A 56,638-nucleotide genomic window follows, 5' to 3' on the forward strand; every position below is an offset into this window, starting at 1 on the left:
GGCGGAACTCCTCGGCGAGTGCGTCCCGGCGGGCGGCGTCGAGTTGCGGCATGGCGAAACCGTAGTGGGCGTGGGTGGGCGTAGCGAAGGGCCCCGCGGGACGGAGCCGCGGGGCCCTTCGCTGCCGGCACCGACGTCAGGGCGGCGTCGGCGCCTCGGGAACGGCGGCGCCGGGGGGTTGCGCCGCCGATGAGGTCATGGAGTTGTACTGCGGGGTCGCGGAGCGGGACTTGGGCTTGTCCTCCGCCTGACAGGGCCGGATACGGTCGGCCCCGGGCGTCCCCGGAGCCGACCGTTCACTTGGGTGACCGGGCTGCTGTCCCCTGCCGTCCGGTCACAGATACTGGAGCGAGGTCCCACGACACACGGCACGATCCGTACGTCTCATCGCTCCAGCGAAGCCACGCGTGGTTGTTTCGGCCCGCCCCTGGCTGGCACGGACACCGGGACCAACGAAGCCCGCGGTGCCCCGGTCACGCGCCGTACGGGTGAGAGCGGCCCCGAACTCAGATGCGACCCGCAGCCGCGACCTTCGGATACGGCCCTCGGATACGCCCTCGGACACGGCCCTCAGATACGGCCCCTGCACAGTTCGAGCAGCGTCATCGCGAGCGTCGTGCCCGGCTTGCCGAGCGCGTCCCGGTAGTGGCCGAGCACCTCCATCTCGCGGGAGAGGTTCACGCGGCGCCCGCCGGAGGAGATCCGGGCGTCCTGGATCACCGCGGACACCGCCATCCGCTCCTGGACGAGACCGATGATCCGGTCGTCCAGGGCGTCGATACGGTCCCGGGCACCGGTGATCACCCCGGCCGCCTCCTCGGTACGGGCGCCGGTCTTCTCGGTGCTGGTGGTGGTCATCGCGGGGCTCCTCTGCTCGGTCGGTGCCCCGGAGCGGCAAGGCCCGGAATGCCAGAGCGCCCCGGGCCTTGTCGGCCCGGGGCGCCTGGGAAGTCGCTTGTCAGGTGATCAAGCAGCACGACCATGGCAGCCGGCGGGCCGGGTGCCATAGGTAAAGACGGAGGTCATGTGCTGAGTCACGGGCCCAGTATGGCCACAGGCGCGGTCCCGGGGTCAATCCGGGGGAGCGGGGGGTTCGGATGCTGAGACGGGTGGCGGGTGGCGGGTGGCGGGAGACGGGAAGGTCGTCGGCGGGGGCCCCGTTAGAATCGAGGCACAGCCCCCCTGCGCCTCGCAGACCCCCGTTCCATGCCGGAAGGCCGCCGCCGTGCCCTCAGCGTCCCCCGCCACCACCCCCGACACCGTCCTGGTCGTCGACTTCGGTGCGCAGTACGCCCAGCTCATCGCCCGTCGCGTCCGTGAGGCCCGGGTCTACAGCGAGATCGTCCCCGGCACCATGCCGGCCGCGGAGATCCTCGCCAAGAACCCGGCGGCGATCATCCTGTCCGGCGGCCCCTCGTCGGTGTACGCGGAGGGCGCACCGAGCGTCGACCGTGCTCTGTTCGAGGCGGGCGTCCCGGTGTTCGGGATGTGCTACGGCTTCCAGTTGATGGCGACCACGCTCGGCGGCACCGTCGACAACACCGGCGCCCGTGAGTACGGCCGTACCGCGCTGCACGTCAGCAAGTCCGCGTCGACCCTCTTCGAGGGCACCCCCGCCGAGCAGCCCGTCTGGATGTCGCACGGCGACGCCTGCTCCGCGGCGCCCGAGGGCTTCACCGTGACCGCGTCCACGGACGTCGTCCCGGTCGCCGCCTTCGAGAACGACGAGAAGAAGCTGTACGGCGTCCAGTACCACCCGGAGGTCATGCACTCCACGCACGGCCAGCAGGTCCTGGAGCACTTTCTCTACCGGGGCGCGGGGCTGACGCCGTCCTGGACGACCGGCAATGTCATCGACGAGCAGGTCACCGCGATCCGTGAGCGGGTCGGCACCCGGCGGGCCATCTGCGGACTCTCCGGAGGCGTGGACTCCGCCGTCGCCGCCGCCCTCGTACAGAAGGCCATCGGCTCCCAGCTGACCTGCGTGTACGTCGATCACGGGCTGATGCGCAAGGGCGAGACCGAGCAGGTCGAGAAGGACTTCGTCGCCGCGACGGGCGTGCAGCTCAAGGTGGTCGACGCGCAGGAGCGGTTCCTGACCGCGCTCCAGGGTGTGTCGGACCCCGAGGAGAAGCGGAAGATCATCGGCCGGGAGTTCATCCGGGTCTTCGAGCAGGCGCAGGCCGAGATCGTCGCCGAGGCGCCGGGCGACCAGCCCGTCGAGTTCCTGGTGCAGGGCACCCTCTACCCGGACGTCGTGGAGTCCGGCGGCGGCACCGGCACCGCCAACATCAAGTCCCACCACAATGTCGGCGGCCTCCCCGACGACCTCGAATTCCAGCTCATCGAGCCGCTGCGCAAGCTGTTCAAGGACGAGGTCCGGATGGTCGGCGCCGAGCTGGGGCTGCCCGACGAGATCGTCCAGCGGCAGCCGTTCCCGGGCCCCGGGCTCGGTATCCGCATCGTCGGCGAGGTCACCCGTGACCGGCTCGACCTGCTGCGCGAGGCCGACGCCATCGCCCGCGAGGAGCTGACCGCCGCCGGGCTCGACCGGGACATCTGGCAGTGCCCGGTGGTGCTGCTCGCCGATGTCCGCAGCGTCGGCGTCCAGGGCGACGGCCGCACCTACGGCCACCCGATCGTGCTGCGCCCGGTCTCGTCCGAGGACGCGATGACGGCGGACTGGACGCGGATGCCGTACGACGTGCTCGCGAAGATCTCCACCCGCATCACCAACGAGGTCGCGGACGTCAACCGCGTCGTGCTCGATGTGACGAGCAAGCCGCCGGGCACCATCGAGTGGGAGTAGGCACCTGAGGCCGGCGCGCGGTCATGTCCGTTTGACCGTGCGCAGTTCGCGGCCCGGCTGCCAGCTCTCGACCACGAGATAGCGGTCGTCCTCGTTGGAGATGCGGACGACCTCCGTCAGTTCGGTGCGGAAGAGGTGGAACGGCTCCGGCGGTTTCACCTCGCCCACATACCGGGCGACCGTCGCCGGGTCCGTCACCTCGACCGCGCGGCCCGCGATCCGTACGTCCCCGCCCGCCATCTCCGTACCGGCGCCGGGGTTCGCCTGGAGCGCGAAGCGCGGATCGCGGCGCAGATCGAGCGCCTTGACCGAGTCCGGCATCATGCCGAGCCACAACTCGCCGTCGAGAAAGCGCACTTCGAGCCCGGACGTGCGCGGCGACCCGTCCTTGCGGAGCGTCGCGAGAGTGTGGTGCGTGAAGGCGGCGAACCGCTCCTCGACGGTCGTGGCGAGGGCCGGCTGCGCGGCGGCGAAGGCCGACCAGTTCGAGGCCGTGGAATCGTTCGATGTCATACGGGGAGTCTGCCGGGGATACCCGTCATCTTCTGTCGGGTATCCCCGGCATGGCCGATCCCGTGGGTTCAGCGGGCGAACGACTCGCCCAGGCGGGCGCCCTTCGCCGGGGCGCCCAGGTCGCCGGGGTTGAAGGCGAAGCCGCCGGTCGCCGTGAGGCCGGCCTTCGCGCCCCGCAGGACCCAGACGGCGCCCGAATCCACGGCGGCCGAGCCGTTCGCCGTGGTGTCCTCGCCGGGCGCGCCGACCGCCGCGTCCGCACGGCCGTCGCGGTTCGTGTCGGCCAGGGAAACGGCCGAGCCGAACGCGTCGCCCGCCTCGGCGACACCGGGAACGCCCGCCGTGTTCTGGTGGAACGCCTGCGCCCCGGTGCCGGACAGCCCGCCCGCGCCGCCCTTCAGCAGCACCACCGCGCCCGCGTCCTTGACGTTCCTGCCGCCGACCGTGAGGTCCTCGCCGGGCACTCCGGCGAGGATGTCCGCGTACCCGTCGCCGTTGACGTCGCCCGCCGCCAGCCGGTAGCCGAACTGGTCGCCCTTCTCGCTGACGCCGGGCACCCCGGCCGAGTTCTGCGTGAGCGTCTTCGTGCGGGTGGTCGACGGGCCCGACGCGGTGCCGTAGAGGACCTGGATGGTGCCCGGGTCGTACGGCAGCTCCTCCGCGATACCGCCCGGCACGGTGCGGATGACGAGGTCCGCGTGGCCGTCCTTGTCGACGTCGCCGATCGCGGCGGACGCGGCGGCCGGGAGCCGGGTCGACGTCGTGGAGAGCCCGTTCGCGCCGCCCTTCCACAGTTGTGAGGTCTCGGACATCTCCTCGAAGGCGTGCAGCGTGACCAGGTCGTCCTTGCCGTCCCCTGTGAGGTCGCCGACGACCGTGTCGACCGGGTCGAAGGTGCGGCCCGTCGACATCGTGGACGTGGAGGCAGGGGTGCCGGAGCGGTCGAACGGCCCGTACAGGAGGGTCAGTTCGTCCCACTCGCCGTTCGTCCGGCCGCCGATCAGGTCCGGGTGTCCGTCGCCGTTGAAGTCCCCGGCGGTGAGGTCGAGGCCGTTGAACTCCAGGGAGGCGGGGATGGCGGTGGGCGTGGCGCTCAGACCCGACGCGGAGCCCCAGCGGATCGACGCCCCGGCCACCAGATCGGTGTGGCCGTCGCCGTCCAGGTCGCGCGCGACCATACGGCCCGGATCGGCGGCCGGCGTCTGCTGACGCGCCCCGGGGCCACCGTAGCGGACGGCCGCGTAGCCCTTGCCGGGGGCCGCGGCGGTGATGTCCGCGTACCCGTCGCCGTCGAAGTCGGCCACGGGCGCGCCGGCCGCCGCGCGCGGTGCGGCCGGGGCGGCGGCGGACGCGGGAGCGGCGAGCGCCACGACGGGTGCGGTCAGGAGTGCGGCGAGCGCGGCGCAGCGCGCCGCGAGCGTGAGGGGAAGATGACGCACAGGGACTCCTGTTGGTGAACGGAAGGCGAACCAGAAGGTGAACCACCCATCCAGACACCCGGCCCGGCACCACGGTTGCGTTCCCCGGGGCTTTCTCTGGTGGCCTGCGCCCGGCGGAGGTACCTTCCGGTCCGACACCAGGGATCTCCCGGGGGTCTCCCAGGGACGTCAGGGATGGAGACGCGTATGCAAGGGCCCGCGCCGGTACCGACCGATCAGCTCCAGTTCGCCTACCCGCCCACGCACACCACCGTCGAGGACGAGCGCCGCCACCGGCAGGAACGCCTCGCGGGCGCGCTGCGGATCTTCGGGCGGCTCGGCTTCGAGGACGGCGTGTCGGGCCATGTCACCGCGCGGGACCCGGAGTTCACGGACTGCGCCTGGGTCAACCCGTTCGGCATGCCCTTCGCGCATGTCACCGTCGGCGACCTCGTCCTCGTCAACGGCGAGGGTCAGGTCGTTCAAGGCCGCCATCACGTCAACCAGGCCGCGTTCACCGTGCACGCCGAGGTGCACCGGGCCCGGCCCGATGTCGTCGCGGTCGCCCACTGCCACACCCCGTACGGCCGCGCCCTGTCCGCACTCGGGGAACTCCTCGAACCCCTCACCCAGGAGGCGTGTGCCTTCTACGAGGACCACGCCCTCTACGACACGTACACCGGAGTCTCCGTGGACGCCGACGAGGGCCGCCGGATCGCGGACGCGCTCGGCGGGCAGAAAGCGGTGATCCTGCGCAACCACGGGCTGTTGACCGTCGGGGCTTCGGTCGACGCGGCGGCCTGGTGGTTCCTGTCGATGGAGCGGTGCGCCCAGGTGCAGCTCGCCGCGCGGGCCGCGGGACGCCCGGTGCTCATCGACCGGCGGCAGGCCGCGTCGACCCGGGAGCAGCTCGGCAGCGATCTGGTGGCGTGGATCAACTATCAGGCGCAGTGGCAGATGATCAGCCGCGCCGAACCCGACCTGCTCACCTGAACCAGCCCCACCCATGGATCAGAACCCCCGCATCAGAACCCCCGCAGCACCGCCCGCTTCGTCTCCGCGAACTCCTCGTCAGTGAGGACCCCTTCGCGGTGCAGTGCGCCCAACTCGCGCAGCCGGCGCAGCAGGACGTCGTGGTTCTCGGGCGTCTGTTCCGGTACCGGAACGCGGTCGGCCGGTTCGGGCCCGATGCGCTTCCCGTTCGCCGCCGACTCGGCCGCCCGTGTGGAGGGATGCGGCAGCCGGGCCGTGACGGCGGTCGCGACCAGCGCCGTCAGCAGATCGCGGCGCGCGCTGCCCCACAGATCCAGGGTGTACGGGTCCTTCTCGGGCGGCAGCTTCGACAGCGCGGTCTCCCGGGTGAGGAACCGCAGGAAACCGTTCTCGTAACCGGAGTTGGGCAGCCACTCGACACCGACCAGGTCGGCCAGTTCGATGATCCGGGGCCCGGTCGCCCGTTTGACCCGGTCCGACGTCTCGCTCCAGTCGATGCGGGCGCGGGTCCCGTCGAAGGAGACCGTGCCGTCGCTGGAGCGCACCGACACCGGCACCTGCGGTCCCGTGAGGAGATAGCCCGTGGTCGGATCGGGCGGGATCTCCTCCAGGAGCAGCGCCTGCCGTATCTCGTCGGCGAGGTATTCGGCGACGCCCGCGCGGTCCCCTTCGACCAGCAGCCGGTACGGGTCGGCGGTGTCCGGCAGCCGCCCGCCGGTCGCGTACAGCAGCGGATCGGCCCCCTCGCGCAGCCGCAACCGGAGCCGCCCGCGCTTGCGTTCGGGCTCCAGGGCGACACCCGCGACCGCCCGCAGCGGCACGGCCACCTCGCCGTACGTCTGCCGGAACAGCGGCACGGAGCGGTGCAGCCCCGGCGTGATCCGGACCGTGGCGCCGTCGAAGGCCCAGGTCCCGTCGCGCTGGATGATCTCGGCCATAAGGGAATTCTCGCAGCCCGGTCAACACGGGGTCGGCGGCTTCACGACTACCGAACAGAGCCGTCCGGTCGGTATTTGTCAGGAGACCATGTCCGTACGGCACAATGCGCTCTCACGGCGGGGAGTTGGCACCGGCGGCGGGGTACGGCGGGACCTATCGGGAGTGGGCGCGGTGGCGGTGCAGGTGGAGGGGCGGGACACGCACGAGAGCGGGTGCACGTGCGGGGACTGTCCGTACGGGGCGCGCGAGGGGCACCGGCGCGCGGTCGCCGCGTTCGTCGCCCGGCGTGACGAACTGGCCGCGGGCGAGGGGCTGCCCGCCGCCGTCGCGCACTCGGCGGGCGCGACCCGGCAGTGGGTGTCCGACGAACTCACCCAGTCCGCGGGCCTGGTCGCCGCGCGCGGCCGGGCCGAGGGCCAGGCGTGGCGGACCGCGTTGTGGCCGCGCACGAGGTACGCGGTGTGGGCCGCCGCCGGGTTGCTGCTCGTCGTGCAGGCGCTCACCGCGATCGGCGCGGGCTGGACGACCGCCCGTACCGCCGGACTTGTCGCCGCGGTCGTCTCCGCCGGGCTGCTGACGGCCGCCGCGTGGCTGCACCGCGCCCGGGGCGGGGTCCTGGCGCCGCTGATCGGCGAGGACAACCGCTTGTCGACCTCGCGCGCCGTCGCCCTCACCTTCGTCCTGTTCACCGTCTTCGCCGTCCTCGTCCTCGCGGGCGAACTCGCTGGTGCCTCCGGGCACGGCGACCGGGACGCGCTGATCGACGGGCTCGGCCTCGCGCGCGGCGCGGGCGCCGTGACCGTCCTCGCGGTGGTGTGCGCGGTCGCCGTCCTGGTCCGCCGGGTCGTCGCCGTACGGGTACTCGGGCAGCGGCTCCAGAAGGTCCCCGCGGACCGGCCGCGCGCCGCCGACCTGCTCACCGACGACGCGGGGCGCGCCACCTTCACGGATGTGCAGTACGTCGTCGTCTGCGCGGTCGCCCTCGTCTTCGCGGCGGTACGGCTGGCGCGGCGGCCCGAGCAGGTGCCCGATCTGCCGTGGACGCTGGCGCTGCTCGTCGTCGTGTCGGCGCTCACCTATCTCGCGGGCAAGTACGCGGAGGGCGGCCGTCCGGTGATCCTCTCCGTCGTCCGGGCGCGCGAGGCGGGGGACCTGGACGCGCCGATCCGCACCGGAGACGACATCGAGATCCGCGGCGCCGGTTTCGTCCCGCCGGGCGCGGGCGGCGCGGACCTGCTGGCGCGGCTCGTCGTACGGATCGGCCCGGTCCACGTCCATGTGCCGCTGGTACCGGTGCCGGGCGGCTTCACCAACCCGTCCGACACGGTGCTGACGGTGCCGGTACCGGTGGACGTCGAGCCGGGCCGGGTCGAGGTGCAGGTGGTGACGGCGGCGGGCCTGGAGACGAACAGCCGGGCGATCGACGTGGTCACCGATTGAGGACGCCCGCCCTTACGCGTATTGGTCGCGGTTCCGGCGGCGGCGCCCTTTGAGCTGGGCGTCGACCGACAGGACCGACGCGCCCGCGAGGACCAGCGGGGTCCACGCCACCAGGTACGCGAGGTCGTTGCCGTAGTAGTACGGCGACGCCGTCCAGCTCACCGTCAGCCACAGACTCAGCGAGATCAGGGCCCCGCCGAACGCGGCGAGCCGGGTCAGCAGCCCCAGCAACGTGCCGATACCGACGGCGAGTTCACCGAACGCGATGGCGTACGCGAAGCCGACCGGGCTCTTCTCGGCGAGGTCGACCATGGCGGGTATCGCCGCGCTGTCGTGCACCGCCCGCAGCAGATCACCGATGGAACCGGCGCCGGACGCGGAGAGGAAGGCGCTGTCGGTGAGTTTGTCGATGCCCGCGTAGATGAAGGTCACGCCGAGGAACAGCCTCAGCGGCACCAGCGCGTACCGGGTGGCGGTGTCCCGCCAGTCGCCTCCGCGCCCCTCGTCGACATAGCCGGTGTGCAGGTCCGTTCGCATGCCGTGAGCCATCGCTCCGCCGCCTCTCGCGCGCCTGGTCGGGGGACCCTTCACGAGACCATACGTACGCGAAGCTGCCCCGGCTCACCAGGGCCTGTCGTCAATTTCCCGTCTGCCGTGCGACGCCTGGCACGCACTCCCCCAAGTTCTCGGCTGCGCTCGAACAGGGGGGACCCCCATGCGGCGTTGCCGAAAGGCCCACGTAGCGCCTCCCCCAAGGTCTTGAGGACCAGGGGGGACCCCCATCGAGGACCTTCCGGCGCCTTGCGATCGCACGCACCAGACGCCGCACGGCCCGCCCTACCGGGCGAACGACGGGAAATTGACGACAGGCCCTGCCGCGACGGATTCCGTGGCCGAGACCCGTACGGTCCCGCGTATCGGCTCAGGTGTCCTTCCCCGTCGTTCCCGGCACCGCGGCCCGTTTCGCGCGGGCGTGGCGGACCGCGGCGACCGCGCCCGAGGCGACCGCGGCCAGGCACAGGCCGCCGACGACCACCGGCCCGACCACGAACCACGGGACGCTCCAGCCGAGCGGCCCGTCCAGCGCGTACAGCACTCCGGCGCCGAGCAGGGCGACGCCCGCGATCAGCCGTCCCGGCTGGAACTCATGGCGCAACACGGGTCACCACCGCCTGTCCGAGACCGACGTCGAGCCGGAGATCGAGGGTGCCCGGGTTCTTCGAGCCGTCCGTCGGGGGCAGGGTCACCGTCTTCTCCTTGCCGGGTGCGATGTCGACATCGCCGTTCCGGTCGCCGGGCAACTGGATGTCGCCGATGCCGACGTGGATACGCAGCTTCACCGTGGTGTTGTCCGGTACGACCACCTTGAGCTGCCCCGCGCCGACCGCGACGTGGCTGGTGACCGTGGTGTCCTTCGCGGGTTTGACCTTGCTCAGGTCGAGGGTGCCGATGCCGGAGCCCAGGTCGTAACGGTCGCGGACGTCCGTCGCCGTCGCCGGGGTCCAGCCGGTGCGCATCCAGTGGGTGCTGATGTTCTCGGGCAGCGCGGTCGCGCCCGCGAGGAGGGCCGCCGTGATCACCGCGAGGATGATCGAGCCCGCGCCGGTTCGCCCGAGGAACGCGCTGACCGCGATGCCCAGGCCCAGCACGCCGAGCGCGCACGCCAGGCCCGTCTGGAGGCTCTGGCCGAGCGCCAGGTGCTCCCAGGTGAGACAGGTGCCGAGGCCGCCCGCCACCAGCGCGAGCAGGAACACCCAGCCGCCGATCCAGCGCGGGCCGCGCGGCCGGGGCTCCGGGGTCCACGGCACCCGGGCCTGCTGCCATGCCGTCCGGTGCGGCACCCGGGCCGCGCTCGTACCGCTCATGCCCTCGGGCCCCCAGAGATAGCCGGTGTCGCCGTCGTGTGTGCCGTCCTTGACGATGGGCTCCCGCCACCAGGAGGGGTGCGCGTGCGGCGCGGGCGGCGCCTTGGCCTCCGGCGGCGCGTCGGCCGACGCCTGCGCGGCCAGGGGGTCCGGGTCGGCGGTGTCGCGCTGCCGTGACCAGTAGCCCGCGCCCGCCAGGAGCAGGGCGACGACCCAGCCGAAGGTGAGGACGCCGCCGTTGCCGAGCATCGACAGGAACAGTCCGCAGCCGACCAGGGCGAACAGGACCGCCGTCAGCGCGGGGCCCTCCACCCGGCCCGACAGCGCCCTGCGCGCCTCGTTCTCGTCCTCGCCGTCCAGCGGGACGAACAGCCAGACGAAGCCGTAGAAGAGCAGACCGATACCGCCCGTGGCGGAGAGCACCACGAGCACGATCCGGAAGATCACCGGGTCCATGTCGCAGGCGCGGCCGAGTCCGGAGCACACCCCGCCGAAGACCTTGTGCTGCCGGTCGCGCCGGAACTTCTCCGGTGCGGGAGGGGGTGGCGGAGGGGGGCCGCCTTCGCTGCGCTCGGCGGCCGGGTGCTGAGCTGCTGTCATGGGTCCATGGTGACGGGGGGCGGGGGGCGGTGGGACCGGGGGTGACCCTGGGGTGTCCCTGATTTCGGGGTGGTGGGGCCCTTGGGGGGTGGTGCGGATGGTCTCGATTCCGCCGGGCACTCGCCGTGGGGGTGGAGCGCCGTTGCGGCGGGATTTGGGTTGTGCGGGAGGTGTGAGTGGGCCAGTGCGCCGGGTACGTCGGGGGTAGTTCCGGGTCCGACCCTGATGTGGGGGCCGGGGGTGGCGTGTGAGGATCGGGGGCATGCCGGACGTTCTCGCCGCACCCGTTGATCCGACCTGGACCCCGCGCAAGCTCTACCGCAGCAGCGACGGTCGCTGGCTCGGCGGAGTGGCGCGGGGGCTCGCCGGGCATCTCGGGCTGCCGGTGGTCTGGGTGCGGCTGGTGTTCGTCGGGCTGTTCATGGCCGACGGACTCGGCGCCCTCCTCTACGCCGCGTTCTGGTTCTTCGTACCCCTCGGCATCGGCGGTGTCGGCGGGGAGCGGCACTCCGTGCTCACCAGTGAGACCGCGCCCGACGGGCGGCGGCGCCTGGTGGCCCGTAAACCGGACAAGGGGCAGCTCGTCGCGCTGCTCGCCATGGTCGTCGTCGCCATGATCTTCGTCGGCAATGTGAACCTGGGCGCGGGCGCCAAGGGCTACATCTGGCCGACGCTGCTGGTCGCCGCCGGTGTCGCCCTGGTGTGGCGGCAGGCGGACAACGCGCGCCGGGCCCGCTGGATGGAGGTCGGCCGGCGGCGCCGGACCCTGACGCTGCTGCGGTCGGCGGCCGGTGTCGTGCTGGTCGGCGCGGGCGTCACCGGCATTTTCGTACTCCAGGGCTCGGCCGCCCACCTCGGCTCGATCCTCCAGGCCGCGCTCGCCGTCCTCGTCGGGATCGCGCTGCTCGCCGGGCCCTATCTCGTCCGCATGACGCAGGACCTGTCCGAGGAGCGCCTGATGCGCATCCGCGCCCAGGAGCGGGCCGAGGTCGCCGCGCACGTCCACGACTCCGTCCTGCACACCCTCACCCTGATCCAGCGCAACGCGGAGAACGCCGGCGAGGTCCGCCGGCTCGCCCGCGCCCAGGAACGCGATCTGCGGGCCTGGCTGTACAAGCCGGACGGCACCGGCAAGTCCACCGAGGACGGCGACGAGGGCCCCGGCACGGTCGCCGAGGCGGTACGGCTGCACGCGGCCGAGGTCGAGGACAAGCACGGCGTCCCGATCGAGGTCGTCGTCGTCGGCGACTGCCCGCTGGACGACCGCCTCGGCGCACAGATGCAGGCCGCGAGGGAAGCGATGGTGAACGCGGCCAAGTACGGTGGCGAGGGCGGCGCCGTACAGGTCTACGCCGAGGTCGAGTCGGACACCGTCTTCGTGTCGGTACGCGACCGGGGCCCCGGTTTCGATCTGGACGCGGTACCCGCCGACCGCATGGGCGTACGAGAATCGATCATCGGCCGTATGCAGCGCAACGGCGGCACGGCCCGGCTGCGCGCGGTGCCCGACGGCGGTACGGAGGTCGAGCTGACCATGGAGAGGGCGGAGACAACGTCATGAGCGACGCGACCGGCGCGACCGACGCGACAGGGGCGAGCGAGCCGGCCGGGCGGCGGGCGCGGGTCGTCCTGGTGGACGACCACCGCATGTTCCGTACCGGCGTCCAGGCCGAGATCGGGGAGACCGACCGTACCGGCGTGGAGGTCGTCGGCGAGGCCGCCGACGTCGACCAGGCCGTCACGGTCATCACGGCGACCCGGCCCGAGGTCGTCCTCCTCGACGTGCACCTGCCCGGCGGCGGCGGCGTCGAGGTGCTGCGCCGCTGCGCACCGCTCATGGCGGACCCCGAGCAGCCCGTACGGTTCCTCGCGCTGTCCGTGTCGGACGCCGCCGAGGACGTCATCGGGGTGATCCGGGGCGGCGCCCGGGGCTATGTCACCAAGACGATCACCGGTACCGATCTGGTCGACTCGATCTTCCGGGTGCAGGACGGGGACGCCGTGTTCTCGCCCCGCCTCGCCGGGTTCGTCCTCGACGCGTTCGCCTCGACGGACGCGCCGCCCGTGGACGAGGACCTGGACCGGCTCACGCAGCGGGAGCGCGAGGTCCTGCGGCTGATCGCCCGGGGCTACGCGTACAAGGAGATCGCCAAGCAGCTCTTCATCTCCGTCAAGACGGTCGAGTCCCACGTCTCGGCGGTCCTGCGCAAACTCCAACTGTCGAACCGGCATGAACTGACCCGGTGGGCGACGGCTCGGCGGCTGGTCTGACGGCACGGCCTCAGGCGACCCGGGTCGCTCCGGCGAACGGCATCTGGTCGACGGGGGCCAGGCGGACCGGGGCGCTGGGGTTGGGGGCGTGGATCATCTGGCCGTTGCCGACGTAGAGGCCGACGTGGCTGATGCCGGAGTAGAAGAACACCAGGTCGCCCGGCTGGAGTTGGGAACGTGAGACCCGCTGTCCGGCGTTGATCTGGGCGTACGTGGTGCGCGGCAGCGCGACTCCGGCGGCGCGGTAGGCGGCCTGGGTGAGGCCGGAGCAGTCGAAGGCGTGGGGTCCGGACGCGCCCCAGACGTAGGGGCTGCCGAGGGCGCCGTACGCGAAGGAGACGGCTGCGGCGGCGCGGGAGTTCGGGCTGGTGGCGGCGAGGGAGGGGGCGGGGGCGGGGGCGCTGCGGCTGTCGGCCCGGGAGGCGTGGGGTGCTGCGGTCACCTCGGTGCGCTGGGGGGCGGTGAGCTGGTCGAGGAGTCGCTCGGCCTGGTCCAGCTTGTCGGTGACGGCCCGTTTGTGTGCCCGGAGCTGGGCCTGGCGTGCGGCGAGACGGGTGCGTTCGCCTGCGGCCTCGGCGCGCAGCCGCCCGATCTCGGCGAGGTCCCGGCCGACGCCGGTGACGGCGTGCGCCTGACGGTCCCCGATCCGCTCGGCGAGGGCCGCGCCCTCCAGATACTCGTCGGGGTCGGCGGAGAGCGCGAGCTGTACGGAGGGGTCGAGGGCGCCCGTGCGGTACTGGGCCGTGGCGACCGAACTCAGCGCGTCCCGTGCCGTGTTGAGCTTCTCCGTCTTCCGGGCGGCCTCGTCCTGGAGGTCGGCGTACGCCTTCCTCGCCGCGTCCGCCTGTTCCTTCGCGCCGTTGTACTTCTCGGTGGCGATCTCGGCCTCGTGGTACAGCTTGTCGACCTTGGCCTTCACCTGGGCCGGGGTGAGCCGGGGTTCGGCGTGGCCCGTGCCGTCGAAGGCGGTCGCCGTGGCGGCGCCCGCGAGGGCGAGGGTGGCGGCGCCACGGGCGGTGCGCCCCCCGAGGGAACGCTGCCGGGCTCTCCGATGGGCGGCCACGGGGGTCACGTCCTTTCGTCGTCGGGTACGGGTACCGGCGGCGGGTCGCCGGTCACCTGACGCAGGACGCTATGCGGGTACGTGACCCTCCCGTGACCCCATGCGAGGAACTGACCATCTGTGCCCCCACCCCGACCACATCGGACACCCCCCACCCACCCGCCCCTCCACAATCCCCGTTGACTCCGATTGACTCCGACCGAACCTCACGTTCCCGATCCACCCGGTGGGTCCCTCTGATAGGGCGACAGCTAGGGTCCGGGGTATGGATCTGCTTATCCATCTTTTCGTCGGGCTTCACATCGTCGGCATAGCCTCCCTTCTGGGTGGGTTTCTCACCCAGATGAAGGCCATGAGCGCCGGCACCGCCCGCTTCAGCCCCGCGATGCTGCACGGCGCCCTGACGATGCTGGTCACCGGTGTCGCCCTGGTCGGTCTCAACCAGGCCGACGACAACACCGTCAACAACATCAAGATCGGCGTGAAGCTCGCCCTGCTGATCGTGATCCTCGGCCTCGTGTACGTGAAGCGCGACGAGGAGGCGGTCGACAAGGGGTTGTTCGCCACCGTCGGGGGTCTCACGACGGCGAACATCTTCATCGCCGTCCTCTGGACCTGAGTTCCTGCGCCGTCAGCCGAACCAGACCACCAGGCGCACCCGCTCGTCCCCGCACCCGTCGGCGTGCTCCCGCATCGCCGTCCACACCGGCGCCCAGCGCTCCCCGTCCGGCGGCGCCGGCATCCGCGCCGTGAGGACCACCGGCCGGTACACCGCACCGTCCCGCCGCACTTCGCCTCCGGGCGGCCACTCCGGCGGCGCGAGGAGCGTCCGCGCGCCGAAGACGTCGGCCGCCGCGTCGCACAGGTCGGGCGTCGCCTCCACGACCTCGCCCAGGACCGGCGCCCCGTCGCGTCCGGGCCGCCACACCGCCACCCACGACCAGGCGGGCGCGTCGGCGAGCGGGGCGTCCCAGTCGACGGCGGCGACCTCGGCCCAGGTGGCGTAGGTGTGGCCGTGCGTGTAGTCGACGGCGCCGGCTTCCCGTACCGGGTCCGACGCGTCGTCGGGCAGACCCCGGTACGGGAAGAGGGGCCGCTCCATGCCCGATGCCCGGCCGACGCCGAACAGACAGTCCCACGCGTCGTGGTCCCGTCCGAGGGCGAAGGCGGTCAGATCGCGCGCGACCTGCCAGCGCCCGTCCGTCGTACGGGTCTCGATCGCGCCGTCGATGTCGGTCCCCACGTGCCGTGACTCCCGGTGCTGTGACTTTCCGTGCCGGGTCGGTCGTTACGCCGGGCGCACCACGCTGTGGATCGGCATGTAGTAGATCGACTCGACGCGGACGTTCGCGCCCGGCTTCGGCGCGTGGATCATCTTGCCGTCGCCCGTGTAGATACCGACGTGGCTGATGTCGTCGTAGAAGAAGACCAGGTCACCGGGGCGGGCGTCGGCCGTCGACACCGTCGTGCCCACCTTCACCTGGTCCCAGGTGGTGCGCGGCAGCGTCACACCGGCGGCCTTCCACGCGGCCTGCGTGAGCCCCGAGCAGTCGTACGAGCCGGGGCCCGTGGCCCCCCACACATACGGCTTGCCCAACTGCGCCTCGGCGAAGGCGATCACCTTGGCGGTCTGCGTGGACGCACCCGCCGACGTACCGGAGCCGGTGCCGGAGCCTGTGCCGGAATCCGAACCCGTACCGGAACCCGTACCCGATGAGGGGTTCTCCGCCGTGGCCTCCTGCCGCTTCTTCTCCTCCGCCGCCTGCTTCCGCGCCAGCTCCTCCGCCTTGCGGCGCGCCTCCTCCTGCTTCTTCTTCTCGATCGCCGCCAGCCGCTTCTTCTCCTCGGCGGTCAGCTTCGACAGCAGGTCGCGGGCCTCGCCCAGCTTCGTCTGCACATCCTGCTTGCTGGTGCGCAGCGCCGACTGCGAGGCCGTCAGCTTCGTCAGGCTCTTCGCCGCCTGTTCCCGCTTCTTGGCCGTCGCGAGCGCTTGCGTCTGGTAGTCGTCGACGACCTCCTTCTGCCGCTCGGTGAGCCGGGACGACAACTGGCGCTGGTCGAAGTAGTCCTGCGGATTGTCCGCGAGCAGCAGGGTCGCCGTGTCCGAGACCGCGCCCGTGCGGTACTGCGCGGCGGCGAACGAGCCCATGGCCCGCCGCGCCTCGTTCAGTTTCTCGGTGCCGCGCGCCACCTGGTCGAGCAGCCCGTCGACCTTCTTCTTCTGCTGGGCGCTGCGCTCCTTGGCGCCGTTGTACTTCTCGGTGGCCACGCCGGCCTCGTGGTAGAGGTCGTCGACCTTGCGCTGCACCTCTTCGATGCTCGGCTTGTCGTCGGCGGGCGCGGCCTGCGCGCTCTGCGACAGGAGGGCGACGGAGGTCAGGGCCGCCGTCGTGATCCCGAGGGCGGGGGATGTACGGAGCCCGGCGACACGTGTGCCCGGCTGCCGTTCTCTGCGGTGCGACGCCAACGGAGGCGCTCCTTCCGTGGACCGCCTACCGGGTTAGCTGTCGGGTTCGGGCGGGTGGTTCGGAAGGCTGCCCTACGGTTCCGTACGCCTGTCACGGCGACGGCACCGATTCACCCCAGGAACTGAGTGGGTCCCCGGCTCCGGCTGCCTCGCGGCGCACCGGACTCAGCGGAGGCCACCCGTCCCGGCGTCGTTCGCCGGCGGGGGTCGGGAGGCCTGCCGCGCACGCTAGCCAACTCCTGTGAAGCCTGTGAAGGTTGATGTGCGATATGCCCGATACATTTTCGTGACTTTCTCGCCGAGTGAGCGCTGAGTGAGCACTGAGTGAGCGGACCGATTCGCTCCGTTTATGGAATGGGGTACGGGGACCCTGAACCCGGGGCCGGTTGTCGGTGGGGCGGCCTAGACTCGGGAGGCGATGAGCAGCCTCTTTGACGACAGTTTCCTGGCGAACCTCAAGGCGCCCCACGCCGCCCACGAGGAGCACCCGCCCCACCCCGAGGACCCCCAGGATTCCCAGGACCCGGGGGCCCATGAGGACCCCGAGCACCTGGCCCCGGAGGAGATCCCGGACGACCTGTTCGGCGGGAAGTTCGACGCGCCCCCGCCCCGGGACGCGTACTACCGGGACGGCGCCCCCCGTCCCGTACTGGACCCGGCGGCGCTGCTCGACGGGCTGAACGATCACCAGCAGGCCGCCGTCACGCACGCGGGCTCGCCGCTGCTCATCGTGGCCGGCGCCGGCTCCGGCAAGACCCGGGTGCTCACCCACCGCATCGCGTATCTGCTCGCCGCGCGCGGTGTCCACCCGGGCCAGATCCTCGCGATCACCTTCACGAACAAGGCCGCGGGCGAGATGAAGGAGCGCGTCGAGCACCTGGTGGGTCCGCGCGCCCACGCGATGTGGGTGATGACCTTCCACAGCGCGTGCGTGCGGATACTGCGCCGCGAGTCGAAGAAGCTCGGTTTCACGTCGTCGTTCTCGATCTACGACGCGGCGGACTCCAAGCGCCTGATGGCCCTGGTCTGCCGCGATCTCGACCTGGACCCCAAGCGCTATCCGCCCAAGTCGTTCAGCGCCAAGGTCTCCAACCTGAAGAACGAGCTGATCGACGAGGAGGACTTCGCCGCGCAGGCGAGCGACGGTTTCGAGAAGACCCTCGCGCAGGCGTACGCGATGTACCAGTCCCGTCTCCGCGAGGCCAACGCCCTCGACTTCGACGACCTGATCATGACGACGGTCAATCTGCTCCGCGCCTTCCCGGACGTCGCCGAGCACTACCGCCGCCGCTTCCGGCACGTCCTGGTCGACGAGTACCAGGACACGAACCACGCGCAGTACGCACTCGTCCGCGAACTGGTCGGCACCTCCGAGCACCCGGCGGACGTACCGCCGGGCCCCGACGACCTGCCGCCCGCCGAACTGTGCGTCGTCGGTGACGCGGACCAGTCCATCTACGCCTTCCGGGGCGCCACCATCCGCAACATCCTCCAGTTCGAGGAGGACTACCCGGACGCGACCACGATCCTCCTGGAGCAGAACTACCGCTCCACGCAGACGATCCTCAGCGCGGCCAACGCCGTCATCGAGCGCAATGAGAGCCGCCGCCCCAAGAACCTGTGGACCAACGCGGGCGCGGGCGCCCAGATCACCGGCTTCGTCGCCGACACCGAGCACGACGAGGCGCAGTTCGTCGCCGACGAGATCGACCGGCTCACGGACGCGGGCGAGGCGAAGGCGGGCGACGTCGCCGTCTTCTACCGCACCAACGCCCAGTCCCGTGTCTTCGAGGAGATCTTCATCCGCGTCGGCCTCCCGTACAAGGTGGTCGGCGGCGTCCGGTTCTACGAGCGCAAGGAGGTCCGGGACGTCCTCGCGTATCTGCGCGTCCTGGCCAACCCGGAGGACTCCGTACCGCTGCGCCGTATCCTCAACGTCCCCAAGCGCGGCATCGGCGACCGCGCCGAGGCGATGATCGACGCGCTCGCGCAGCGCGAGAAGATCAGCTTCCCGCAGGCGCTGCGCCGCGTGGACGAGGCGTACGGCATGGCGGCCCGCTCCACCAACGCCGTGCAGCGGTTCAACACGCTCATGGAGGACCTGCGCACCATCGTCGAATCGGGCGCCGGGCCGGCGACGGTCCTGGAGGCCGTGCTCGAACGGACCGGGTATCTGGCCGAATTGCAGTCCTCGACCGACCCGCAGGACGAGACCCGCATCGAGAACCTTCAGGAGCTTGCCTCCGTGGCTCTGGAGTTCGAGCAGGAGCGCGGCGGGGGAGCGGGCGGCGCCGAATCTGTGGCGGACGGGGCGGATTCCGTGGCGGATGGGGCCGTGGCGGATGGGGCTGCGGCGGACGCGGCGGATGCGGACGCGGCGGTGGGGGTGGACGCGGCGGCCGGTGCGGCGGCGCCGGGCACGCTCTCCGACTTCCTCGAAAAGGTTGCGCTCGTCGCCGACTCGGACCAGATCCCCGACGAGGAGGACGGCTCCGGCGTCATCACCCTGATGACGCTGCACACCGCCAAGGGCCTCGAATTCCCGGTGGTCTTCCTCACCGGCATGGAGGACGGCGTCTTCCCGCACATGCGCGCCCTCGGCCAGACCAAGGAGCTGGAGGAGGAGCGCCGCCTCGCCTATGTCGGGATCACCCGCGCCCGCGAGCGGCTCTACCTCACCCGTTCCACGCTGCGCAGCGCCTGGGGTCAGCCCTCGTACAACCCGCCGTCCCGGTTCCTCGAAGAGATCCCGGACACCCATCTGCGGTGGAAGCGGAAGGGAGGCTCGGCCGCCCCGATGGCCGCGGCTGCGTCGGGCCCGGCCGCCGGTATCGCGGGCTCGCTCTCCTCGACCCGGTCGCGTACGGCCGCTTCGGGAGCCTCGGGCTTCGCGACGCGCCGCGCGACCGAGAAGCCGGTCGTCGCCCTCGCGGTGGGCGACCGCGTCACGCACGACCAGTTCGGCCTGGGCACGGTGGTCGGCACCAAGGGCACGGGGGCGAACGCCGAGGCGACGATCGACTTCGGGGACACGAAGCCGAAGCGGCTGCTGCTGAGGTACGCACCGGTGGAGAAGCTGTAGACGGACAAGTGGGCGCTTGCCCACTCTCAGCCCGGCCGGCGTTTGAGGCCACGATAAGGCGCGGCCGGGCAGACCTTGAGTCTTAAGTCGGGTCGACCCCGTGGCTGCGCAACCAAGCAAGAGGATCAATCGCGGCGCCGCCGCCGGGCCGGACCTCGAAGTGCAGGTGCGGCCCGGTGGAGTTGCCGGAGTCCCCGGAGTAGGCGATGACATCGCCCGCCTTCACGGTGCCGCTCATGATCTTGTAGCTGGAGAGGTGGCAGTACCACGTCTCGGTGCCGTCGGCGGCGGTCACGATCACCATGTTGCCGTAGGCGCTGTTCAACTGGGTGCGTACGGTGCCGTCGGTCGCCGCCATCACGGGGGTGCCGTAGGAGACGGGGAAGTCGATACCGGTGTGCACGGACATCCAGTTGACGCCCGCCTGCCCGAAGTAGGCGCTCAGTCCGTGCTGTTTGACCGGCAGCATGAACTTGGGCCGCAGCCGCTCCTTGCGCTCGGCCTCCTCCGCCGCCTTCTTGCGGTCGGCCTCCTGCTTGGCCTTGAGGTCGATGCGCTCCTGCGTACGGCTGGCGCGGTCCGCGAAGTCACCGGCGTCCGCCGACAGGTTGGCGAGTTGGGTGTCCAGCTTGTTGTTCGCGACGGACGGCTTCACGGCGGTCGGATCGGGCGCCGCCGTCGTCGTGTCCTTGTCCGCGTCGGGTGACATCCCCACGGACGCGGCGGCGATCCCCGCGACCCCCATCACACACGCGGACGGCACCGCGACGGTGAGCAGCGCGGAGCGCTTGGCGGGGGAGCGGCGGCGGGCGCGGGAGCGGGGGGCGGGGGCGGAGCGGCGCGGTGTGACGACGGGGTCTGCGAGGTCGGCGAGGTCGGTGGAGTCGCCGGCGTCGGTGAGGTCGGCGGGGTCGGCCGAGTAGGCGTGCTCGGCGTCCGGTTCGTCGCCGGGTTCCTCGGCGTAGGGGGCGTGTTCCTCGTACTCGTCGTACGGGGCCGGGGCTTCGTAGGACGCGGGTTCCTCGTAGGGCGCGGGGGTCTCGTACGACGGTGAACTGCCGTCGGAGTTCCACGCGGTGGCGTCATAGGCGCCGGTGTCGAAACTCTGCGTCTCGAAGGTCTGCGTCTCGAAACTCTGCGCTTCGAAGGTCTGCGCCTCGAAGGTCGTGGTCTCGAAGGTCTGGCCCTGGAATGTCTGCGTCTGGAAGGACTGCGTGTCGAAGGCGGGCGCCGCCGTGAACTGCTGCGCGTCCCACTGCCCGGAGACGTCCGACGGCTGACCCTGCGCCGGGATGCCGCCGAGGTGGTGATACCCGGCCGAATCCCAGACGCCGGTGGTGTCATAGACCCCGGTGTCGTACGCGGCGTGGTGCTGGGCGGCGTACGCGTCGTAGTTCAGGGTCTGATGCGTACCGGTGTGCAGGGTCTGGTGCGTACCCGTGCTCATGGTCTGGTGCGTGCCGGTCGCGTACTGAGCCTCCGCGACGGGCCACTGTCCGCTGTCGTACGCCGTGTTCGGCGCCGTACCGCCGCCGGGCAGGTCCCCGAAGAGGGGGTCCGACTCGAAGGTGCCGGGCGCCGTCGCGGTGGCTGTCGCGGCCGTCGTCGTGGTGAACGAGCCGGTGCCGTAGGCGTCATAGCCCTCGTACCCCGTGTAACCGCCGTGCTGCGTGCTGTGGTCGTACTGCGCGTAAGGCGCGGAGGCGGTGTCCGGAGAGGGTGCCGGGGGAGTCGCGATCCCCGACGGGTGAGGGTCGTTCACCAACTTCTCTTTCGCCTCGACAGCAGGAGCTGGGTCTGGGTCCTGACGGCGGCTGCCGCTGAGGTTGCGGTCCCAGGGGGGGGCGGAGCAGTGCGGCGACTGTACCCGGCGGTATGAGGGCGCGACAATCTTCCGCAGGTTTCGTGCTCTCGTGAAACGGGCATTCGGCCGCCTTTCGGCGGACTGTGGGCAGAGCTTTGGCCGTGTGTTCGAGACCCGTTCGAGAGATGTTGGGCGCCGGAGGTTTGTGTTCCGGACCTGTTGGCGGGGTCGGGCGGCGCCGGGCGGTGCCGGGGGGCTCCGGTGGGTGGCTCCGGTGGGTGAGGTCAGGCGACGGTCAGATGGCTCGAACTCTTTACCGGCCCCCGCTTCGTGCGTCCCGCGCGTGTCCCGGCGGCTTCGGACGCCGCTGCGGGGTCGTCCAGCGCCTGGCGGATCGCGGCGGCGACCGCGGGGTGTACCGGGAGGGCGAGATGGCCGATTCCGCTCACCCGGACGTTCTCCGCGATCAGGTCCGGGTGCTCCACGGACGCCGTCTCCAGCGGTTCCATCCAATGGTCGAGGTCGCTCCAGAAGCTGACGAACCTGGTCCGGCAGTCCGGCGCGGGCTCCGCCAGCTCCTTCATCACGTCCGAACCGGGGCGCATCTGCCGCACGATCGGGTGGGCGTTCATCAAGGGGGCGACGCGGGTGCCCGAGTGCGGCGTACCGAGCGTGACCAGTGTCCGCACCCGCAGGTCACCACCGAGCCGCTGCACGTAGTACCGCGCGATCAGCCCGCCGAGGCTGTGCCCCACGATGTCCACCTCGCCGCGGTCCGTCCGCTCGCACAGCTCCTCGATGTGCCGTCCCAGCAACTCGGCGGCGGCGCGGATGTCGCCGGTCAGCGGGGAGTAGTTCAACGACTCGATGTGCTCCCGCCCGCCCTGCGCCAGCGCGCGCCGCAGCAGCACGAACACGGAACGGTTGTCGATGAAGCCGTGCAGCAGCATCACGGGGGGTGGTGGCGGGGTCGCGGTCGGTAGTCGTACGGCGTCCGGTGCGGAGGTGGGGTCGGCGTCGGACGCGGGTGCGGTGTCGTCGTCGGGGGTGCGGGGGCGGGGCGTGGGGTGCCGCTCCTGGGTGATCCCGGTGGGGTAGAGGACGACATGTCCGGCGAGGATCGCGCACTCCAGGACCGTCGCCTTGAACAGCGCGGCGGAGAGTCCGGCGGCCCGTCCGGCGGCCAGCGCCGGCAGGTCGGACAGCGGGGTCGGGAGCAGGCGCTCCCACAGCTGTAGAAGGGGCAGGACGGGCAGGACCCTCAGGACCTTCATGCGGCCGACCTCCTCGTCGGCACACCGGAGGACGTCTCTGTCCCCCGCGTGCCCTCATGGAAGTCGTGCTGGGGTCGGTCCGGGGGCGGGGTCCGGTCGGCACCCGGGTCGGTGCGGCCGGAACCGTCACCGGCCGCCACCGCCCCACCCTGCCGCTCGCCCGGCGGCCCGGTGGTGCGGCGACCTCGTCGCGGCTCCCTTGCGCTATGGGTGGTTTTCCCCGCTGGGCGGCGGTGCGAAACTGCCTGGTTGGGGGATGTCGGCGATAACGTTCGTTCACTTGCTGGCGCCCTCTGAGGGGCGCGGGCGGGCGGACAGTGGCATCGTCACGGTGAGCGGTGGCGCGGAAGCTGTCGGTGGTCTTTGGCCGAGGGTCGGTGGAGGCCGGTAGCGGCCGGTACAGGGAGGCAGTGATGGGTGTGTCAGCCGGGCCGATCCGTGTGGTGGTCGCCAAGCCGGGGCTCGACGGGCACGACCGCGGGGCCAAGGTGATCGCACGGGCGCTGCGGGACGCCGGTATGGAGGTCATCTACACCGGGCTGCACCAGACGCCCGAGCAGATCGTGGACACGGCGATCCAGGAGGACGCGGACGCGATCGGCATGTCGATCCTGTCGGGCGCCCACAACACCCTGTTCGCCCGCGTCCTGGAGCTGCTCAAGGAACGCGACGCCGAGGACATCAAGGTCTTCGGCGGCGGCATCATCCCCGAGGCCGACATCGCTCCCCTCAAGGACCAGGGCGTAGCGGAAATCTTCACCCCCGGAGCCACAACGGCATCGATCGTGACGTGGGTCGAGTCGAACGTCCGGCATTGACGACGGCACAGAAGGACGGGAAGAAATCGCCCCTGACCGGCCTGTCCGGCGGTGCCCAATTCGGGTCGGGCCAGCCCCAGGAGCCCACTGGGCCCACCCTCTTTCCCGCCGCAGCGACGTTCGGCCCCCGGCGGGCGACCGGCGGTGCCGGTCCTGCCGAGGGAGGCTCACGGGCCCACAGGGCCTACCTTCCTTCCCGCCGCGGCGGTGCTCGGCCCCGGCCGGGGTGTCCGGCGGTGTCCATCGGGGCAGGGCCGGTGCAAGGACCCGCAGGCCTCATCATCTTCTTTCCCGCCGCAGCGCGCCGCTCGGCCCCCGCCGGGCTGTCCGGAGGTGCCGATCCTGGCGAGGGAGCTCACGGGCCCGCAGGGCCCACCCTCTTTCTCGCCCCCCTACGGGGCGGTCAGTTCACGGGTCATCGTGGCTCGTAGCCTCAGCGTGGTGAGGAGGCGCTGGAACGCCTCCGCCCAGTACCCCCCGGCACCCGGCGCCGCATCCTCCGGCTCCTCGGGCGTCCCGGTCAGCGACTCCAACCGGTCGGCTTCCGCAGGATCAAGGCAGCGCTCCGCCAGGCCCATCACCCCGCTGAAGCTCCAGGGGTAACTGCCCGCGTCCCGCGCGATGTTCAGCGCGTCTACCACCGCACCGCCGAGTGTCCCCGTCCAGGGCACCGCACAGCCGCCGAGCAACTGGAACGCCTCCGACAGGCCGTGCGCCGCTATGAACCCCGCGACCCACGCCGCCCGTTCGTCCCCGGGCAGCGCCGCGAGCAGCTTCGCCCGCTCCGCCAGCGACACCGCGCCCGGCCCCCCGGCCCCGGGCGCGGCGGGCGCCCCGAGCAGCGCCCGCGACCACGCCACGTCCCGCTGCCGGACCGCCGCCCGGCACCACGCCGCGTGCACCTCGCCCTGCCAGCCGTCCGTGACGGGCAGCGCGATCATCTCCTCCGGTGTCCGCCCCCCGAACCGCTCCGACCACCGCCCAAGTGGCGCCGCCTCCACCAACTGTCCCAACCACCACGACCGTTCACCCCGCCCCGCCGGCGGCTTCGGCACCACCCCGTCCCGCTCCATCGCCGCATCGCACTCGTGCGGCGCCTCCACCACGATCGTCGGCACCCCCCGCGTACGGTCCGGCGCCACACACGTCGCCGCCCGCTCCGCCATCCGCCCGGCCAGCGCCGAACCGGGCAGCGCCGACAGCAACTCCGCCGCCGTCGCCCGTACATTCCGACTGCGGTCCGCCAGCGCCCGCTCCAGGAACGGCTCGTCCTGCGCGCCCAGGCCCGTACGCAGCGAGTCCAGGAACATCAGCCGGTCCTCGGCCCGCTCCGTCGGCCAGGTCGAGCCCAGCAGGTCCCGCGCGGCATCCGCGTCCCGCGCCCGGACCGCCCCGAGCAACGCGATCCGCTCCGCGAACAGCCCCTCCTGCCACAGCCGTTCGACCTCGGCGGTCTCCTCCGGCGCGGGCAGCGCCGTCCCGCCGCCGGGCGTCGCCCGCAGCGCGAACCGCCAGTCCGGATTCAGCCGCGCCAGCCACAGCGCGCGCGGACCCGCGAACGCCAGCACCTGCGGACGCAGATCCGTACGTCCCCGCGCCGCGTCGAGCAGTGCGGGCAGCAGCTCCGGCGGGGCCGCGTACCCGAGGGAGTTGGCCGTGGTCAGCCACTGCGGCAGCAACTCCGTCAGATCGGGTGCCGTCCCGCGTCTGCCGCCGCTGCCCGTGCCGTGCCGGTCGGCGAGCAGCAGGGAGAGGCGCCGCCCGGCGGCCGGCGGCAGCGCGGGCCGCCGGTCCGGCGCGGCCCGCTCCAGGGGTGGCGCGGCCGGGGCGGGCCGCAGCCCGGCCCTCCGTCGTACGGTCTGGACGGCCGCCGCGTCGAGCAGCGCCGCCGGCGCGCTCCGCCCCTCGACGGCCACGGCGGGCCGCCGCCGCTCGGTCCCGAGCAACGCCGCCGTCACCAGCTCGTCCCACGAGGCGTCCGCCAGCTCCCCGACCACGCCCACCGTCGTCGTCGGCGCGCCCGCCGTCCCGGACTCCGTCCCCGTACCCGTCTCCGTCGACCCCGTCATACCGCCTCCACCCGTCGCGTACCCCGTGGTCCCGGCCGTGTCAGGCCCCAGCCGGTGTCCTCGTCGCCCGTGGTGCCGCCGTTGTCGCCTGTCCCGGTCCTTCGTGTCCGTCGCATCGTCCACCGCCGTTCGTCCGCGTTCCCCGAAGTGGTCGTTCCTGTCGTGCGCGTCGTGCGCGTCGTACTGGTCGTACTCGCCGTGTCCCCCGAACTCGCCGTACTCGTATGTCTGTTGCCGCGCGTCGTCATGTCCGTCAGTCAAGGGCGCCGGTCCCGGGACCGGCCATCGCCAGGGCGCGCATCGGCATACGCGACACGCGCACCACCCGCCCCACTGTCCCCGCGGTCCCGTTAGGTCAGCGTTACCGCCTCCGCCGACTCCTCGTCCGCCCACGCCGTGAGCGGTCTGAACCCCCGGTGGCCGCACTCCCCGAACACCGTCACCGGGGCGCCGCCCGACAGCGCCACGAGGCGCCACAGGCCCGGCGAGACCAGCGCCGACGGAGCGAGCGGCAGCGCCGTCGAGCCGTCCGCCTCGGCGAGCTGCCAGGTGTCCTCCACCGGGGTCGGCACGACCCGGGCCAGCGTCACCGGCCAGGTGTCCAGCCACGGGTCGTCCCGCAGCGCTTCCCCGTACCGCGCCGCCGCCCCCTCCGTACTCGTCCCGGGCGGGCGCGCCGCCGACGGCTCCGGCGCCGCGAACTGCTCCCGCAGATCGGCCCGCAGCTGCCCGGTGCCGGGGTACGCGGCCAGCTCGGCGTCCAGCGCGACCCCCACCGGCAGCGCCAGCGCGGGCGCCCGGCCCGCCGCACCGAACGACAGCAGCAGCGCCGTCCGACCCGACTCCACTCCGTACAGCCATATACGACGGGTCGTCAGATGGCCGTCCGCCGTGTCGTACTGGGCGAGAACCAGCCAACGGTCCCGCAGTGGAGGTCCGTCGGCCGAGGCGGGCAGGCCGATCCGGGAGCGGACCGCCGCCGCCAGGCCGCCCGGCAGCGCGTCCCGCCGCAACCAGCCCTCGTCGAGGAGGTGGAGCAGCGCGCACTCCTCAAGCAGCCGCATCGGCCAGCCGGGCCCCGACCCCGGTATCGCCCCCAACTCCCGTACCCGCGCGGCCAGTCCGGGCGCCTGGGCGTCCACCATGCGGGCCGCCGTCTCCTCCCACAGCCCGTACCCCGCCCGCTCCGCCGTGGCCAGGCCGCCCCGCAGCAGGTCCGTGAGCCGCTGCTCCAGCTCCGTCGCCCCCGCGGTGACCCGCTCGGCCCGCTTCTCGGCCCGGCGCCGCGCCGCCTCCGGATCGGCGCCCGCCGCAGGTGCCGCGGCCGGAGTCTTCTTCTCCTCGCTCCGCTTCCTGCGCCCCGTCACCCACTCGTCGGCCCAGTCCGGAGCCGGCCCTTCCGGCACCGCGCCGTCCCCGCCCGCCCAGAGCAGCAGCAGCCCGAGCGCGTGTTTGCACGGGAACTTCCGGCTGGGACAACTGCACTTGTACGCCGGGCCCGTGACATCCGCGATGTCCACCACCGTCTGATACGGCCTGCTTCCGCTTCCCTTGCACAGGCCCCACACCGCCCCCTCTCCCGAACAGCCCGCGTCCGACCACGGCCCGGCACCGCCGAGCCTGCTTCCCGCCTTGCGTGACGAGGGGTCAGGAGCCAGTGCCAGCACCTGATCCGCCGTCCAGCGCACCCCCTGCTGAGTCATGTTCCGAAGGTAGATCCCCCCACTGACAATCGGCCCCGGCGCCGACGTCTTCGCAGGTCAGGCCGGATTGTCAGTGGCGTGGTGCACGGTGGACACCAGATCAGAACCGGCTCAGCTGGAGGGGGAAGCCTCATGTCCGTGTCCATCGATCCGACGTCCGTCGACCCGGCGTCCATCGACCCGACGCCCGCCGCCACGACGTCCGTCGACCCGGCGTCCGTCGCACCGACCACGAGCCCTGTACAGGAAGCGGCAGCGGAGGCGGAGGCGCTGAGGCCGCACGCCGAGGACGCGTTCGCCGGTGAACTCGCCGCGCTGGCTGCCCAGGACGACCGCCCGAGGCCGGCCCGCTGGCGCCTCTCACCCTGGGCGGTGGCCACCTATCTCCTGGGCGGCACCCTGCCGGACGGCACGGTGATCTCCCCGAAGTACGTGGGTCCGCGCCGCATCGTCGAGGTCGCCGTCACCACCCTCGCGACCGACCGGGCGCTGCTGCTGCTCGGCGTGCCCGGCACCGCGAAGACCTGGGTGTCCGAACATCTCGCGGCGGCGGTCAGCGGCGACTCGACGCTGCTCGTGCAGGGCACGGCGGGCACCTCGGAGGAGGCCATACGGTACGGCTGGAACTACGCGGAGCTGCTGGCGAACGGCCCGAGCCGGGCCGCCCTGGTGCCGAGCCCCGTCATGCGGGCGATGGCCGAGGGGATGACGGCCCGCGTCGAGGAGCTGACCCGTATCCCGGCGGACGTACAGGACAGCCTGATCACGATCCTGTCCGAGAAGATCCTGCCCATCCCGGAGTTGGGCGCGGAGACCCAGGCCGTCCGCGGATTCAACCTGATCGCCACGGCCAACGACCGGGACCGGGGGGTGAACGACCTGTCGAGCGCCCTGCGCCGCCGCTTCAACACGGTGGTGCTGCCACTCCCCGAGAGCGCGGACGCCGAGGTGGAGATCGTGTCCCGCCGCGTCGACCAGATCGGCCGCTCCCTGGACCTGCCGTCCGCGCCCGAGGGCATCGAGGAGATCCGCCGCGTCGTCACGGTCTTCCGGGAGCTGCGCGACGGCGTCACGACCGACGGCCGGACGAAGGTCAAGTCCCCGAGCGGCACCCTGTCCACGGCCGAGGCGATCTCGGTCGTCACCAGCGGCCTGGCGCTGTCGGCGCACTTCGGCGACGGCGTGCTGCGGCCCGCCGATGTCGCCGCCGGCATCCTCGGCGCGGTCGTCCGGGACCCGGCGGCCGACCGGGTCGTCTGGCAGGAGTATCTGGAGGCCGTCGTCCGTGAGCGCGACGGCTGGAAGGACTTCTACCGCGCGTGCCGGGAGGTGAGCGCGTGACATCACAGGACACTGCGCGCCGGGGGCCGCTGCTGCTCGGCGTCCGGCACCACGGTCCCGGCTCGGCGCGGGCGGTGGCCGCCGCGCTGGACGCCGCCGCGCCCCGCGTGGTCCTGATCGAGGGCCCGCCGGAGGCGGACGCACTGATCCCGTTGGCCGCCGATCCCGAGCTGCGGCCTCCCGTCGCACTGCTCGCCCATGTCGTGGACGAGCCGGGCCGGTCCGCGTTCTGGCCGTTCGCCGCGTTCTCGCCGGAGTGGGTGGCGATCCGGTGGGCGCTGCGGCAGGGCGTACCGGCGCGGTTCATCGACATCCCGGCGGCGCACACCCTGGCCTGGCAGCGCGAAGCCGCCCTCCCTGATGCCGAGTCGGAGGGTTCCGAGGGTGAGGAGCCCGACCAGGAGGCGTCGCTGAGGCTGCGGATCGACCCGCTGGCCGTCCTGGCGGAGACCGCCGGGTACGACGATCCGGAGCGCTGGTGGGAGGACGTGATCGAGCACCGGGCCACGGCGGGCGACGTGTTCGCGCCGTTCGACGCGCTGGGCGAGGCGATGGAGGCGCTCCGCGAGACGTACGGCGACGGGGGACACGACCGCGATCTCGTACGCGAGGCGCACATGCGGCTCCAACTGCGCGCCGCGCAAAAGGAGTTCGGGGACGACGTCGCCGTGGTCTGCGGTGCCTGGCACGTGCCCGCGCTGCGCCGCAGGACCACCGTGACCGCCGACCGGGCCCTCCTCAAGGGCCTGCCCAAGGCCAAGGCCGAGATGACCTGGGTGCCGTGGACCCACCGCCGCCTGTCCCGCGCGAGTGGGTACGGCGCGGGCATCGAGTCCCCGGGGTGGTACGGGCATCTGTTCCACGCCATGGACCGCCCCGTGGAGCGGTGGATGACGAAGGTCGCCGGGCTCTTCCGCGAGGAGGACCGGATCGTGTCGTCGGCGCATGTCATCGAGGCGGTCCGGCTCGCCGGTTCGCTGGCCGCGATGCGCGGGCGCCCGCTGCCCGGCCTCACCGAGACGACCGATGCCGTACGGGCGGTGATGTGCGACGGATCGGACGTACCGCTCGCACTCGTACGGGACCGGCTGGTCGTCGGTGACGTACTCGGGGAAGTCCCGGAGTCGGCGCCCGCGGTGCCCTTGCAGCGGGATCTGACGCGGCTTCAGCGGACGCTGCGGTTCAAGCCGGAGGCCCTGGAGCGGGAGGTAGAGCTGGATCTGCGCAAGGACACGGATGCCGCGCGCGGCAGGCTGCTGCACCGGCTGCGGCTGCTCGGTGTCGACTGGGGCGAGCCGGCCCGCTCGGCCCGGGGGAGTACGGGTACGTTCCGCGAGACCTGGCGGATGCGGTGGGAGCCGGAGCTGTCCGTGCGGGTCGCCGAGGCCGGGGTGTGGGGCACCACGGTGCTGTCGGCGGCGACCGCGAAGGCCGAGGCGGACGCGGTCGGGGCGCGGGCGCTCGCCGAGGTGACGGGGCTCGCCGAGCGGTGCCTTCTCGCCGAACTCCCGGACGCCCTCCCGGTGGTGATGCGGATCCTCGCGGACCGCGCGGCCCTGGACACCGACGTCGGCCACCTCGCGCAGGCGCTCCCGGCCCTGGTCCGCTCGCTGCGGTACGGGGATGTGCGGGGTACGGACACGCGGGCGCTGACCGGGGTCGCGGCGGGCCTCGCGGAGCGCGTCTTCGTGGGGTTGCCGCCCGCGTGCGCACAGCTCGACGCGGACGCGGCGGCGGAGCTGCGGGGCCATGTCGACGCGGTGCACGGCGCGGTGGGCCTGCTCGCCGAGTCGCTGGCGGCGCGGGAGGAGGGTACGGGGTCGGGATCGGGGGTCGATGCGGGGATACGGGGCCGCTGGCACCGGGTGCTGCGGGTGCTGGCCGCGCGGGACACCGTGCCCGGGGTGATCCAGGGGCGGAGCGCGCGACTGCTCCTCGACGACGGCGAGTTGAGCGAGGAGGAGGCGGCGCGGCTCATGGGGCTCGCGCTGTCGCCCGGGACGCCACCGGCCGAAGCGGCGGCGTGGATCGAGGGGTTCGTGGGCGGCGGATCGGGCGGCGGGATGCTCTTGGTGCACGACGAGCGGCTGCTCGCGCTGGTAGACGGCTGGCTCAGCGCGGTCCCGGCGGACGCCTTCACGGATGTACTGCCGCTGCTGCGGCGCACCTTCTCGGCGTACGAGACGGGCGTACGCCGCACTCTGGGCGAGCTGATCAGCCGGGGCCCGGCCGCGACCGCCGCCCGCGCGACGCCGACCGGTTCCACCGCGCCGCCCGGTTTCGCCCCGCACCTGGACGTGCCGAGGGCGGACGCCGTGCTGCCGGTACTGGTGGCGCTGCTGGGTCTGGAGGAGGGATCGCATGAGTACGCGTGACGGTGTGGACGAGCAGGCGGCGGACGAGCGGGTCCGGAGGTGGCGGCTGGTCCTCGGCGGTGGCGAGGCGGACGGCACGGGGTACGGGCTCCAGGGGCAGGACGGCGCCATGGACGGGGCGCTGAGCGCGCTGTACGGGAAGGGCGACCGGGGCGGGCGGGGCCGCGACCGGTCGGCGGGGCTCGGCGCTTCGGCGCCGTCGGTGGCCCGCTGGCTCGGTGACATCCGTACGTACTTCCCGTCCTCCGTGGTGCAGATCATGCAGCGGGACGCGATCGACCGGCTCGGGCTGTCCGCGCTGCTCCTGGAGCCGGAGATGCTGGAGGCCGTCGAGGCGGACGTACACCTGGTCGGCACCCTTCTCTCGCTCAACAAGGCGATGCCGGAGACCACCAAGGAGACCGCGCGGGCCGTCGTCCGCAAGGTGGTCGACGACCTGGAGAAGCGGCTCGCGACCCGGACCCGCGCCACGCTGACCGGCGCCCTGGACCGCAGCGCCCGGATCAGCCGGCCGCGCCACCGCGACATCGACTGGAACCGCACCATCGCGGCCAACCTGAAGAACTACATCGCCGAGCACCGCACGGTCGTCCCCGAGCGGCTGATCGGGTACGGCCGGGCGTCCCAGTCGGTGAAGAAGGACGTGATCCTCTGCATCGACCAGTCGGGTTCGATGGCGGCGTCGGTCGTGTACGCGTCGGTGTTCGGGGCGGTCCTGGCGTCGATGCGGTCGATCGCGACCCGGCTCGTCGTGTTCGACACGGCCGTGGTCGACCTGACCGACCAGCTGGACGACCCGGTCGACGTCCTCTTCGGCACCCAGCTCGGCGGCGGCACGGACATCAACCGCGCCCTCGCGTACTGCCAGTCCCAGATCACCCGCCCCGCGGACACGGTCGTCGTGCTGATCTCGGACCTGTACGAAGGGGGGATACGGGACGAGATGCTGAAGCGGGTGGCGGCGATGAAGGCGTCCGGGGTGCAGTTCGTCGCCCTGCTCGCCCTCTCGGACGAGGGCGCCCCGGCCTACGACCGCGAGCACGCGGCATCCCTGGCGGCCCTAGACGCCCCGGCCTTCGCCTGCACCCCGGACCTGTTCCCGGAGGTGATGGCAGCAGCAATAGAACGCCGCCCGCTCCCGATACCGGACCCCCAGCACTGAGAACAGCTCCGCCAGGGCTCGTCCGGGGGCGCCCGGTGCGCTGGTCCGGTCCCCGGCCAGGGGTGGTTGCCCGATCCGCCCGTCAGACCCCTCTGTCAGGCCCCGGTCAAGCCTCCGGTCAGCCCCCGGCAGGGGTTTGTGACTGTTATCACCGCTCTCGGGTCACCCGCGATTTAGGGTCGTCGGTCCGGCGGCGATAACCTGCGAGGCGGACATGCCGCGTGCCCGGTGACCGTGTACGCCTCCCTTGTGACAGCGGAGTCACGTTGCCGATCGCGGCACGCCCACGCAGACAACGAACCGCGAGATCACGATAGGGACGGACGCGCGTGGACCTGTTCGAGTACCAGGCGAGGGACCTCTTCGCCAAGCACGGTGTACCGGTGCTGGCCGGTGAAGTCATCGACACGCCTGAGGCGGCGCGCGAGGCCACCGAGCGACTGGGCGGCAAGTCGGTCGTCAAGGCGCAGGTGAAGGTCGGCGGCCGGGGCAAGGCGGGCGGCGTCAAGCTGGCCGCCACCCCGGACGAGGCCGTCGCCCGCGCGACCGACATCCTCGGGATGGACATCAAGGGCCACACGGTCCACAAGGTGATGATCGCCGAGACCGCCCCCGAGATCGCCGAGGAGTACTACGTCTCGTACCTCCTCGACCGGACCAACCGGACCTTCCTGGCCATGGCGTCCGTGCAGGGCGGCATGGACATCGAGGAGGTCGCGGAGAACACCCCCGAGGCCCTCGCGAAGGTCCCGGTCGACGCCAACCAGGGCGTCGACATCGAGAAGGCCCGCGCGATCGTCGCCCAGGCGAAGTTCCCGGCCGAGGTCGCCGAGCAGGTGGCCGAGATCCTCGTGACCCTGTGGGCCACCTTTATCGCCGAGGACGCCCTGCTCATCGAGGTGAACCCGCTGGCCAAGGTCGCCGACGGCCGGGTCATCGCCCTCGACGGCAAGGTCTCCCTCGACGAGAACGCCGACTTCCGCCAGCCGGAGCACGCGGCGCTGGAGGACAAGGCCGCGGCCGACCCGCTGGAGGCGGCGGCCAAGGCGAAGAACCTCAACTACGTGAAGCTCGACGGCGAGGTCGGCATCATCGGCAACGGCGCCGGGCTCGTCATGAGCACCCTGGACGTCGTCGCGTACGCCGGTGAGGGCCACGGCGGGGTCAAGCCCGCCAACTTCCTCGACATCGGCGGCGGCGCGTCGGCGCAGGTCATGGCCAACGGCCTGGAGATCATCCTCGGCGACCCGGACGTCAAGTCCGTGTTCGTCAACGTCTTCGGTGGCATCACCGCCTGTGACGAGGTCGCCAACGGCATCGTCCAGGCCCTCCAGCTGCTCCAGGACAAGGGCGAGGCGGTCACCAAGCCGCTCGTCGTGCGTCTCGACGGCAACAACGCGGAGCTGGGTCGCAAGATCCTTTCCGACGCCAACCACCCGCTCGTGCAGCGCGTGGACACCATGGACGGCGCGGCCGACAAGGCCGCCGAGCTGGCCGCGGCCAAGTAAAGGACGAGGGACTCCACAGCCATGGCTATCTTCCTCACCAAGGACAGCAAGGTCATCGTCCAGGGCATGACCGGTGCCACGGGCATGAAGCACACCAAGCTCATGCTCGGTGACGGCACCAACATCGTCGGCGGCGTGAACCCCCGCAAGGCGGGCACGACCGTCGACTTCGACGGCACCGAGGTACCCGTCTTCGGGACGGTCGCCGAGGCGATCGAGAAGACCGGCGCCAATGTGTCCGTCCTCTTCGTGCCGCCGGCCTTCGCCAAGTCCGCCGTCGTCGAGGCGATCGACGCCGAGATCCCCCTCGCCGTCGTCATCACCGAGGGCATCGCCGTCCACGACTCCGCCGCCTTCTGGGCGTACGCGAAGTCGAAGGGCAACAAGACCCGCATCATCGGCCCCAACTGCCCCGGCCTCATCACGCCGGGCCAGTCCAACGCCGGCATCATCCCGGGCGACATCACGAAGCCGGGCCGTATCGGCCTGGTCTCGAAGTCCGGCACGCTGACGTACCAGATGATGTACGAGCTGCGGGACATCGGCTTCTCGTCGGCCGTCGGCATCGGTGGCGACCCGGTCATCGGGACGACGCACATCGACGCGCTCGCCGCGTTCCAGGACGACCCCGACACCGACCTGATCGTGATGATCGGTGAGATCGGCGGCGACGCCGAGGAGCGGGCCGCCGACTTCATCAAGGCCAACGTCACCAAGCCGGTCGTCGGCTATGTGGCGGGCTTCACCGCGCCCGAGGGCAAGACCATGGGCCACGCCGGTGCCATCGTGTCGGGCTCGTCCGGTACGGCGCAGGCGAAGAAGGAGGCCCTGGAGGCCGCCGGTGTGAAGGTCGGCAAGACGCCGACCGAGACCGCGCAGCTCGCCCGGGAACTCCTCAAGTAGCACGCGAGGCGACACGTAGTACACAAGGCGGTGCCGGTGGGCCCGTACCCCGAGGGGTGCGGGCCCACCGGCGTTCCCGGCCGCACATCACCGCGTACGGATCACCGGTTACGGATCACCGCGGCTCGGGGCGAATCCGCTCCGGGCCCCTTCCCTCGCTGGTCATCAGCTTGCCGCGGAGCGTTTTGGCCTGGGCGGACAGCGGCCCGGGACCCATCCGCGGCGGCACCCCGCGCACCGTCTCGCCGGGGGCCTGCGGCGGGTCGTAGTGGTCGGGCGCGGACCGCAGGGTCAGGGCCGTCGCGCCCAGGATCAGCACTGTGAACGCGATGGCGGACCGCGTCCAGAACTTCGTACGCCGCTCGCAGCCGCTGCGGACCAGCGCCACCTGCGGCGCCTGAAGCTTCTCGCCGCGCGCGAGCTGTTCGAGTCCGCGGTGCAGCGCGGCCGGATCGGCGAGCGAGGGCAGCCGTCCGGAGACCGCCTCGCGGGCGTGCAGCAGCCGGTTCGCCGCCGCCGGAGTGCTGGCCTCCGTCTCGGCGGCGGTCTCCGGCAGGCCGAGCCCGACACCGTCGTAGAGCAGCAGCGTGCGGCGGTACGCGGGCGGCAGGCTGAGCAGCGCGTCGAGCAGGGCGCGGTCCCCGGGCAGCGCGGGCGGTGCCTCCTTCTGGCGGAAACCCGGGCGGAAGCGGTGCCAGGGCGACATCGCGTACTCGTACGCCGCCGCCCGTACCCACCCGGCCGGATCCCGGTCCACCGCGACCTCGGGCCACCGCTGCCAGGCCATGTGGAACGCCCGCTCCACGGCCTCCTGCGCCAGCGTCCGCCGCCCGGTCAGCAGATACGTCTGCCGTACGAGGGCGGGCGCCGTGAACGCGTACAGCGCGTCGAACGCCTGGTCGGGCGTCAACCCTTCGGGGGAGGGAAGGGCGGTGAGCGGGGCGTCGTCGGGGAGGTCTTCCCCCTGCTCGTCGTCCCCGTGCTCGCCGTCTTCAGGTGCGGCGGCCGAGGTGTCCGCCTCGACCTCCGCCGTTACGGGGGCGGCGCCCGCGCCGACCAGGGCGCCGACGCGTTCCCGCTCCGGCACCGGATCGGTCACCGACGCGGTCGCGGACGCGGACGCGGACACGGGTTCGGGGGCGGGTGCGGGCGTCGCCGTGGTGTCGGGCCCGGCGCTCGTCAGCAGCCGCGCGTACACCTCGCGCTCGCGTCCGCGCGGGTCGGTGCGCCCCGTCTCCCAGGAGCGCACCGTCTCCCGGCTGACGCCCACCTGCGCCGCGACCTGAGCCTGGCTCAGCGACTGCGCCTCGCGGAGTCTGCGGCGCTCCTTGGGGGAGGGCAGCGGAGTGGGATCGGACCGGTTCATGTCAGGGCGCCCCGCCAAGCAGAAAAGTACATAAACGTATCTTGAGCGACACTTCCGGCAATCTCCTGTTACGCGGAGAAAGCGCGTGTCGTTGGGAGCATGGCCGGGTGACCCAGATGACCCAGCGCAGCCCTTCGTCGCCACCGCTTCCGACCCGGGTACGGGACCGTTCCCCGGGGCTCGCCGCCTGTCTCCTGGGCGGTGTCGTGGCCGCCGGGCTCGGGCTCGGTTCGTTCGCCGTCCTGGTGATGGTGCTGTGGATCAGCTCGCCGTACCCGGACAGCGGTCCCGGTGGGGCGCTGCATGTGGCGGCGGCCCTGTGGCTGCTCGCGCACGGCGTGGACCTCGTCCGTACGGACACGCTCTCGGGGGTTCCGGCGCCGCTCGGCGTCACCCCGCTGATGCTGCTGCTGGTGCCGGCGTGGCTGGTGCACCGCGCGGCCCGGGACGCGGCGGACCCTGACCCCGACTCCGAATCCGACCCCGATTCCCGCTCCGGCTCCGGTGAGGGGGGCGTCACCGCGGGCAAGGGTGAGGTGGCTCCGCCTGGGCTGCCCCCGGTGGCCCCGGTGGCCCCGGTGTCCCCCGTGCCGCCGTGGACCGCGTGGTGGGGAGTCGTCGCCGGGTATCTGCTGGTCGGCGGGGCCGCCGCGCTCTACGCCACCGGCGGAGTCCTGCGGCCCTCCTGGTGGAGCGTCCTCGTCCAGTTGCCGTTGCTCGCCGCGGTCGGCGCGGCCTCCGGGGTGTGGGCGGCGCACGGCCGGTCCCGGGTGCCGCTGCCGCCGAGGGCACGGAAGTGGGTCGGCGCGCTGCCCGAACCGGTGGGCCGGATCGCGGGCGAGGGGCCGGCGTCGGCGGCGGCGCGCCGCTGGGCGTCGGCCGCGGTGCGCGCCGCGAGCGCCGGGGTGCTCACCCTGGTCGGTGGCGGGGCGCTGCTGGTCGCGGTGTCCCTGGTGGTGCACGGCGACGGGACACGGGAGGGGTTCCTCGCGCTCACCGAGGGGTGGTCGGGACGGTTCGCGGTGCTGCTGCTCGCGCTCGCGATGGTGCCCAACGCGGCTGTCTGGGGCGCCTCTTACGCGCTCGGGCCGGGGTTTCTGCTCGGTACGGGACATGTCGTGGGGCCGCTCGGGGCGGCGTCCGGGCCTGTGCTGCCGTCGTTTCCGCTGCTGGCCGCGGTGCCGGACGCGGGGGTGGGATCGCCTTGGAACTGGGCCGTGTTGGGGCTGCCGGTCGTCGCCGGGGTGATCGTCGCGTGGTTCGTGGTGGAGGCGGCGGCGCCGGCGTACGGGGAGCGGGAGGACGCGTGGGGGCTGCGTCGGACCGTGGGGTGTGTGGTGGGGGCGGCGGTTCTGTGCGGGGTGGGGGTCGGGGTGTTGGGGGCCGGGGCCGGGGGTGCGCTCGGGGTGGACGCGTTGGCTCGGTTCGGGCCGGTGTGGTGGGCGGTGGGTGGGGTGGCCGTCGGGTGGGTTTCGGTGGTCGGGGTACCTGTTGCACTGGTCGTGCGGGCTTGGCGACTTCGTGGTTCCGACGAGTCTGACGATGCCGAGTTCGCGCCGTTCGACTTGTTGCTGAACCCAGTTGGGGCGACCTCGGACGACAAGTAACCGTCGACTCGGGTTGTGCCCACCCGTTCCGCCGTGCGGAACGCCTGCCCACAACGGGACCGGGACCGGGGGTGGGACCGGGGGTGGGGGCGGGGGCGCCGTGCGGGACGCCTGCCCACAACGGGACCGGGGTGCGGGTGGGGTTGGCTGCGCCGTTACTCCTTCACGCCCAGCAACGGTCGGAGTTCCTTCGGGAGCAAGTCGTTGCAGGCCTGCTTCGACGTCGTCGTCAGCGAGTCGCTGACGCACGTGTAGTAGTCCCGGTAGACCAGTTGGGCCGTGAAGGTCGCGGCGACCATCGCCAGGGCGAGGGAGCCGGTGACCAGGCCGCCGATCGCGGCGGTGGTCTGCGGGCGCGCGCCGGACGGCGGCTGCTGTCGCTCGGCGGGGGTGTCCGGATCCGGCGTACGCGGCTTGGCGCGCAGCGCGCTCGTGCCCCAGTACACCGCGAGGGCGCCGAGGAGCAGCGACACGTACGGCCAGGTGAAGAGGACGAAGAAGAAGGCCCACATGCCCGAGAGGAGGGCATAGCGGGCGCGGCGCTGGGCCGGGTCCGTCGGGTCCCAGCGCATGCCGGGCCGCGGGCCCTCCGGGCCGCCGGGGCCCTGCTGGCCGGGGCGCTCGCCGAAGCCGCCGGGGGAGCGGCCCGGCTGCCGGTCGCTCCACTGACCGCCCCAGGGGGACGGCGCGCGCTTCTTGTCCTTGTCGTCGCCCTCGTCGCCGGAGGGGTCGCCGCCGCTGTCCTCCGGGCGGTGCCGGGGCTGCCACGGCTGGTCGGGGGCGCCCTCCGGCGGCGGTGCGAAGGGGTTGTCCGAGCGGTCCTGGTCCTCGCGGGGCGGCGTCGGGCGGCGGTCCCGGAGGAGCTGGGGAGACCGCGGGTGGAGCGGGAGGAGTCGGAGGCTCAGGTCCGGCATCAGGAGTGCGTCTTCCCCTTGGTGGATGTGGCGTGGGCGGATGTGGCGTACAGCGGCGGTGGATCCGTTCGTCCCCAGGTCAACGTGGAATGTCCCGGTGGGGTTCCTGCGGACGGATCCTCCGTTCCGGTGAGGGGATCCTCCCCTGACGCTACCTTCCGGCCACGCCCCCGTCCCACGGGGTCCGTTCCCCGTGCCGGTATCGTTGCTGACGGTCGGCCGCTTCGTAGAGTTCCCCGTATCCAGGGACCCGAAGCCTTCGTATGAACGTACAGGCGAACGCAACGGGCGCGGCGGCCGTGCAGGAACGCAAGAACGCTCCCGTGAGAAAGGGCCTTCCCCGTGGCCGCGAAGCGCCTCGTCGTGCTGGTCTCCGGATCAGGTACGAATCTTCAGGCTCTGCTCGACGCCGTCGCGGCGTCCGGCGCCGAGGCGTACGGGGCCGAGATCGTCGCCGTCGGCGCCGACCGCTCCGGGATCGCCGGTCTGGAACGGGCCGAGCGCGCGGGCCTGCCGACCTTCGTGTGCCGGGTGAAGGACCACCCCACGCGCGAGGCGTGGGACCGGGCGCTGGCCGACGCGACCGCCGCGTACGAGCCGGACCTCGTCGTCTCGGCCGGGTTCATGAAGATCGTGGGGAAGGAATTCCTCGCCCGGTTCGGGGGGCGGTTCATCAATACGCACCCCGCGCTGCTGCCGAGTTTCCCCGGGGCCCACGGTGTGCGGGACGCGCTCGCGTACGGCGCCAAGGTCACCGGGTGCACCGTCCACTTCGTCGACGACGGCGTCGACACCGGCCCGATCATCGCCCAGGGCGTGGTCGAGGTCAGGGACGAGGACTACGCGGATGAGGGTGCCGCTCTGCACGAGCGCATCAAGGAAGTCGAGCGAACGCTGCTCGTCTATGTCGTGGGGCGTCTGGCCCGCGACGGCTTCTCGATCGAGGGACGAAAGGTAGTTATCCCGTGACCGCCGTGACCGCCGAAGGCACGAACGACCGTGCGCAGTTGCCCATCCGCCGGGCACTCGTCAGCGTCTACGACAAGACCGGTCTGGAAGATCTCGCGCGCGGGCTGCACGAGGCGGGCGTCGAGCTGGTGTCGACCGGTTCCACCGCCGCGAAGATCGCCGCGACCGGGGTGCCGGTCACCAAGGTCGAGGACGTCACCGGCTTCCCCGAGTGCCTGGACGGCCGGGTCAAGACGCTGCACCCGCGCGTGCACGCCGGGATCCTCGCCGACCTGCGCCTCGACAGCCACCGCGCACAGCTCGCCGAGCTGGGCGTCGAGCCGTTCCAACTGGTGATCGTCAACCTGTACCCGTTCAAGGAGACCGTCGCCTCGGGCGCGAGCCCCGACGAGTGCGTCGAGCAGATCGACATCGGCGGCCCCTCCATGGTCCGCGCCGCCGCCAAGAACCACCCGTCCGTGGCGGTCGTCACCAGCCCCGACCGGTACGCGGACGTGCTCGCCGCCGTCGCCTCCGGCGGCTTCGACCTCACCACCCGCAAGCGGCTCGCCGCCGAGGCGTTCCAGCACACCGCCGCGTACGACATCGCCGTCGCCTCCTGGTTCTCCGGCCTGTACGCGCCCGTCGACGCGTCGCCGTTCCCCGACTTCATCGGCTCCACCTTCGAGCGCCGCAACACGCTGCGGTACGGCGAGAACCCGCACCAGGGCGCCGCGCTGTACGTCGACGGCAGCGGGGGACTCGCCGACGCCGAGCAACTGCACGGCAAGGAGATGTCGTACAACAACTACACGGACACCGACGCCGCGCGCCGGGCCGCGTACGACCACGACGAGCCCTGTGTCGCGATCATCAAGCACGCCAACCCGTGCGGGATCGCGATCGGCGCGAACGTCGCCGAGGCGCACCGCAAGGCGCACGCCTGTGACCCGCTGTCCGCGTTCGGCGGGGTCATCGCCGTCAACCGGCCGGTGACGGAGGAGATGGCGAAGCAGGTCGCCGAGGTCTTCACCGAGGTCATCGTCGCGCCCGAGTACGAGGACGGCGCGCTGGACGTCCTCACGCGGAAGAAGAACATCCGCGTGCTGCGCGCGCACCGCGCCCCGGCCGGGGACGTCGAGGTCAAGCAGATCGACGGCGGCCGGCTGCTCCAGGTCACCGACCGGCTCCAGGCCGACGGCGACAACCCGGCGTCCTGGACGCTGGCCACCGGCGACGCGCTGTCGGCGGGCGAGCTGGCGGAGCTGGCGTTCGCGTGGCGCGCGTGCCGGGCCGTGAAGTCGAACGCGATCCTGCTCGCCAAGGAGGGCGCGTCGGTCGGCGTCGGCATGGGTCAGGTCAACCGCGTGGACTCGGCGAAGCTCGCCGTCGAGCGGGCGGGCGCGGAGCGGGCGCACGGCGCGTTCGCCGCGTCGGACGCGTTCTTCCCGTTCCCGGACGGCCTGGAGATCTTGACCGCCGCGGGCGTCAAGGCCGTGGTCCAGCCCGGCGGTTCGGTCCGCGACGAACTCGTGATCGAGGCGGCGAAGAAGGCGGGCGTCACGATGTACTTCACGGGGACGCGGCACTTCTTCCACTGATTCCCTTGACTCCCTTGAGCACGACGACGGGCCGCACACCTTCAGTGGTGTGCGGCCCGTCGCCCTGGTGAGGGCCTTGCTCACTGCGAGCGGACGACCACCGACGAGCAGACCTTGTCCGCGAACGTCTGCTTCTTGGCGTCCCACAGCGGCCACAGCCAGCCCAGGTAGCAGGCGATGCTGTCGAGGAAGTGGGCGATACGGCGGACGAACGCCATGCCGATGCCGAGCGGCTGGCCGTCGGACTCGCGGAGCAGGCGGATGTTCAGCGCCTTCTTGCCGACCGTCTGACCGGTCTTGCCCTCCTGTATGAGCTGCCAGATCGCGATGGCGAGCAGCGCGACGAAGCCGATCAGGGAGAGGAACGTGTTGTTGCGGCCGATGATGACGAGCAGGTACGGGACCGCGAAGATCAGACCGTCCACGAGCGTCGCGGCGAACCGCAGACCCCAGTGCGCGTAGGGCGGCTCGCCCCCGTAGCCGTAGCCGGGCTGCCCGGCCTGCTGCGGGTACGCACCGTACGGCTGGCCCGGCTGCTGGCCCTGCTGCGGATAGCCGTAACCCTGCTGCGGCGGGACACCCTGCGGGGCCTGCTGCGGGTAGCCGTAGCCCTGCTGGGGCGGCTGCGGCGGCTGGCCGTAGCCCGGCTGCTGCTGGCCGTAGCCGGGCTGCTGGCCGGGCTGTCCGGGCTGCTGGCCGGGCTGTCCGGGCTGCTGGCCGCCCGGGGGGTTGCCGTAGGGGTTGTTGGGGTCGCCGAAGCTCATGGCGGGTTTCCTCCGTTGACATTGCGGGGACGTCGCGGTCGCGCGGAGGCATTGGATTGTTTTGAGCGGTTCTGCCCCCCCAACACTGCCCGCGTACTGCGCCCATCATCGTTCTAAAGCATGGGCGTATTTGTCCAGCCGCAAAGACGGGCGTTGTGCAAGTGCAACCTGTGTGATCACGCCAACCATCCCGGATTGGAACCGCGCACCGGCCATCCGGGAAGATGGGGGCATGACCGCCCAGATTCTCGATGGCAAGGCCACCGCAGCAGCGATCAAGTCCGAACTGGCCGCCCGCGTGGCAGCCCTCAAGGAGAAGGGGGTGACCCCGGGGCTCGGCACGGTCCTCGTCGGCGACGACCCGGGCAGCCAGAAGTACGTCGCGGGCAAGCACCGCGACTGTGCCCAGGTGGGCATCGCCTCGATCCAGCGCGAACTGCCCGCGACGGCGACGCAGGAGGAGATCGAGGCGGTCGTACGCGAACTGAACGCCGACCCTGCCTGCACCGGTTACATCGTGCAACTCCCGCTCCCCAAGGGCATCGACGAGAACCGTGTCCTGGAGCTGATGGACCCGGCGAAGGACGCCGACGGACTCCACCCGACCAACCTGGGCCGTCTCGTCCTGAACGAGCCGGGACCCCTGCCCTGCACCCCGTACGGCATCATCCGGCTGCTGCGGCAGCACGGCGTGGAGATCAATGGCGCCGAGGTCGTCGTCGTCGGCCGTGGCGTCACCATCGGCCGCCCGATGCCGCTGCTCCTGACCCGCCGCTCCGAGAACGCGACCGTGACGCAGTGCCACACCGGTACGCGGGATCTGTCCGCGCATCTGCGGCGCGCGGACATCATCGTCGCGGCGGCGGGCGTCCCGCACCTGGTCAAGCCCGAGGACGTGAAGCAGGGCGCCGCCGTGCTCGACGTGGGCGTGTCCCGCGACGAGAAGGGGAAGATCGTCGGCGATGTCCACCCCGGAGTCGCCGAGATCGCCGCCTGGCTCTCGCCGAACCCGGGCGGCGTCGGCCCGATGACCCGCGCCCAGCTCCTCGCCAATGTCGTCGACGCGGCGGAACGGGACGCGCGTGATGGCGGCTGAGGCGGCGGTTCCGGGGGGCGCGGCGACCGCCGAAGGGGTCGCGGTGCGGTCCGGGAAGCGGAAGGGCCGGCGTTTCCCGTCGATCACGCGGGACACCGCCCGGCCCGAGGGCGGCGGACGCGCGGCACCCGGCGACGCCCCCGCGCCCGCCCGCCAGTGGCCGATGCTCGCTGTCCTGTCGACCACCGGGCTCGGCCTGCTGCTGACCGCGTTCGACGTCTTCCGGATCGGCATCATGCTGATCGGGGTCGCGCTGATCATGGCCGGGGTGATGCGGTGGGCGCTGCCGTCCGTCGGCATGCTCGCGGTGCGCTCCCGCTTCACGGACATGGTCACGTACGGGATTCTCGGCATCGCCATCGTGCTGCTCGCGCTGATGGCCCAGCCGGAACCCTGGCTGGTGATCCCGTTCCTGGACGACACCCTGCACTTCACGATCAAGTAGCCGGCCGCACGGCCCGGTTGCCGCGCGCGCACGACGGGCCCGCACTCCCCGGAGGAGTGCGGGCCCGCCGTCATGCCGTCTGCCGGACCCTTGAGCAGCGCCCGCCCGTGAAATGAACGTGAGGTTCCGTATCGCCGGGGCCCGGGGCGGTGGGAGACTGGGGCGCGCGGAGGGCGGTTCCAGGCGTGCGACGGGGCGCGTGGTTGGGCCGGGTGCGTCCGTGCGCCCCTTGGCGGGGAACTGACATCCTGGCCGGGGGCATCCCCATGGGTAGCGAGGTCGAGGGCTGCCGACGTGGGCTGCGCACGGGTGCGGGGAACAGGCACATTCGGGGGGATTGGGGAATAGGGGGGCACATGCCTCGTTGGAAGGCGTTGCCGGACGAGCTGGATCCGGAGATCAAGGAGTTCTGCGAAGCGCTGCGCAGGCTTGTCGATCGCGGTGGGCTCAGCATCGCGGCGGTGGCGGACCGCACCGGCTACAGCAAGACGTCGTGGGAGCGGTATCTGAACGGCCGGCTGCTCGCGCCCAAGGGCGCGATCGTGGCGCTGGCCGAGGTGACCGGTACCAATCCGCTGCATCTCACCACCATGTGGGAGCTGGCGGAGCGGTCGTGGAGCCGTTCCGAGATGCGGCACGACATGACGATGGAGGCCATCCGGATCTCACAGGCGCGGGCGGCGCTCGGGGAGTCGGGGGCGGGGGCGGCCGGTGGGGGTGCCCGTGCGGGTTCCGGTGCGGGCACGGGGTTCGGTACAGGGGCGGCTGCTCCGCAGGCACATCGGGGTCCGGGCGGCGATCCGCGGTCCGGAGGCGGTCCGGGTGAGGGCGTCACCTTCCAGAGCGTGCGGTACGGGGGCGGTCCCGGAGCCCCGTACGGCAACGGCTCCGTCGCCCCGCCGCGCCCGCCGGGACCCGCGGGACCCCAGGACGCGCGCCCCGGCACCGGCCCTTCGCCGGACCGGCAGCGCCAAAAGCGCCGTATCACCATGTTCCTGGCCGGTGCGGTCGGCGCCGCCGCCGTCATCGGCGCGGCCGTGTTCCTCACCGGTGGCGGCGAGGACGACAAGGCGGGCGCCGACCCCACGCCGTCCCCGACCCCGAAGCCCAGTAAGACGGCGCTGCCCGCCGGGGTCGAGTGCAGTGGCAAGGACTGCACCGGGCAGGACCCCGAAAGCATGGGCTGCGGCGGCGAGTTCGCGCAGACGGCCGGCAGCGTCCGGGTCGGTACCAGCCTGGTGGAGGTCCGCTACAGCAAGACGTGCGGCGCCGCGTGGGCGCGGATCACCCAGGCGGCGGCCGGCGACGCGATACGCATCACGGCGCCCGGCGGCGCCGCGCAGAGCAGCGCCGTGGGCGCCGCACCGGACACGGACGCCTACACGCCGATGGTGGCGGTGAAGACGGCGGCCGACGCGCAGGCGTGCGCCACGCTCCAGTCGGCGGAGGAGGGCTGCACGGAGTAGGGGGAGTGGGCGGTACGGATTCCGGCGGGCGGGCGGTACGGGTTCCCCCTGAGCGGGGCGGTACGGGTTCCCCCCGAGCGGCCGGTACGGATTTCTTCCGGTGGGGGTGGCATGCCCGGCGGGGTTCGGGGCACACGACCGTTACCCCCCACGGGAGTGGTCACCACCCCCACAGGCGGCCGTCCGGCATCTCCTCTCCCGGCCGGACGGCCGCCACCCGCGGAGGGTGACCCGAACGGATCGGTGGTTGTGGGGTGACCCACACGGATCCCCGCAGGGGTCCGCACGTCCGCCGGGGCGGGGCGCGATAGCCTGACCGACGGATCTCTCTTGATGCCAAGAGATCGATCGTCGAACCCGCTGTCCTACGGAGAACGCCATGACCCGCACTCCCGTGAACGTCACCGTCACCGGCGCGGCCGGCCAGATCGGTTACGCACTGCTCTTCCGCATCGCCTCCGGCCAGTTGCTCGGCGCGGACGTGCCGGTCAAGCTGCGCCTCCTGGAGATCACTCCGGCGCTCAAGGCCGCCGCGGGCACGGCGATGGAACTGGACGACTCCGCCTTCCCGCTGCTCCAGGGCATCGACATCACCGACGACCCGAACGTCGCGTTCGACGGTGCGAACGTCGCCCTCCTCGTCGGCGCCCGCCCCCGTACCAAGGGCATGGAGCGCGGTGACCTCCTGGAGGCCAACGGCGGCATCTTCAAGCCCCAGGGCAAGGCCATCAACGACCACGCGGCGGACGACATCAAGGTCCTCGTCGTCGGCAACCCGGCCAACACGAACGCGCTCATCGCGCAGGCCGCGGCGCCCGACGTACCGGCGGAGCGGTTCACGGCCATGACCCGCCTCGACCACAACCGGGCGCTGACGCAGCTCGCGAAGAAGACCGGCGTGCCGGTCTCCGAGATCAAGCGCCTGACGATCTGGGGCAACCACTCGGCGACCCAGTACCCCGACATCTTCCACGCGACCGTCGCCGGCAAGAACGCCGCCGAGGTCGTGAGCGACGAGAAGTGGCTGGCCGACGAGTTCATCCCGACCGTCGCCAAGCGCGGCGCCGCGATCATCGAGGCCCGGGGCGCGTCCTCGGCGGCCTCGGCGGCGAACGCGGCCATCGACCACGTCCACACCTGGGTCAACGGCACGGCCGACGGCGACTGGACGTCGATGGGTATCCCGTCGGACGGTTCGTACGGCGTGCCCGAGGGTCTGATCTCGTCCTTCCCGGTGACCACGGCGAACGGCACGTACTCGATCGTCCAGGGTCTGGACGTCAACGAGTTCTCGCGCGCGCGGATCGACGCGTCGGTGAAGGAACTGTCCGAGGAGCGCGAAGCGGTGCAGGGCCTGGGTCTGATCTGACCCGCTCACCTTTTTCCGTCATCGCCCCCGACCGGACCGCCGGCCGGGGGCGGTGTCATGCCGGGACGGCCGGCGGCCGGGTGGCGGAGTACGCGGAGTACGTGGAGTGGACGCATCGTCAAAGGACTGTGCACGCATTGCCAAAGACAGGTGCCGGGGTGGCAGGGGAGAGTGGTGGTGCCGGAGTGGCAGGAACATGCCTGGGTCCCGCCGTCCTCGGGGGGGTGGCGGGACCCGGTGTGATCCGGCGGGATCACGTGTGACGTTACCGGGTGCGCCTGTTGGACCGGCCTCCGGTATTCGCTCCACCGTGGCCGTTTCCGTGACCGTTTCCGTGGCCGCGGTGTTGGTTGGTGCCGTTGTCATTGCGGCGGTTGTCATTGCCGCGGTTGGCGGCGCCGGCGTTGCGGTTGGCGCCCTGTATCCACTGCTGAAACCCCTGTGGGTCATTGGAGTTCAGGTACGCCAGAGTGTATGCCACATCCACATTGTTCATCTGGGCCATGCCTATGGCGTCCTGGTTCCGGGAATCCATGGCAGTGCGCACTTGGTTGTGGAAGTCGGTCCCGTAGCTTATCCACTGCTCAGTAGCTGCGTCATGTGCCGCCGATGCGGCTGCGTATTCCTGATACCCGGGCACCGATTCCGGGTCGTCGGACTGTGACCTCCGGGACTCCTCGAAATATACGGCTCGGGCGTCCCTGAGCTGGACCCCGGTCTCTATGAAGTATTGCGCCGTGGACACCGCGTTCTGTAGCGATGCCTGCATTTGTTCTTCCATGGGGTTGTTGGAGAAGTACTGCCTCCAGCCGTCCTGTTCGTTCTGCCTGAAAAGCTGGTGGAGGTTGTTCAGGCCCGCTTGCTGTGCCGGGGTGTGATGGTCCTGCGCCCCGAGTGCGCTGGCGTCGCTCACATAGCTGATTTCGCTGGAAGCGCTGGAAGCCGGCTCTCCTTTTGTTGACACAGGTCTGTGAGGGACAACGTCCCGCCGGGGCGACCGGTTCAACTGGATTCACGGACGCGGGAATGGGAGTGAGTTACATGTCCACTTCAAATTGGCGCGGGGTGGCCGCCTATTGCGGTTTCGACGGGGAGCGCGAAGCCCCTATGAGCCAGGCCGTCACCCCGAACAGCGCCCCGCAGGCCGCCAGTGCGTACGGCAGGCCCGCCGCGCCCGCCACTCCCGCGAGCGCGGCCCCGCACAGGATCTCGCCCGCGTACTCGGCCTGCGCGAGGAAGGAGTGGACGGTCGCCCTGACATCGCCCGTCGTCCGCTGGTTGACCCAGATCATGCCGATCGTCCGCGTCAGCGGAAGCGCCGTGCCCGCGATCAGGAGGACCGCCGCCGCCGCGGTCACCCCGTCGGGCGCCACCGCCAGGACCACGAGCCCGAAAGCCCCCGCCGCGCACGCCCACACGTACCCCCGCCGGGCCGCCCCGGGCTCGTGCACCCGCGCCTCCACCACCCGCAGCGCCCCGGCCCCCACCACCAGGGTGACGACGCCCAGCGCCGTGAACCAGATCAGCGGTTCCGACGGGAACCCCGCCGCGAACAGCCGCTGCGGATAGAGGCGGGCGAAGGCGTCGGCCGCGCCGTTCACCAGGAAGGTCGCCGCGAACACCACCAGGATCGCCCGGCTGCCCCGCACGAGCGCCGATCCCCGCCGCACGATCGTCCAGGACGCCGACAGACGGCCGCCGCTGCGGGTCGGTGTGAAGCGCTTCTCGTGGAAGCGGTACGCCACGTACAGCCCGAGCAGCAGCATCGCCGTGCCCGCCGCCACCATGGCCGTACGCCGGTCCGTCACCGTCGCCAGAACGCCGATGACCGTCATTCCCGCCGCCGAGCCGGTGAGTTGGGCGCGGCCCGCCCTCACCAGGACGCCCGGCGTCCGCTCCGGATCGGCCAACTCGTCCGTCACCCATGCCACGTCGGACCCGCTGGCGAACGTCCAGGACAGGCCCCACAGCATCTGTGTCGCCGCCACCGCCCAGAAGTCGGTCACCAGAGCGGTGCCCACCATCGCGGTGCCCATCAGGACATGGGAGACCACGAGGGACCACTTCCGGCTGATCGTGTCCGCGACGACGCCGGCCGGCACTTCGCACAGCAGCCCCGTGACGGCCTGGAGCGCCCCGACCCACACCAGTTGCGCGGCGCTGAGCCGGGCGTCGACCACCAGATACACACTGGCGACCAGCCACCACCCGTTGTGCAACACGGCCCGCGACCAGGTCCACCGCACGAAGACGGCGACGATGTCCGGACCACCGCTCAGCAGATCCCGTCCGCCCTCACGATTCACCGCGAGATCATCACCTGCAACGCGTCCCCACCTCAACGCATTTACGCGGCGCCCGGCGAGCGACGGGGGAGGGAGAAGCGCGGCGGCCCGCGCCGTGGAGCCTCCCCGTGCACCCCGCACAACCTCTCATCGAGCGTCATGCGACGCAGTGGGGGGAACCATGACATTGCGGCGCGTCCGGGTGGCGCCCCGGAGACTGAAGTACTGGCCACCCGACACCACGCATCCGGAACGGTCGAACGTGACGCAGGAAGCGGAGGCTCAGCTCAGATGACGCAGACCCACACACCTTGGGGCACAGGTCGGATGGAGCCCTACGCGGCCACTGCCACCGTCCCGCAGGTCACCCCTGTGATCGACCCCGAGACTCAGATCGCTGTGATCCTGGACGAGCACGGGCGCAGGGTCGATTTGGGCGGCCACGGCACCAGCACCAGCGGGGTCACGCCGACGGCGACCAATCCGGGCGACGGCTCCGGGCCGGGTGGAGCGACCGACGCCGACAGTACCGAGTCCTATGACCAGGACGAGTCCGGTGACGAGTGCTGACTGATGGGTGGCCGAGGCCGTTCGGTGCTGGTGTTGACCAACAGCTATGACGTGACCTCGGACGTGGTGCTGCGGATACTCGCCGAGAGGTGCGTTCCCGTGGTCCGTCTCGACCCCGGCGCCGACCCGCACTCGGGTGCCTCGCTGTCCGCGATGTACGGCACCGGCGGACAGCGAGGCACCCTGACTACCCCGAGCCGGGCACTCGATCTGATGCGGGTGCGGTCGGTCTGGGTCCGCAGACCCTCGCCCTACGCAGGTCCTCCCGGGCTGGCAGGGCAGGACCGCAGATTCGCCGCAGAGCAGTCGTTCTGGGGCACAGGAGGCATCCTCGCGTCCCTCCCGGGAGCGCACTACGTCAACCATCCATGGAACAACCGCGCGGCGGAGCACAAGCCCGCTCAGCTCGCGACCGCGGGACGGAGCGGGTTCCAGGTGCCTGCCACATTGATCACGAGTGACGAGCGCGAGGCCCGGGATTTCGTGGCGCGTGAGCCTGGTGGAGTGGTCTACAAGCCCATCTGGAACACGCCCTACCGTGTGGACGGCCGACCGCACAGCGTGTGGGTGCGCGAGGTACGCGCGCAGGAGATCACGGGCGCCGTGGCCGTGTGCCCGCACATGTTCCAAGCCAAGGTGGACAAGGCGTTCGACGTGCGGGTGACAGCCGTCGGCGACCGCCTGTTCGGGGCCCGGATCGACAGCCCCGATCTCGACTGGCGCCGTCGGCAGGACCTCATGCGGTGCACACCGATCGCTGTCCCCGAGACGGTCGCGCTCTCCGTAGCCGCCTATCGCGCCGGCTTCCGGCTGGAGTACGGCGCGTTCGACTTCGCCGTGACGACCGACGGTGTCTGGTATTTCCTGGAGTGCAACCCCAGCGGGCAGTGGGCATGGCAGCCGGACGGGATCGCTGACGCCATTGCCCAGGCCCCCGCCGACCGGTTGGAGAAAGGGTCTGACGCGTGAGCGCATCTGCTTCGCTGCGTGCCGTTCTGGTGGATGCGCTTGCCGGGGAGGGTGTCCTTGCCGACCCCGCCTGGCGGCGCGCTGTCGAGGCGGTGCCTCGGGAACTGTTCGCCGGGGCCTACTTCGACCCGGTCCCGGGCAGTGTTCCGACCCGGTACCGGGCCGTGCGGCAGGGGGACGACGGATGGCTTTCCGGTGTCTACGCCGATCAGACGCTCATCACCCAGCTCGACGGCCGCACTCGGCCCGGTGATGTCGCGAGCGGCACCGTGACCGGCTCGCCGACCTCCTCGTCCACCCTGCCGTCCCTCGTGCTCCGCATGTGGCAGCAGCTTGAAGTCGAGCCAGGGCACAAGGTGTTGGAGATCGGGACCGGGACCGGATACTCGGCCGCTCTGGGCTCGCAGCGGCTCGGAGACGGCCACCTCAGCAGCGTCGAGTACGACCCCGTGGTCGGGGAGGCGGCGGCCTCGGCGCTCACAGCCGCCGGGTACCATCCCCGGCTCATCATCGGTGACGGTCTTCGCGGAGATCCGGAGGGCGGCGCACCGTACGACCGGCTCATCGCCACCTGTTCCGTCCGATATCTTCCGCTGCCCTGGCTGTATCAGGTGCGGCCGGGCGGGAAGATTCTCGTCACCCTCTCCGGGTGGAGCTACGCGTCCGGCCTCGCGCTGCTCACCGTCGAGCGGCCCGGCGTTGCCGGCGGGCGGTTTCTACCTGGTTTCACCAGCTTCATGCCGGCCCGGCCCCATGACCGTCCGCCTCGGCCCGCACTGGCCCTTCTGCCCGGCGAGGAGCGCCCCAGCCTGATCGACCCCGCCATCATCGCTACCTGGACGGGGAGTTGGGTCGCCCAACTCGCGGCGCCCTCCGCCGAGCGTCTCGGCGATGGCGCCGAACAGATCCTTTGGGACGTGTCCACCGGTTCGCAGGCGCGGACCTCACCCGGGCCCGATGGCGGTTGGACCGTCGTACAGCGTGGGCCCGTGCGGCTGTGGGATCGGGTTGAGCACGCCGTTCTCGTGTGGCAGAGCGCCGGTGCGCCTCATCAGGACGGCTTCGGTATCACTGTCTCGGCCGCCGGTCAGCGCGTATGGATCGGCACCGAGGACGGTCCCGGCTGGGATCTGCCGATCTGAGGTCCAGGTCCGTCCGCCGCGGAGTCAGGGTTTCGTCCGCCGGAAGGGCCCAGCCGCCCAGGCGTTCGGGGCTCCCCGAAGTAGCACCTGCTCGCTACCCAACAGGGCGGCGGGGGCGGGGGCTTTCTGCATCTGCCGACGGGACATGAGAGTCCCGTCCGGTCGGTCCAGACGGGGCTCTCCGGCAGGTGAACCTCAGCTCACATCTGTGTTGCGCGCGAGCGTCACCAGTCCGGCGAACGCATGGGCGGAGACCATCAGAACGGAACCGTCCGTGCACTTACTGTCCCGGACCGGGACGATGCCGGTAGCTGACGCGCGCTCGGGCGCCCACTCGACGCATTCACCGCCGTTCGGGGCGCTGTAGCTGGACTTCACCCAATCCATGTCGCGAAGGGCGGGAAGGCTGGTCATTGCGAGTATTCCTCCAAAATCTTGCGAATACGGATCAGGGATTCGCTGTGGCCAAGAGCTTCTGCTCGCAAGCGATCGTAGGTTTCAACCGCCGACGCAGTGACTGAGGGTGCCTCCTGTGGACGCCCCCCTTGCGGACCATCCGCATGAAGCACCGTAGGCGCACCACCGAGAGCCAGCAACGTAAATGGGGCGTCGGCAGCAGGCACGACGCCGAAGGGCAGGAGTTGAACGCTCACATTCGGCCGCTCGGCATCCTGCAGAAGGCGCTGAATCTGCCGCGCCATGAGCCCGGGTCCGCCGACCACGACCCGTAGGCAGGCTTCATGAAGGACGACCCACAGCACAGGTGGCGGCGGATCCACCCGATCAAGGATGTCGCGTCGCGCTCCTCGCTCGGACACCTTGGCCTCAATCTCAGACGCCGAGAAACGGGCCGCTCCCATCTGGTAGAGCGCGCGTGCATACTCCGGCGTCTGAAGCATCCCCATCACGTAGAGCGTCGAGTAGTTGAGAATCCTCGTCGCTTTGCGCTCACGCTGAAGGTAGGGCATGAACCACGACGGGTGATCGCCTTCAACGGCCGCTTGACGCTGCCGCGCCATCATCGTGCCGGTCCCAAAAGCCCGGTCGCATCCTTCCGCGAACTTGGCGCTCGGAACCACCTTCGCGTTCTCCACCTTGGACACGTAGGCACCTGAGTAGCCCGTCGCCTTGCCCAGCCCCCGAACACCTATCTTGCGCGCCACGCGCATCTCCCGTACGTCAACACCAAAGGTTTCAACGGGATTCAACGCGACTCCGGAGACTTCAGCCTCCATCGATTTGACCTCCTGGTCTCGTTCTGGAGCTGAACCGAACGACGATTCGAACCGTTAACTCTCATCGCTCAACAGTCATCACCGCAACGGTAGTTGTGCTCATCTGGTCTCGCACCGAAACCCCCAGGCGAGCGAGCGAGTGAGGCAGCCGAATGACCAACAGCGCACAGCCTGACGACGCGGAGCGCCGCGCCCTACCCCAGGGTGGAGCGGGTCCCCCTCGCTCGTTCCTGCACGAGGCTCGCCGACTGCCCCGCTCGAATGGGGGCGACATGAGCAGCGAACTCTCCGTGGGTGCCATCGCCTACGACGCCCGCGCCAAGCGCGTTGGGGTGGTCATGGATGACTACGGCACCCACTACGTGCTCCGTCCGCCCCGGGGCGGCATCGAGTGGGACGCGTCGCGTGCGGATGTGCGGCCGGCCACGGCGGCGGACCGACTCCGGCCCGCTCTCACCGAAGTGAACGAGCGCAGCAGCGGGGGCTCTCCATGGGGATGACTCGGTCGTTCCGTCACCTCTTATGGACGCTGATGTATGTGGAGTTCGAGGGCGTCCGCGCATCTATCGCGTGCGTATCCGGTTCTCCGCCTTGTGGGGCGGAACCGCCCGATGCCGCCAAAGGGCTCACCCCGGTCGGAGTTGAGGAGTGGGCCGAATTCCACTTCCGCCGCACCGGTCACCGCCGCTACGAACGGACCGTCCGCGACACCGTCCAGTGGGACCCGCCCGCAGATGTGGACCCGCGCACCATCGAGCGGGTGACCACATGACCGAAGGACCAGCCATGCGTCAATGCGAAGCCACGGCCGAAGTGCCGCGCGCCGCCCTCCTCTATGCCATCTTCGCCGGACAAGGGCGGATCTATGGCGACGATCTGAGCTACACGCCCCGGTGGGCTCGCTGCGAATTGGGGCTCTGGCACGAGGGTGAGCACGCCGACCACGTGTGGGACTGGCCCGACGGCATGGCCCCACCGCTCTGGGCCCGCTGGCACACCGGCGAAACCTTGCGGTTCGAGTGCCTGCCCTGGTGCGAGACGCAGGGCGGCAAGGACGGCGACGCCTGCACGCTGTACCGGGACCACGCCCGCGAGCACGCGTGGAACGTGCACGACCCCGAAACCGAATCACTCCGCCGCCGGGTCCTCGCGGAAGGCGCACAACTGATCCGGCGAATCCGCAGGAAGCGCCGCTGAGCGCTCCGCTGGAACTCCGGTGCACTACCTACCTGCGGGTCCGTTGTGGCTGGTCGCGCAGTTCCCCGCGCCCCTTCAGGGCGTTGCCGAACTGCAGCGGACTTCACCGGACCCGCTTTGCCGCCCCTTCCGGGACAAGGCGAATCTGAACTTTGGCGCTTTCGACCATAACCACAAGCATCTGGCCACTTCCCAAAGTTGGGTCCCCCGCGCGTGGGCCGAAGTTTTCGGCCGGTGGTCAACACATATGGATGTGTACGGAGGATGGGCCCGGGTGGGATGTGGCGATCTGAAGCGGTTTCCTGCCGGTGTTCGCAGTTTCGGTACAGGGTCCGATGGGCTGTGGTGACTCCGCTCACGTTCCCGGTCGGGGCTTGCATGCTTTTTGTTTCTCAGGGCAGGTGCTCACCCCCGTCGGGTGGGATGCGGCGGTCGCGCTACGGAACGGAAGGCATACACGACGTGTCGGTACAGCACAGTATTCACGTGGGCGGGGAGTGGCGGCATGCTCTTTCGGGCGCCACGCGCGACATCATCGACCCCTCGGATGCCAAGCCGTTCGCACAGGTCGCCGAGGGCGGTGCCGAGGATGTCGATGAGGCCGTTGCTGCGGCGCGCGCGGCGTTCGAGGACGGGCCCTGGCGCCGTACGTCCGTCGCCGAACGGGCCGCCCTGTTGCGGCGTACGGCCGATCTGCTCGTATGCGACCGGGAATCCCTCGGGCTGCTTGAAAGCCGCGACGCGGGCAAGACCGTCGAGGAGGGGCGCGTCGACGTCGACTGTGTCGCCGACGCGTTCCGCTACTTCGCCGATCTTGTCCGGGGGGAAGCGGCGGGACGGGTTGTCGATGCCGGGTCCGACACCGTCCACAGCGTCGTCGTGTACGAGCCCGTCGGGGTCTGTTCCCTCATTACGCCCTGGAACTATCCGCTGTTGCAGGCCAGTTGGAAGATCGCGCCCGCGCTCGCCGCCGGGAACACCTTTGTGATCAAGCCGAGTGAGATCACCCCGCTCACCACGGTCGCGCTGATCCGGCTGCTCGGTGAGGCCGGGTTGCCGGCCGGGGTCGCCAATGTCGTCACGGGGCCGGGCGAGACGGTCGGTGCGCGGCTCGCCGAGCATCCCGACGTGGACCTCGTGTCGTTCACCGGCGGGCTGGTCAGCGGTACGAAGGTCGCTCGGGCCGCCGCCGCGGGCGTGAAGAAGGTCGCCCTGGAGTTGGGCGGCAAGAATCCGAATGTTGTCTTCGCCGATGCCTGTGCTACGAGTGAGGGTTTCGACACCGCCGTTGATCAGGCGTTGAACGCCGCCTTCATCCACAGCGGGCAGGTCTGTTCCGCCGGGTCGCGGCTCATCATCGAGGAGTCCGTACGGGAACGGTTCGTCGCCGAACTCGCCCGGCGGGCCGGAAAGATCCGGCTCGGGCGCGGTACCGAGAGCGGCGTCGAATGCGGGCCCCTCGTATCTGAGCAGCAGCGGGCACGGACCGAGGAGTACGTCGCTTCCGCGATCGGCGAGGGTGCCGTGGTGCGCTGCGGGGGTAAGCGGCCGGAGCCTTCCGATGTGCGGCCCGCCACCGGGTACTTCTACGAGCCGACCGTTCTTGATCAGTGTCATCGCGGAATGCGGGTGGTGAGGGAGGAGGTCTTCGGGCCTGTTCTCACCGTGGAGACCTTTCTTACCGAGGAGGAAGCCGTCGCCCTCGGAAACGACACCGAATATGGGCTTGCGGGAGCTGTGTGGACCAGTGATTCCGGGCGGGCGCGGCGCGTCGCCGGGCGACTTCGCCACGGGACCGTCTGGATCAACGATTTCCATCCCTACCTTCCCCAGGCCGAGTGGGGTGGGTTCGGGAAAAGCGGGGTCGGGCGGGAACTGGGGCCTTCCGGCTTGGCGGAGTACCGGGAGCCGAAGCATGTGTACGAGAACCTTTCCGCCGCACCGGTTCGGTGGTTCCGGGGGTAGGTACACGGCACTTGGGCGCACCCGGCACTTTTCCCACCGGTGATTCCCACCCACCCACCCAAACACACAAAAGACAACGGCAACCAACCCCGCCCCGCCGTAAATCCAGGAGCCCCCCATGCCCCACCCCACATACGACTACGTAGTCATCGGCGGCGGCACCGCCGGTTCCGTCATCACCTCCCGCCTCACCGAAACCCCCGACACCACCGTCGCCCTCATAGAAGCCGGCCCCACCGACATCGACCGCGAAGACGTCCTCACCCTCCGCCGCTGGATGACCCTCCTCGGCGGCGACCTGGACTACGACTACCCCACCACCGAACAACCTCGCGGCAATTCCCACATCCGCCACAGCAGGGCCCGCGTCCTCGGCGGCTGCTCCTCGCACAACACCCTCATCGCCTTCAAACCGCTGCCGTCCGACTGGGACGAATGGGAGGCGGCCGGTGCGCGCGGCTGGGGCGCGGTGCCGATGGAGGCGTACTTCGCCCGGCTGCTCAACCACATCGTGCCGGTGGACGAAAAGGACCGGAACGCCATCGCCCGGGACTTCGTGGACGCCGCCCAGGCCGCCACCGGAGTACCCCGGGTGGAGGGGTTCAACAAGAAACCCTTCTCCGAAGGCGTCGGCTTCTTCGACCTCGCCTATCACCCCGAGAACAACAAACGCTCCAGCGCCTCCGTCGCGTATCTCCACCCCTTCCTCGACCGCCCCAATCTGCACCTGATGTTGGAGACCTGGGCGTACAGACTGGAGATTGAGGGCACCCGCGCCACGGGAGTGCGGGTGCGGACCAAGGACGGCGATGACATTCTCGTACAGGCCCGCAAGGAGGTGATCCTCTGCGCCGGCGCCGTCGACTCACCCCGCCTGCTCCTCCACTCCGGCATCGGCCCCCGCCACGACCTCGACCACCTAGGCATTCCCGTCGTACACGACCTGCCGGGTGTCGGTGAGAATCTGCTCGATCACCCCGAGTCGGTCATCGTCTGGGAGACCGAAGGGCCCATTCCCGAGAATTCCGCGATGGACAGCGACGCGGGACTTTTCGTCCGCCGTGATCCCGAACACGCCGGGCCCGATCTGATGTTCCACTTCTATCAGATACCGTTCACCGACAATCCGGAGCGCATCGGCTACGAACGCCCCCCGCACGGCGTATCGATGACCCCCAATATCCCCAAGCCCCGTTCCCGTGGGCGGCTCTACCTCACCAGCGCCGATCCCGCCGAGAAACCGGCCCTCGACTTCCGTTACTTCACGGACGAGGACGACTAC

50 protein-coding genes and 1 riboswitch (2 of these 51 cut by a window edge) are annotated in these 56,638 nt (G+C 71.3%); of the genes, 27 read left to right on the forward strand and 23 right to left on the reverse strand.

Annotated elements, in window-relative coordinates; genetic code table 11:
• Together ACIQNU_RS37280 and ACIQNU_RS37285 are read right to left on the reverse strand one after the other, a co-directional pair.
• On the reverse strand, positions 1-52 hold the start of the coding sequence (locus ACIQNU_RS37280) for a hypothetical protein (RefSeq protein ID WP_401375139.1). 596 nt of this gene lie to the left of the window's left edge; only the first 52 of its 648 coding nucleotides appear in the window; the start codon lies at positions 50-52; its stop codon lies off the left edge, out of view.
• Between the two features lie 518 nt (positions 53-570).
• Positions 571-858, reverse strand: a complete 288-nt coding sequence (locus ACIQNU_RS37285) for a chorismate mutase (protein WP_401375142.1) — start codon at positions 856-858, stop codon at positions 571-573.
• A 367-nt stretch (positions 859-1,225) separates the two neighbouring features.
• On the opposite strand from ACIQNU_RS37285, the gene guaA reads away from it, so the two are divergent.
• Entirely contained in the window at positions 1,226-2,809 is a 1,584-nt protein-coding gene (gene guaA, locus ACIQNU_RS37290; RefSeq protein WP_401375145.1) for a glutamine-hydrolyzing GMP synthase, read from the forward strand.
• Between the two features lie 21 nt (positions 2,810-2,830).
• Here the strand turns inward: guaA and ACIQNU_RS37295 are convergent, their stop codons facing one another.
• Together ACIQNU_RS37295 and ACIQNU_RS37300 are read right to left on the reverse strand one after the other, a co-directional pair.
• Positions 2,831-3,322, reverse strand: coding sequence for a pyridoxamine 5'-phosphate oxidase family protein (locus ACIQNU_RS37295; protein ID WP_401375147.1), 492 nt, complete (start codon positions 3,320-3,322; stop codon positions 2,831-2,833).
• Between the two features lie 68 nt (positions 3,323-3,390).
• On the reverse strand, positions 3,391-4,761 hold the full coding sequence (locus tag ACIQNU_RS37300; protein ID WP_401375148.1) for an FG-GAP and VCBS repeat-containing protein: 1,371 nt from the start codon (positions 4,759-4,761) through the stop codon (positions 3,391-3,393).
• 186 nt (positions 4,762-4,947) lie between these two features.
• Between ACIQNU_RS37300 and ACIQNU_RS37305 the strand changes: the two genes are divergently transcribed.
• Positions 4,948-5,733 (forward strand): class II aldolase/adducin family protein, encoded by a 786-nt coding sequence (locus tag ACIQNU_RS37305; RefSeq protein WP_401375150.1) that lies wholly within the window; start codon positions 4,948-4,950, stop codon positions 5,731-5,733.
• Between the two features lie 32 nt (positions 5,734-5,765).
• On the opposite strand, the gene ACIQNU_RS37310 is transcribed toward ACIQNU_RS37305, so the two are convergent.
• Positions 5,766-6,671: a DUF4429 domain-containing protein gene (locus ACIQNU_RS37310; protein ID WP_401375152.1), complete on the reverse strand. Its 906-nt coding sequence runs from the start codon at positions 6,669-6,671 to the stop codon at positions 5,766-5,768.
• Positions 6,672-6,843: 172 nt separating this feature from the next.
• Between ACIQNU_RS37310 and ACIQNU_RS37315 the strand changes: the two genes are divergently transcribed.
• Complete coding sequence (locus ACIQNU_RS37315; protein WP_401375154.1) at positions 6,844-8,112, forward strand: hypothetical protein; 1,269 nt, start codon at positions 6,844-6,846, stop codon at positions 8,110-8,112.
• 12 nt (positions 8,113-8,124) lie between these two features.
• On the opposite strand, the gene ACIQNU_RS37320 is transcribed toward ACIQNU_RS37315, so the two are convergent.
• The 3 genes from ACIQNU_RS37320 to ACIQNU_RS37330 form a co-directional block, all read right to left on the reverse strand.
• Positions 8,125-8,661, reverse strand: coding sequence for a TQO small subunit DoxD (locus ACIQNU_RS37320; protein ID WP_401375156.1), 537 nt, complete (start codon positions 8,659-8,661; stop codon positions 8,125-8,127).
• A gap of 373 nt (positions 8,662-9,034) precedes the next feature.
• Positions 9,035-9,271 (reverse strand): hypothetical protein, encoded by a 237-nt coding sequence (locus tag ACIQNU_RS37325; protein WP_401375159.1) that lies wholly within the window; start codon positions 9,269-9,271, stop codon positions 9,035-9,037.
• Complete coding sequence (locus ACIQNU_RS37330; RefSeq protein WP_401375162.1) at positions 9,258-10,577, reverse strand: PspC domain-containing protein; 1,320 nt, start codon at positions 10,575-10,577, stop codon at positions 9,258-9,260. Before ACIQNU_RS37330 ends, ACIQNU_RS37325 begins: the two co-directional genes overlap by 14 nt.
• Before the next feature lie 262 nt (positions 10,578-10,839).
• Here ACIQNU_RS37330 and ACIQNU_RS37335 point away from each other — a divergent pair, with 262 nt between their 5' ends.
• The gene (locus ACIQNU_RS37335; RefSeq protein ID WP_401375164.1) at positions 10,840-12,138 is read left to right on the forward strand and encodes a PspC domain-containing protein; all 1,299 of its coding nucleotides are present in this window, start codon (positions 10,840-10,842) and stop codon (positions 12,136-12,138) included.
• Positions 12,135-12,848 (forward strand): LuxR C-terminal-related transcriptional regulator, encoded by a 714-nt coding sequence (locus tag ACIQNU_RS37340; RefSeq protein WP_401375167.1) that lies wholly within the window; start codon positions 12,135-12,137, stop codon positions 12,846-12,848. The genes ACIQNU_RS37335 and ACIQNU_RS37340 overlap by 4 nt, the downstream gene beginning before the upstream one ends.
• A gap of 10 nt (positions 12,849-12,858) precedes the next feature.
• Here ACIQNU_RS37340 and ACIQNU_RS37345 read toward each other — a convergent pair whose 3' ends face one another.
• Positions 12,859-13,911 (reverse strand): NlpC/P60 family protein, encoded by a 1,053-nt coding sequence (locus ACIQNU_RS37345; protein ID WP_401375170.1) that lies wholly within the window; start codon positions 13,909-13,911, stop codon positions 12,859-12,861.
• 265 nt (positions 13,912-14,176) lie between these two features.
• Between ACIQNU_RS37345 and ACIQNU_RS37350 the strand changes: the two genes are divergently transcribed.
• Positions 14,177-14,530 (forward strand): hypothetical protein, encoded by a 354-nt coding sequence (locus ACIQNU_RS37350; RefSeq protein ID WP_401375173.1) that lies wholly within the window; start codon positions 14,177-14,179, stop codon positions 14,528-14,530.
• 12 nt (positions 14,531-14,542) lie between these two features.
• Here the strand turns inward: ACIQNU_RS37350 and ACIQNU_RS37355 are convergent, their stop codons facing one another.
• The gene (locus ACIQNU_RS37355; protein WP_401375176.1) at positions 14,543-15,154 is read right to left on the reverse strand and encodes a hypothetical protein; all 612 of its coding nucleotides are present in this window, start codon (positions 15,152-15,154) and stop codon (positions 14,543-14,545) included.
• Between the two features lie 45 nt (positions 15,155-15,199).
• Positions 15,200-16,378, reverse strand: a complete 1,179-nt coding sequence (locus ACIQNU_RS37360) for an NlpC/P60 family protein (protein WP_401375178.1) — start codon at positions 16,376-16,378, stop codon at positions 15,200-15,202.
• 6 nt (positions 16,379-16,384) lie between these two features.
• A riboswitch (cyclic di-AMP (ydaO/yuaA leader) is annotated at positions 16,385-16,559 on the reverse strand.
• 237 nt (positions 16,560-16,796) lie between these two features.
• Here ACIQNU_RS37360 and ACIQNU_RS37365 point away from each other — a divergent pair.
• Positions 16,797-19,460 carry an ATP-dependent DNA helicase gene (locus tag ACIQNU_RS37365; RefSeq protein WP_401375180.1) on the forward strand — a complete coding sequence of 888 codons (2,664 nt, stop codon included), beginning with the start codon at positions 16,797-16,799 and terminating at the stop codon, positions 19,458-19,460.
• Between the two features lie 82 nt (positions 19,461-19,542).
• On the opposite strand, the gene ACIQNU_RS37370 is transcribed toward ACIQNU_RS37365, so the two are convergent.
• The 3 genes from ACIQNU_RS37370 to ACIQNU_RS37380 form a co-directional block, all read right to left on the reverse strand.
• Positions 19,543-20,205: a M23 family metallopeptidase gene (locus ACIQNU_RS37370; RefSeq protein ID WP_401375278.1), complete on the reverse strand. Its 663-nt coding sequence runs from the start codon at positions 20,203-20,205 to the stop codon at positions 19,543-19,545.
• A 337-nt stretch (positions 20,206-20,542) separates the two neighbouring features.
• A complete protein-coding gene (locus ACIQNU_RS37375) occupies positions 20,543-20,716 on the reverse strand; it encodes a pentapeptide repeat-containing protein (protein ID WP_401375280.1) in 174 nt (57 codons plus the stop codon).
• Between the two features lie 832 nt (positions 20,717-21,548).
• Complete coding sequence (locus tag ACIQNU_RS37380; RefSeq protein ID WP_401375183.1) at positions 21,549-22,538, reverse strand: esterase/lipase family protein; 990 nt, start codon at positions 22,536-22,538, stop codon at positions 21,549-21,551.
• 413 nt (positions 22,539-22,951) lie between these two features.
• Here ACIQNU_RS37380 and ACIQNU_RS37385 point away from each other — a divergent pair, with 413 nt between their 5' ends.
• The gene (locus tag ACIQNU_RS37385) at positions 22,952-23,356 is read left to right on the forward strand and encodes a cobalamin B12-binding domain-containing protein (RefSeq protein ID WP_401375185.1); all 405 of its coding nucleotides are present in this window, start codon (positions 22,952-22,954) and stop codon (positions 23,354-23,356) included.
• Between the two features lie 392 nt (positions 23,357-23,748).
• Here ACIQNU_RS37385 and ACIQNU_RS37390 read toward each other — a convergent pair whose 3' ends face one another.
• On the reverse strand, positions 23,749-25,425 hold the full coding sequence (locus tag ACIQNU_RS37390) for a DUF5691 domain-containing protein (RefSeq protein WP_401375283.1): 1,677 nt from the start codon (positions 25,423-25,425) through the stop codon (positions 23,749-23,751).
• A gap of 350 nt (positions 25,426-25,775) precedes the next feature.
• The gene (locus ACIQNU_RS37395) at positions 25,776-27,128 is read right to left on the reverse strand and encodes an SWIM zinc finger family protein (protein ID WP_401375187.1); all 1,353 of its coding nucleotides are present in this window, start codon (positions 27,126-27,128) and stop codon (positions 25,776-25,778) included.
• Between the two features lie 132 nt (positions 27,129-27,260).
• Between ACIQNU_RS37395 and ACIQNU_RS37400 the strand changes: the two genes are divergently transcribed.
• From ACIQNU_RS37400 to sucD, 5 genes are all read left to right on the forward strand, one after another.
• A complete protein-coding gene (locus ACIQNU_RS37400; protein WP_401375190.1) occupies positions 27,261-28,469 on the forward strand; it encodes an AAA family ATPase in 1,209 nt (402 codons plus the stop codon).
• A complete protein-coding gene (locus tag ACIQNU_RS37405; RefSeq protein ID WP_401375192.1) occupies positions 28,466-30,844 on the forward strand; it encodes a DUF5682 family protein in 2,379 nt (792 codons plus the stop codon). Before ACIQNU_RS37400 ends, ACIQNU_RS37405 begins: the two co-directional genes overlap by 4 nt.
• Positions 30,831-32,006, forward strand: a complete 1,176-nt coding sequence (locus ACIQNU_RS37410) for a vWA domain-containing protein (RefSeq protein WP_401375195.1) — start codon at positions 30,831-30,833, stop codon at positions 32,004-32,006. Before ACIQNU_RS37405 ends, ACIQNU_RS37410 begins: the two co-directional genes overlap by 14 nt.
• Before the next feature lie 329 nt (positions 32,007-32,335).
• Complete coding sequence (gene sucC, locus ACIQNU_RS37415; RefSeq protein WP_401375197.1) at positions 32,336-33,514, forward strand: ADP-forming succinate--CoA ligase subunit beta; 1,179 nt, start codon at positions 32,336-32,338, stop codon at positions 33,512-33,514.
• Positions 33,515-33,535: 21 nt separating this feature from the next.
• Positions 33,536-34,417: a succinate--CoA ligase subunit alpha gene (sucD, locus tag ACIQNU_RS37420; protein ID WP_401375200.1), complete on the forward strand. Its 882-nt coding sequence runs from the start codon at positions 33,536-33,538 to the stop codon at positions 34,415-34,417.
• A 115-nt stretch (positions 34,418-34,532) separates the two neighbouring features.
• Here sucD and ACIQNU_RS37425 read toward each other — a convergent pair whose 3' ends face one another.
• The gene (locus ACIQNU_RS37425) at positions 34,533-35,783 is read right to left on the reverse strand and encodes a sigma factor-like helix-turn-helix DNA-binding protein (RefSeq protein ID WP_401375203.1); all 1,251 of its coding nucleotides are present in this window, start codon (positions 35,781-35,783) and stop codon (positions 34,533-34,535) included.
• 116 nt (positions 35,784-35,899) lie between these two features.
• Between ACIQNU_RS37425 and ACIQNU_RS37430 the strand changes: the two genes are divergently transcribed.
• Positions 35,900-37,390: a DUF6350 family protein gene (locus ACIQNU_RS37430; RefSeq protein WP_401375286.1), complete on the forward strand. Its 1,491-nt coding sequence runs from the start codon at positions 35,900-35,902 to the stop codon at positions 37,388-37,390.
• Positions 37,391-37,545: 155 nt separating this feature from the next.
• On the opposite strand, the gene ACIQNU_RS37435 is transcribed toward ACIQNU_RS37430, so the two are convergent.
• Positions 37,546-38,304 carry a hypothetical protein gene (locus ACIQNU_RS37435; RefSeq protein ID WP_401375206.1) on the reverse strand — a complete coding sequence of 253 codons (759 nt, stop codon included), beginning with the start codon at positions 38,302-38,304 and terminating at the stop codon, positions 37,546-37,548.
• 342 nt (positions 38,305-38,646) lie between these two features.
• Here ACIQNU_RS37435 and purN point away from each other — a divergent pair, with 342 nt between their 5' ends.
• Both purN and purH read left to right on the forward strand, forming a co-directional pair.
• Complete coding sequence (gene purN, locus ACIQNU_RS37440) at positions 38,647-39,273, forward strand: phosphoribosylglycinamide formyltransferase (protein WP_401375209.1); 627 nt, start codon at positions 38,647-38,649, stop codon at positions 39,271-39,273.
• Positions 39,274-39,278: 5 nt separating this feature from the next.
• Entirely contained in the window at positions 39,279-40,853 is a 1,575-nt protein-coding gene (gene purH, locus ACIQNU_RS37445) for a bifunctional phosphoribosylaminoimidazolecarboxamide formyltransferase/IMP cyclohydrolase (protein WP_401375288.1), read from the forward strand.
• A gap of 80 nt (positions 40,854-40,933) precedes the next feature.
• Here the strand turns inward: purH and ACIQNU_RS37450 are convergent, their stop codons facing one another.
• Entirely contained in the window at positions 40,934-41,617 is a 684-nt protein-coding gene (locus ACIQNU_RS37450; RefSeq protein ID WP_401375211.1) for an RDD family protein, read from the reverse strand.
• A gap of 232 nt (positions 41,618-41,849) precedes the next feature.
• Here ACIQNU_RS37450 and ACIQNU_RS37455 point away from each other — a divergent pair, with 232 nt between their 5' ends.
• The 4 genes from ACIQNU_RS37455 (at position 41,850) to ACIQNU_RS37470 (ending at position 45,993) form a co-directional block, all read left to right on the forward strand.
• Positions 41,850-42,713 carry a bifunctional methylenetetrahydrofolate dehydrogenase/methenyltetrahydrofolate cyclohydrolase gene (locus ACIQNU_RS37455; RefSeq protein ID WP_401375213.1) on the forward strand — a complete coding sequence of 288 codons (864 nt, stop codon included), beginning with the start codon at positions 41,850-41,852 and terminating at the stop codon, positions 42,711-42,713.
• Positions 42,703-43,158, forward strand: coding sequence for a DUF3017 domain-containing protein (locus ACIQNU_RS37460; protein ID WP_401375215.1), 456 nt, complete (start codon positions 42,703-42,705; stop codon positions 43,156-43,158). The genes ACIQNU_RS37455 and ACIQNU_RS37460 overlap by 11 nt, the downstream gene beginning before the upstream one ends.
• 356 nt (positions 43,159-43,514) lie before the next feature.
• A complete protein-coding gene (locus ACIQNU_RS37465; protein ID WP_401375218.1) occupies positions 43,515-44,624 on the forward strand; it encodes an XRE family transcriptional regulator in 1,110 nt (369 codons plus the stop codon).
• A 379-nt stretch (positions 44,625-45,003) separates the two neighbouring features.
• On the forward strand, positions 45,004-45,993 hold the full coding sequence (locus ACIQNU_RS37470) for a malate dehydrogenase (RefSeq protein ID WP_401375220.1): 990 nt from the start codon (positions 45,004-45,006) through the stop codon (positions 45,991-45,993).
• A gap of 265 nt (positions 45,994-46,258) precedes the next feature.
• On the opposite strand, the gene ACIQNU_RS37475 is transcribed toward ACIQNU_RS37470, so the two are convergent.
• Both ACIQNU_RS37475 and ACIQNU_RS37480 read right to left on the reverse strand, forming a co-directional pair.
• Positions 46,259-46,906 (reverse strand): hypothetical protein, encoded by a 648-nt coding sequence (locus ACIQNU_RS37475; protein WP_401375221.1) that lies wholly within the window; start codon positions 46,904-46,906, stop codon positions 46,259-46,261.
• A 160-nt stretch (positions 46,907-47,066) separates the two neighbouring features.
• Positions 47,067-48,299, reverse strand: coding sequence for an MFS transporter (locus tag ACIQNU_RS37480; protein WP_401375224.1), 1,233 nt, complete (start codon positions 48,297-48,299; stop codon positions 47,067-47,069).
• Between the two features lie 270 nt (positions 48,300-48,569).
• Here ACIQNU_RS37480 and tgmA point away from each other — a divergent pair, with 270 nt between their 5' ends.
• Genes tgmA through tgmC form a run of 3 tightly spaced genes read left to right on the forward strand, consistent with a single transcriptional unit; the run spans position 48,570 to position 50,959 of the window.
• Positions 48,570-48,848 carry a putative ATP-grasp-modified RiPP gene (tgmA, locus tag ACIQNU_RS37485; RefSeq protein WP_401375226.1) on the forward strand — a complete coding sequence of 93 codons (279 nt, stop codon included), beginning with the start codon at positions 48,570-48,572 and terminating at the stop codon, positions 48,846-48,848.
• Between the two features lie 3 nt (positions 48,849-48,851).
• Entirely contained in the window at positions 48,852-49,817 is a 966-nt protein-coding gene (gene tgmB, locus ACIQNU_RS37490; RefSeq protein WP_401375229.1) for an ATP-grasp ribosomal peptide maturase, read from the forward strand.
• Positions 49,814-50,959: an ATP-grasp peptide maturase system methyltransferase gene (gene tgmC, locus ACIQNU_RS37495; protein ID WP_401375231.1), complete on the forward strand. Its 1,146-nt coding sequence runs from the start codon at positions 49,814-49,816 to the stop codon at positions 50,957-50,959. The genes tgmB and tgmC overlap by 4 nt, the downstream gene beginning before the upstream one ends.
• 195 nt (positions 50,960-51,154) lie before the next feature.
• Here the strand turns inward: tgmC and ACIQNU_RS37500 are convergent, their stop codons facing one another.
• Together ACIQNU_RS37500 and ACIQNU_RS37505 are read right to left on the reverse strand one after the other, a co-directional pair.
• Positions 51,155-51,373 carry a DUF397 domain-containing protein gene (locus ACIQNU_RS37500; protein WP_401375233.1) on the reverse strand — a complete coding sequence of 73 codons (219 nt, stop codon included), beginning with the start codon at positions 51,371-51,373 and terminating at the stop codon, positions 51,155-51,157.
• On the reverse strand, positions 51,370-52,194 hold the full coding sequence (locus tag ACIQNU_RS37505; RefSeq protein ID WP_401375235.1) for a helix-turn-helix transcriptional regulator: 825 nt from the start codon (positions 52,192-52,194) through the stop codon (positions 51,370-51,372). Before ACIQNU_RS37505 ends, ACIQNU_RS37500 begins: the two co-directional genes overlap by 4 nt.
• A gap of 272 nt (positions 52,195-52,466) precedes the next feature.
• Here ACIQNU_RS37505 and ACIQNU_RS37510 point away from each other — a divergent pair, with 272 nt between their 5' ends.
• The 4 genes from ACIQNU_RS37510 to ACIQNU_RS37525 form a co-directional block, all read left to right on the forward strand.
• Positions 52,467-52,694: a hypothetical protein gene (locus ACIQNU_RS37510; RefSeq protein WP_401375238.1), complete on the forward strand. Its 228-nt coding sequence runs from the start codon at positions 52,467-52,469 to the stop codon at positions 52,692-52,694.
• A 286-nt stretch (positions 52,695-52,980) separates the two neighbouring features.
• Positions 52,981-53,391, forward strand: coding sequence for a hypothetical protein (locus tag ACIQNU_RS37515; protein ID WP_401375241.1), 411 nt, complete (start codon positions 52,981-52,983; stop codon positions 53,389-53,391).
• A 423-nt stretch (positions 53,392-53,814) separates the two neighbouring features.
• Entirely contained in the window at positions 53,815-55,356 is a 1,542-nt protein-coding gene (locus ACIQNU_RS37520; RefSeq protein ID WP_401375243.1) for an aldehyde dehydrogenase family protein, read from the forward strand.
• A 118-nt stretch (positions 55,357-55,474) separates the two neighbouring features.
• Positions 55,475-56,638, forward strand: the 5' portion of a protein-coding gene (locus ACIQNU_RS37525; RefSeq protein WP_401375246.1) for a GMC family oxidoreductase. It continues 363 nt past the right edge of the window; only the first 1,164 of its 1,527 coding nucleotides appear in the window; the start codon lies at positions 55,475-55,477; its stop codon lies off the right edge, out of view.

The organism is Streptomyces sp. NPDC091292 (assembly GCF_044757265.1).
Taxonomy (GTDB): Bacteria; Actinomycetota; Actinomycetes; order Streptomycetales; family Streptomycetaceae; genus Streptomyces.

Coding starts and splice junctions, on each gene's coding strand:
- tgmB (WP_401375229.1), top strand. CDS start 48,852: ATGGGTGGCCGAGGCCGTTCGGTGCTGGTGTTGACCAACAGCTATGAC.
- ACIQNU_RS37390 (WP_401375283.1), bottom strand. CDS start 25,425: ATGACGGGGTCGACGGAGACGGGTACGGGGACGGAGTCCGGGACGGCG.
- ACIQNU_RS37430 (WP_401375286.1), top strand. CDS start 35,900: ATGACCCAGCGCAGCCCTTCGTCGCCACCGCTTCCGACCCGGGTACGG.
- ACIQNU_RS37505 (WP_401375235.1), bottom strand. CDS start 52,194: ATGGAGGCTGAAGTCTCCGGAGTCGCGTTGAATCCCGTTGAAACCTTT.
- ACIQNU_RS37410 (WP_401375195.1), top strand. CDS start 30,831: ATGAGTACGCGTGACGGTGTGGACGAGCAGGCGGCGGACGAGCGGGTC.
- ACIQNU_RS37385 (WP_401375185.1), top strand. CDS start 22,952: ATGGGTGTGTCAGCCGGGCCGATCCGTGTGGTGGTCGCCAAGCCGGGG.
- ACIQNU_RS37395 (WP_401375187.1), bottom strand. CDS start 27,128: ATGACTCAGCAGGGGGTGCGCTGGACGGCGGATCAGGTGCTGGCACTG.
- ACIQNU_RS37460 (WP_401375215.1), top strand. CDS start 42,703: ATGGCGGCTGAGGCGGCGGTTCCGGGGGGCGCGGCGACCGCCGAAGGG.
- ACIQNU_RS37435 (WP_401375206.1), bottom strand. CDS start 38,304: ATGCCGGACCTGAGCCTCCGACTCCTCCCGCTCCACCCGCGGTCTCCC.
- ACIQNU_RS37365 (WP_401375180.1), top strand. CDS start 16,797: ATGAGCAGCCTCTTTGACGACAGTTTCCTGGCGAACCTCAAGGCGCCC.
- ACIQNU_RS37520 (WP_401375243.1), top strand. CDS start 53,815: ATGCGGCGGTCGCGCTACGGAACGGAAGGCATACACGACGTGTCGGTA.
- ACIQNU_RS37500 (WP_401375233.1), bottom strand. CDS start 51,373: ATGACCAGCCTTCCCGCCCTTCGCGACATGGATTGGGTGAAGTCCAGC.
- ACIQNU_RS37330 (WP_401375162.1), bottom strand. CDS start 10,577: ATGACAGCAGCTCAGCACCCGGCCGCCGAGCGCAGCGAAGGCGGCCCC.
- ACIQNU_RS37340 (WP_401375167.1), top strand. CDS start 12,135: ATGAGCGACGCGACCGGCGCGACCGACGCGACAGGGGCGAGCGAGCCG.
- ACIQNU_RS37320 (WP_401375156.1), bottom strand. CDS start 8,661: ATGGCTCACGGCATGCGAACGGACCTGCACACCGGCTATGTCGACGAG.
- ACIQNU_RS37350 (WP_401375173.1), top strand. CDS start 14,177: ATGGATCTGCTTATCCATCTTTTCGTCGGGCTTCACATCGTCGGCATA.
- ACIQNU_RS37400 (WP_401375190.1), top strand. CDS start 27,261: ATGTCCGTGTCCATCGATCCGACGTCCGTCGACCCGGCGTCCATCGAC.
- ACIQNU_RS37455 (WP_401375213.1), top strand. CDS start 41,850: ATGACCGCCCAGATTCTCGATGGCAAGGCCACCGCAGCAGCGATCAAG.
- ACIQNU_RS37380 (WP_401375183.1), bottom strand. CDS start 22,538: ATGAAGGTCCTGAGGGTCCTGCCCGTCCTGCCCCTTCTACAGCTGTGG.
- ACIQNU_RS37295 (WP_401375147.1), bottom strand. CDS start 3,322: ATGACATCGAACGATTCCACGGCCTCGAACTGGTCGGCCTTCGCCGCC.
- sucD (WP_401375200.1), top strand. CDS start 33,536: ATGGCTATCTTCCTCACCAAGGACAGCAAGGTCATCGTCCAGGGCATG.
- ACIQNU_RS37310 (WP_401375152.1), bottom strand. CDS start 6,671: ATGGCCGAGATCATCCAGCGCGACGGGACCTGGGCCTTCGACGGCGCC.
- ACIQNU_RS37465 (WP_401375218.1), top strand. CDS start 43,515: ATGCCTCGTTGGAAGGCGTTGCCGGACGAGCTGGATCCGGAGATCAAG.
- ACIQNU_RS37450 (WP_401375211.1), bottom strand. CDS start 41,617: ATGAGCTTCGGCGACCCCAACAACCCCTACGGCAACCCCCCGGGCGGC.
- ACIQNU_RS37510 (WP_401375238.1), top strand. CDS start 52,467: ATGAGCAGCGAACTCTCCGTGGGTGCCATCGCCTACGACGCCCGCGCC.
- tgmA (WP_401375226.1), top strand. CDS start 48,570: ATGACGCAGACCCACACACCTTGGGGCACAGGTCGGATGGAGCCCTAC.
- ACIQNU_RS37335 (WP_401375164.1), top strand. CDS start 10,840: ATGCCGGACGTTCTCGCCGCACCCGTTGATCCGACCTGGACCCCGCGC.
- ACIQNU_RS37515 (WP_401375241.1), top strand. CDS start 52,981: ATGCGTCAATGCGAAGCCACGGCCGAAGTGCCGCGCGCCGCCCTCCTC.
- ACIQNU_RS37425 (WP_401375203.1), bottom strand. CDS start 35,783: ATGAACCGGTCCGATCCCACTCCGCTGCCCTCCCCCAAGGAGCGCCGC.
- ACIQNU_RS37370 (WP_401375278.1), bottom strand. CDS start 20,205: ATGGGGGTCGCGGGGATCGCCGCCGCGTCCGTGGGGATGTCACCCGAC.
- ACIQNU_RS37305 (WP_401375150.1), top strand. CDS start 4,948: ATGCAAGGGCCCGCGCCGGTACCGACCGATCAGCTCCAGTTCGCCTAC.
- ACIQNU_RS37285 (WP_401375142.1), bottom strand. CDS start 858: ATGACCACCACCAGCACCGAGAAGACCGGCGCCCGTACCGAGGAGGCG.
- ACIQNU_RS37470 (WP_401375220.1), top strand. CDS start 45,004: ATGACCCGCACTCCCGTGAACGTCACCGTCACCGGCGCGGCCGGCCAG.